This window comes from Bacteroides sp. OM05-12 (assembly GCF_003438995.1).
Taxonomy (GTDB): domain Bacteria; phylum Bacteroidota; class Bacteroidia; order Bacteroidales; family Bacteroidaceae; genus Bacteroides.
In genome coordinates this window covers 57,672-101,275 of the sequence record NZ_QSUN01000013.1, presented here as the reverse complement: position 1 = coordinate 101,275, position 43,604 = coordinate 57,672, and the positions used below count along the sequence as shown (strand labels likewise).

Sequence of the window (43,604 nt, the reverse complement as noted above, 5' to 3'; positions counted from 1 at the left end):
GACAACCTATAGTAGGATTATTAAGTTTAACCAGTCAACCAAAAACAGGACGATACACACAATTCTTAATTCTTAACCATAAATTCGTAACTAAAAAAAGTGCCTTCACTCTAACCATCTAACAATCAGTTATAAAGTAGTAAAAAGTGATAAGGTGAAGGTAGTTTAAGTCTAATTGAAAATATGCACAAAAACGTGAATATACGCTTATAGATACAAAGACGGTCATGCTCTTACAATATAAATTATATTAAAAAGCCGCTTTTCTGCACTTTTTTATATAAGTTTGCCTACATATAATATATATAAGCCATCATGAAAAAGATACAAATATACATATTCCTTACAGCTTTAGTCTGTATATCCAACGTCTTCAGCGCTTGCGAAGATGAAGATAATAACTCCCCGAAGACACCGGACAGTACGGAAGAATGGATCACCAACTTTTTAAAAACGGAATACCTTTGGAGTGATGAGGTCGCAAGTAAAACTCCGGATAACAGTTCACCGGAAAATCTATTTTATTCTCTCCTATCACTGAAAGACGGAAAAACCAAAAACGGATCTCACTATTATTACTCCTATATTGAGAATAACTCTACAACCAAAAGTATCAACGAAGAATCTACCTACGGATTTGAATTCGTTCTTTATAACATCGTTGATAATGCCGAACAACCATTAGGCTACTATTACGCACGGATTCTTTATACCTTACCGGGAAGTCCTGCCGATAGTGCCGGACTAAAACGTGGAGACTGGATCACTAAAATAGCCAAACAAGAAATAACAAGCAATAATTATAAAGAATTAATGGGAGGAGCTGCAACAAAACTATCCATACTAAAAAATATGGCAATCGGACAGCGAGAAGAAGAAGTTGCCATCAAAGCCTCCATCCCAATGGATGAAAACCCATTATTGCTGGATACGATATTAAATGTAAATAATAAGAATGTAGGATATCTCGTGTATAATCATTTTAAGACAGGCAAAGGAGAAAACACCAATGACCAAACATATGATAACGAAATGATTGAGATATTCAAAAAATTCAAGAACGAGAAAGTAAGTGAATTTGTTCTTGATTTACGTTACAATGGAGGCGGATATCTCAGTTCGGCACAATTACTTGCCGGATTCCTTGTTCCCGAGAATAATAAGGATGGCATATTTTGCTATTTAGAGGATAATAAAGGAAAGAAAGAAGCTTATAAATTTAGAAATGCAAATTATAACCTTGGACTTTCACGCGTGTTCATTCTTGTCAGCAACCAAACCGCTTCTGCTTCCGAAGCTGTCATTAATGGTTTGAAACCTTATATGGATGTAATTCTAATAGGAAACACTACGGAAGGAAAGAATGTAGGCTCCATTCATGAGACACACAATGAATGGGCTATACAACCTATTGTATCACGCATATACAATAAAGATAATTCTACTGATTATGAAAACGGATTCACACCTGAAGATAAATTCTTCTGCAATGAATTAAATTCCAGTGAAAACAACGCTTTGCGTCCGTTAGGTGACCAACGGGAATATATGCTTTCCAAAGCTTTAGATGTGATAAAAGGTGATGCCCCTAAGAAAGCCCTTGCAAGCAGAAGTACAATCCAAAGGATGAAAATTGAATACAATTCAATAGAACGGAAGCAGGAGAATGCAGTTCTCATTAGATAATAAAACGTTTAGGACAATTTCATTAATACAAAGCTGCAAAGAACTATTTATATCAAAGAACAACAATACAATTGCTATTATCAATAATATAATTATGAATTCGGGAATTCATAATTCATGCAGTTGTATTTCTTTAATCTATTCCATAGCTTTGAACCAACGAATTCGTTTTTGTTGAACTTTAAAACAAAAAAGCTATGAAATTAAAAAATTTACTTTTTATTATTTGTTCTTGTTGTTATATAACATTAATAGCACAAGATAACATTGGGACCAAATTACATAAAATTGAGACCCCTAAATTACTAAAGGACCAGTTTGGAAAACCAACTTCATCGGCTTTCCGTATACATGACAATGTTAAATCAGAAACACAGCAAATAGCTAGCCATTGGCACAATATAGCTAAATTTAAAGCTCAAGCAAAAGTCGAAAACTCCATGATGCGTTTGGATAGTATCATTAAAATTAATCCTGATGGTTCAAAATATCAACGTCAATGCTTTACCTTTAATGAACAGAATATTATTACTCAACAACTCAATTCTTATTGGAATGCTCAAACGAATTCATGGGACACAGCTGAAAAATATAATTACGAATGGGATGAAGACGGTTATGTTCTAATGCAGTCATTAGAAGCTTATGGAAGTGGAGAACGTTATGAATTTACTTACAACGACCAAAAACTGGGTATTAGCCAAATATATTCTACATTATCAAATGGAGAATGGATAAAAGTCACCAAAGGAGAATATCAATATGATGATAAAGGAAATATGATTGATGAAATGATTTATGCATGGGATGATACAGAATGGATAAAAGCAACGCATAATACCGCAACATGGGATGACCAAAAGCGACAAACAAGTATTGTATCAATGATATGGAATGGAAGGGAGTGGATTGGTGATATCAAACAAGATTATACATACTATACCACGGATCAACTTTCTTATAAAGGAATGTGGATGTGGTTAACTGAAACGAAGGAATGGCAACTTGTACAAATGTTTTTCCAAGAATTTAATCAAGCTGGACAATGTACTGCCCAAAAGATGAGATTCTGGAATAACGACCGACAAGATTGGAGTGGAGAATATCCATCTTGGGGACCAAGCGGAGGAAAATGTATTACTTATGATGCGACTATCACTTATGATAAACTTGGTCGTAAAATTCTGCAACAACATAAAGAATGTTATAATGATAGCACAGAATGGTTCCTTGCCAGTGAAATGATTACCGAATGGAAAGATGGATTGGAAAATGGTGATTACGAAAGTGAAATGAATGCATATCTTTATAATTATGACTCTAAAGATAAAATTTGGAATCAACGAGAATATGAACGTTACAATGCTGAGGGATTACAAATTTGGCGATTACAACAATTACAAAACTCAGACGGTACAGAAATGAATGACTATTTTGAAGAGAAATATCGTTACGATGAACGCGGTAATCTCACTTATAGTGCTGTGTGGGATTGGGTTGATGGTATACGTACACCAACTATTGAAGAAAACCATACATATGATATTGATAATAATATTGTCGAATCCTACTACCGTAGTAGCAATAACGGCATCATTATAATTAGTAATCCTCAAAAAGCTGCAGGATACGAAACACAAGATGATGAAGGATGGGTAAATACCTCTCATTTTATTTACAAGTATGAAAATGGCCACCGTATTTCTAAAATGGGTTACAGATGGAACGGTACAGCCTGGGGAACAAATAATGGACAATCTGTAGAATATGATTGGAATACTCCTGTTGATGAATTAATTACTGCAATCGGTTATGGAGATCCTTATAAAATAGATTTTGTTCATGACTATACAACAGACGGAACAGAAGGGTGGCTTACTAGTACTTCTACTTACTATTATAGTGAACAAACCACCGATATCCAACAAACAAAATCCGGTAATATTGTTTTCGCCAACAACATACTGACAATAACCGGAGGTAATGACATTGAAAATCATATTTATGACATTACAGGTAAACAAGTATATCAAGGAAATAATTCAGAAGAAAACCTAAATCTTTTGAGTCAGGGCATCTATCTTGTAAGAAGCATTATTGACAGTAAGATGTTTACACTCAAAATTATTATTAAATAGTAGTTCTTAATACATATCATCCCGGTTACTATTCCTCTTATAAAGGAGAAAGTAGCCGGGATTCTTATTTTTATCATTGACCAACCAAAAACGACAGACTTTTTATCAGAAAATATGGTTCGATTTTTCTTCTAATCTTTGTTAGGTCAAAATATTTTCCATAACTTGCAAACATTAATTGATGTATTGTAAGACACACAATACCCAATACTGTTAGCTTTAAGAAAATGAAAAATATTATTTTAGTAATAATTATCACATTACACAATATTACAACAGTATATGCAGAAAAGAAATTTGACTATGAATCTCTTTCCCGGTATTCTATTGATGAACTTTTCCAATATGCAAACCAATATCTGGAGCATAATGACAATGACACGGCAATGGCTTATTTTCTATACGTTATCGGAGGATATGAATTCGATAAAAATCGGGATACACAATATATTTGCGCCCGCTCACATATAGCCGTCGGAAGTATCTACTACAAACAAGGTTACTATTCCAAAGCATTCGATTCATACACCAATGCTATTAAAATCAGCGAAGAAAATAATTTCATAGATATACTGCCACAGATATATAATAATCTTGGAAGTATATATTGCACATGGCAGGATTACACACAAGGACTATTTTACTATCAAAAGGCACTTGAATACACAAGTCTTCAACAGCAAGAGAAACTCTATCAAAAGATTCTAATTAATATTATTGGTGTGTATTGCGAGAAAAAAGAAACAAAAGCAGCACGCAGTTATTATAATCGATTATATCAATTTTATGATCAAGACACATTAACAAATTATTTCTGTTTACTCAACAAAGGTCTGATACTAATTACAGAAGGAAGAGAAAAAGAAGCAGTAAAATACATTCATCAAACCTGTGAATACGCAGAATTAAACCAATTAGGTTCAGGTTATCTTAGCTCTGCTTATGTTACCCTAGCACAATTATATGAAAAAATATACCCCGATTCCGCTTTATACTATTATAGAAAAGCATTAACCGATGATCTGCCTCCATATATGCAACGTAATCTACTAAAACAGTTATCCAGACTCTACAGAAAGAAAGATAAACAAAAAGCTATTTATTATACAAATCGTTACTTACTTTTATCTGATTCCCTCTTTGACGAGAATGAAATAAACCGTATGAAAGGTTCCCAATTCATTTATGAATCGGAAAAGAACTTCCAAGAGATAAAGGAACTAAATAAAGAAAAACTAGAACAGAAACAACAAATCAAGGCACAACGTACTGTTATGTTAATAAGCGTCATCATATTCGCTATTTTTTCCATAATGTTTATCCTGCTGGTAATCCAGAAAAAGAAACTAAGTCAGGCATACAAAGATCTTTTCTTACGAAGCAATGCAATATTGGCAAAAGATAAGGAAAATCAACAGATACGTGAAGGATTGGAAAATATCATTCTGAATCTGAAGAAACAGCTCTCCGATTTTTCAGAAACAGGTTCTGTCTCCTCTCAAAATGTCGAATCACATTACACCCAGCCAGATCAGGATTCTTATAAACAGCAATCTGCAGATAAACTGACCGATAAACAAAAGGAGCATATCCTCTCTGCTGTCAATCAAGTTATAAATAATACAGAAGCTATATATGATTGCGATTTCAACATCGAATTATTAGCCGATATGACCGGATATAATTCTAAATATTTGTCTAAAGTCATCAACGATACATATCAATGTAATTTCCGTACATTCATTAATGAGTATAGAATAAAAGAAGCCCAAAAACGATTACTCAATACCAAAGAATATGGTAATTACACAATTAATGCCATTGCTCAAAGTGTGGGGTATAAATCACATGCTAATTTTATTCTCTTATTCAAAAAACATGTAGGAATATCTCCGTCTGCTTATCAGAAAATGGCTAAAGAGTATGATTCAGGAAACCTCTTGTTCCATTCTATGGATTAATGTATAAATATAAGGTAGTCATAGAAATTTGATAAAAGAATGAAAATTGAATACAATTCAATAGAACGGAAACAAGAGAATGCAGTTCTCATTAGATAGAAGCTTAACAAAATACCATTCTTTTTAACTCAACACTTTTCATTCCCAGCTGTTTTAATATCCATCGAACTTAAACAGCTTAATATATGGAATGGATTATAGATTTATTACGAAGTCATTCGGAACTGGCTATCTTTCTGACAATAGCACTCGGGTTCTGGATCGGACGGTTTAAAATAGGACAATTCAGTCTGGGTACTGTCACCAGTGTATTGTTAGTAGGAGTTCTTGTCGGGCAACTCGATATAAAAGTCGATGAACCTGTAAAGTCCGTATTTTTCTTACTTTTTCTTTTTGCCATTGGGTATAAAGTAGGACCGCAATTCTTCCGTGGGCTGAAAAAGGATGGACTTCCACAAATGGGATTTGCTGTTCTTATGTGTATTTCCTGCTTATTGGTGCCTTGGATACTGGCAAAAATTATGGGATACAATCCCGGAGAAGCAGCCGGATTATTGGCCGGTTCGCAAACCATCTCCGCCGTAATCGGAGTAGCGGGAGACACAATCAACAGTTTAAATATCAGTGATACAGAGAAAGTCAATTACAACAACATCATTCCCGTAGCCTATGCAGTGACATATATCTTCGGAACTGCAGGTTCGGCATGGATACTTGCATCCATCGGCCCCAAAATGCTGGGAGGATTGAAGAAAGTAAAAGCGGCATGCAAAGAGTTGGAGGCAAAGATGGGTAACACAGAAGATGAACAGCCGGGATTCATTAACGCTTTTCGTCCGGTAGTATTCCGAGCCTACAAGATAGAAAATGAATGGTTTGGAAATGGAAAAACGGTAGATGAATTGGAAAGTTACTTTGACGCCAATGACAAACGACTCTTTGTTGAACGTATTCGTCATAAAGGAAACATTATCAACGATATTAATCCCTCCATTATACTACAACGAGATGATGAAGTAGTGCTCAGTGGAAGACGTGAATATGCCATTGGAGAAGAAAACTGGATCGGCGAAGAAGTCTTTGACCCTGAATTACTAAATTTCCCGGCAGAAGTTCTTCCTGTCATGATTAATCATAAAAGCTATTCAGGAAAAGCTCTATGTGTGATACGTAAAGAAAAGTTCATGCATGGCGTAAGTGTACGAACTATCAAACGTGCCGGGATATCTATTCCGGTATTCCCTCAGACGATTGTAGATCAAGGTGATACATTGGAACTGGTAGGTACGAAAAAAGAAGTGGAATTGGCTGCAAAGGAATTAGGTTACGCAGACCGTCCTACCAATGCAACAGACATGATATTTGTTGGTCTCGGCATATTTCTCGGAGGTATTTTCGGTGCATTAGCCATCCATGTAGGAGGGGTACCAATCAGCCTTAGCACAAGCGGGGGAGCACTGATTACAGGATTAGTATTCGGATGGATACGCTCAAAACGTCCTACTTTCGGTTATATACCCGAACCATCACTTTGGGTATTGAACAATGTAGGATTGAACATGTTCATCGCAGTTGTAGGCATTGCCGCAGGACCTAGCTTCATTGCCGGCTTCGAGCAAGTAGGCTGGAGTCTTTTCATCGTAGGAGCCATTGCAACCACGATTCCGCTTATTATAGGACTATTATTAGGTAGATACGTATTCAAATTTCACCCGGAATTGATATTGGGATGTACGGCAGGTGCCCGTACTACTACCGCCGCCTTAGGCGCAGTGCAAGATGCGGTGGAAAGCGAGACTCCTGCTTTAGGATATACAGTAACTTATGCTGTGGGCAATACATTACTTATCATTTGGGGAGTAGTCATCGTACTATTAACTTGATGAAATATTACAAAGAAATTATAACCTAAAACCAACTTTAATTATGAAAGAATTAATAAACAAGACTCCGGGCGTTGCCATTGAAAAAGAGATGGAGAAAGTCAGCCCTTTCGAGCTCAAAAACAGATTGATAGAACTTGCTGACGAAAGTATAAAAAAGATTGCCCACACCATGCTTAACGCGGGAAGAGGTAATCCTAACTGGATAGCGACATTACCGCGCGAAGCATTTTTTACATTAGGTAAATTTGGAATTGAGGAGTGTCGCCGTGTCATGGAACTTCCGGAAGGTATTGCCGGAATTCCTCAAAAAGCCGGCATAGCGCAGCGGTTCGAACAATTCTTGATAGATAATGCAGATGCTCCGGGAATTAAATTACTGAAACAGACTTACAACTATATGCTCATGGAACACGCTGTCGCTCCTAACGAACTAGTTCATGAATGGGCGGAAAGTGTTGTCGGAGACCAGTATCCCGTGCCCGACCGTATCTTAAAGTACACGGAAACAATTGTGCAGGACTACCTGAATCAGGAAATGTGCGATAACAATCCTCCGGAAGGTAAATTTGATCTGTTTGCCACCGAAGGCGGAACCGCAGCGATGTGTTATATCTTCGACTCATTGCAAGAAAACTATTTATTGAATAAAGGTGACAGTATTGCCTTAATGGTTCCCGTATTCACTCCTTACATCGAAATTCCGGAGCTCGACCGTTATGATTTTGATGTTATCAAAATACGTGCCAACCAAATGACTCCCGACGGATTACACACATGGCAATATAGCGATAAAGACATAGTAAAGCTCCGCAATCCGAAAATAAAAGCCCTATTTGTTGTCAACCCCAGTAATCCGCCCAGCTACACGTTAGCCAAAGAAACAGTAGAACGAATTGTAGATGTCGTCAAGAACTACAATCCTAATTTAATGATTATTACAGATGACGTATATGGAACATTTGTTCCGGGGTTCCGTTCTCTGATGGCCGAATTGCCCGACAACACTTTATGCGTTTACTCGTTCTCCAAATATTTCGGAGCTACAGGATGGCGCTTGGCCGTTATCGCATTACACGAGAATAATATTTATGACAAAATGATTGCCGGATTGTCACGTAAACGTAAAGCTGATCTGAACAAACGATACGGCAGTCTATCTATTAATCCTGAAAGTCTTAAATTTATAGACCGGATGGTAGCCGACAGCCGTCAGGTTGCCTTAAACCATACTGCCGGATTATCCCTGCCACAGCAAATGCAAATGAGTTTGATGGCAGCATTCGCTTTATTAGATAAAGAAAACAACTACAAACACAAGATGTGGGAGATAATTAAGAATCGTTTAAAAGCTCTTTGGGATAATACAGGATTCACCCTTGTAGAAGACCCGCTCCGTGCCGGATATTATTCGGAAATAGATATGTTGGTATGGGCCAAGAAATTCTACGGAGACGCATTTGTAGAATATCTGAAAAAGAATTATAACCCTTTGGATATTGTGTTCCGTTTGGCCAAAGAGACATCACTGGTCGTATTGAACGGAGGAGGATTCGATGGACCGGAATGGTCTGTTCGTGTATCATTAGCCAACCTCAACGAAAATGATTATGTAAAGATAGGACAAGCCATCAAGCAGGTATTGACAGAGTATGCGACCCTTTGGAAAACTAAGAAATAACACAGACTAACTAAACTGACTAAAGCCGGAGAACATTGATTTTCAATGAATACTCCGGCTTTTTTATTTGTATTTTGTTACAAAGAGCAAACAAAATTTAATCACAAGCCACATTCCGAACAAAGGCATCCTATTTGTTGTTAACCGGATAAAATAACTAAATAAATCAGTAAAAGAAAACCATTATGAAAAAGGTATTATTTATTGTAGGATTACTGATGTTTGCATTATTGGGAAACATGCAAGCTCAAACGGTTAAAAAAGATATAGATAAGGCAGCACGCAAAGCGGAAAAAGAAGCCAAGAAGTTGGAAGAAAAAATGCAGAATGAGATATTATTCAAGGAAGCCGAAAAAGCGTTGCAAAACCAAGCATTTGTTTTGGAAGCCGACCGGGTAATCTTCAAGCGTGGACGTTCGGAATTTGTAAATTCAAACATGAATTTTATCTCATTGAGCGATGACAGAGCAACCGTGCAGATTGCATTCAATGGTCCGTTCTCCGGTCCTAACGGTCTGGGTGGAGTAACCGTGGATGGTACGGCAAGCAATATCAAGATGAGTAAAGACAAACGTGGGAATATCAACTTCTCCATGGATGTACACGGCATCGGGGTTTCTGCTCAAGTATTCATTCAACTCACTAATGATAATAATGATGCATCCGTTACGGTTAGTCCGAACTTCAATTCAAACCGTATCACACTTACGGGAAAACTATTGCCGGTAGAGAAATCGAATATCTTTAAAGGACGTTCGATATAATTTCAGAATGAGGAAATCATAATTCAGAATTTATTCTCTATTTTTGCCTCATAATACAATCGAGAATATGAGGGATTATATCATAGCGGATAATCAGGACATCACTAAGGCGGGAATGTTATTCATGCTTAGCGGGATTAAAGGTATCGGTCCCATCACTGAAGCGGAGAACAAATCCGAACTGATAAAAGCACTTAAAGAAAAGTCGGAAGCGGTAGTAATCATTGATTATACTCTCTTCGACTTTTCCGGCATTGAGGAATTGATTATACTGAAAGAACGTTTCCCTAAAGTAAGTTGGTTACTGTTTTCGGACGATTTAAGCGAGGATTTTTTACGACGCATTTTGCTTGGCAGTCTCTCATTCAGTGTTGTCATGAAAGACTGCTCCAAAGAAGAGATACTTACTGCATTACAGTGTATTCTGCACCATAACCGATTTATATGTAATCATGTAGGAAACCTGCTCTTAAATGGTAAACGCAATATCACCATTCAGGATCATACGCTAACGAATACGGAAAAAGAAATTCTCAAAGAAATAGCTCTCGGCAAAACTACCAAAGAAATAGCATCCGAACGCAATCTTAGTTTCCATACCATAAACACACACCGAAAAAATATTTTCCGTAAGCTGGAAGTCAATAATGTGCATGAAGCCACAAAATACGCAATGAGAGCCGGAATTGTAAATTTAGCAGAATATTATATCTAATGAACATAGCAACATTAATATCCGGAGGTGTAGACAGCTCCGTTGTAGTCCATCTCCTAAAAGAGTCAGGTTATACACCTACCTTATTTTATATAAAGATTGGTGCAGATGAAGAAGAAGGATTAAATTGTACTTCGGAAGAAGATATTGAAATGGCTACACTCGTAGCCCGCAAATATGGCTGTCCTTTGGAAATCATCGATTTACACCGTGAATATTGGGATAGTGTGGTGGCATACACTATTGATAAAGTGCGTCGTGGACTGACGCCTAATCCCGACGTGATGTGCAACAAACTAATCAAATTCGGATGTTTCGAACAAAAATGCGGTAACGGTTTCGATAAAACAGCGACCGGACATTATGCTACAACTACCGAAACAGGTGGAAAGACATGGTTATCTACCGCTAAAGATCCGGTAAAGGACCAAACCGACTTCCTGGCACAAATAGATTACTTACAGGTATCCAAACTGATGTTTCCTATCGGCCATCTTATGAAAAGTGAAGTCAGAGCCATTGCTGAAAGTACAGGCATAGCCACAGCAAAAAGAAAAGACAGTCAAGGTATCTGTTTTCTGGGAAAGATCAACTATAACGATTTCATACGCCGCTATCTCGGCGAGAAAGAAGGAGACGTTATTGAGCTGGAAACAGGAAAGAAGATTGGTCGCCATAAAGGATTTTGGTTTCATACCATCGGACAACGTCACGGATTAGGCTTTGGCGGAGGTCCATGGTATGTCATTAAAAAGGATATAAACGAGAATATCATCTACGTATCAAAAGGATTTGATGCCGAAGCACAATATGGCAATCATTTCACAATACATGATTTTCACTTTATTACGGACAATCCTTGGAATGAGACATCACACCCCATTGATATAACTTTCAAAATAAGACACACCCCGAAGTTTACTCACGGAAAGCTATACAAAGAGAATGGCGTTTACAAAATTGAATCTTCCAAGCCCTTACAAGGAATAGCTGCCGGACAATTCGGAGTGATTTACGATGCGGAACACCGGTTATGTATCGGAAGTGGAGAAATACAATAATTCTTATCAAACAATCCAAATATATTGCGCTTTCAGTCCTCGTATATTTCCAAAGGAAGAATAATGCCGGATAATCTTCATAAGATTTATCTGGCAGGTAAAGTAAACCAGAATGTTGTCCCTACTCCTTCTTCAGATTCAACGCCGATACTACCACCCAACTTTTCAACAATTGTCTTACAAATAGAAAGTCCGAGACCTGTTCCGGGAACGCAGGCATCTAATTTCACAAAACGATCAAAGATTAAAAGTTGTTGGTCTTTAGGGATACCACGTCCGCTATCCGATACATAGAAATAAAGATTATCATTGTCTTTCATTTTATACCCGAAACTAATATGCCCCTTGTCTGTAAACTTAATGGCATTGGTTATCAGATTTAGGATTAACTGCATGAAGCGATTACGATCTGTATGGAAAACATACTCAGGCAATCCCCCCACAAACTCCAGTTGTACATCATCACTCTTCAGACGAAGACGAGCCGTTTGCTCAATTTCCGCCATTATTTGATTTAGTTCCACATCTTCAAAATGAAACTCAATCACACTGGCTTCAATCTTGGATAAATCTAATATATCATTGATTAATTGCAGCAACAACTCACTATTGTTATTGATAATCTTTATATACTCACGCTTGCAAGACTCATCCTCCTCTTCAGACAACAGGTTGGAAAAACCAACAATCGCATTCAATGGTGTACGTATTTCATGACTCATATTAGCAAGAAACGCAGATTTCAGTTTGTTGGAAGCCTCAGCTTTTTCTTTTGCCTGAATCAGTTCAAACTCCATTTTTTTGCGTTCATCTATATCCATAGACGCACCAACCACCATTTCCGGAGTACCTTTTTCATCCCATTCTCCGACTAATGCAAATGTGGCAACCCAAATATACTTTTCCGTTTCACGCTCAAACATCCGATATTCATGGTATAGCTCCTCTATCTCACCTTTCAGCAAAGCATCATATTTCATCTTTACCGCTTCAACATCTTCCGGATGTATCCATGTCCAATATTCCGCAAGTGCAACATCTTCCCTATTCGTTACCTCTATCACTTGTGTTTTTAAATCAATAGAACAAGAGTATAATTTGGCAGCTTTCAGAACTAATTCATATTTCTTATTCAACAATTTCAGATCCAAACGATTCTTATAAATCTCTGTCAAATCTATTGCCGTACTAATCAATCTTTGCTTATTTTCCTGGTTATTAATTATCTTTTTTACAATCTGCAAATAAATATTTCCCTGTTCTCTTTCATAACATTTTACCGATTCAACAGCTTTTCCCGTACAAGCAACTTCCGTATCCAGAACCTGCAGATCATGAGCCATGACACGATCCTTATAGAAATTATAGTTCTGTCCACGAACTTCTGACGAGTCATACTGTAATACCTCCGTAGCTTTCTTATTCCAGAAAGTATATCTAAAACTATTATCTATACTTTTTACCGTCACTGCTATCGGTAATTCATTTAGCAAAGACTCGAAATAGTTACGGTTTTTCATTTCTATTTTTCTTGACTTTGACAACATATGAATATAAAGCAAAAGTCCAGAAACAATAAAAGCCAAGATAATCAATGTAAACCAAATCTTTTCATGATATAACTCATAGAAAGAAACCGGTGCATTGAAATATACGGCATCAGAAGGGTATAATGCCGGATCTATCTTATGGAATATCAGATTAGGATAACTGAGAAAAGAAGAATCCCGTCCTATTATCTGACGTTGCTCAATATCCCGGGCAGGTGTTCCTGATAAGATTTCATCAAGTGTTTGCACAATGGTACTACCAAATACCGCTGTAGAGACATAATGTCCCCCTGCAAATTTATTACGCGAAAGATCCTGAGGGGTAAGAAGAAATAAAGGTGAATCGGAGAAATCATTTATTATCTCCTGTATATGGTCAAACAAATAAGAACTGTCATCCTTTGTCTGTGTATTGAACCATGAATAATAAATAATTCCTGTTTTCTTATCATATTCCTTCAGTAGAGTCAATAATTCCTGAGTAGATAAATCTTTGGAACATAAACTGGCATAGGCAAAATCAGGATAAAATTTCCTCATTATGGAATCCATTTCAGAACGAACCCTTGAGCTTACATACCGTTCATCCGTTATTAAAGCTACCTGATTCATTTCCGGCAACAAATTCTTCATCAATTCAATCGTTTCACGAATAAAATAAGGTTGTCTAAGAGTGGTTACATTGTATACCCTACACCATTCTTTTATAGGCACAGTATCGTCAATCCCTATAGGTTTTCCCGAATAAATAATATCTAAAGTAGCAGGAATCCTATCACATGAATTTACAACAAGAACAGGAACATCCTTCCATACATCATCAAAAAGCACACGACATATCATCCAACCTGGTTCACCTATGAAGACAACAGCAGAAGGAGGATATGTATATTTTAACCGAAAGTCCTCCAATAGTTTATCAACCTGTTCTTGCTGCCTGATTACAGGGACAGAGAGAGACTCAGCCCTCACCATCATATTTTGCTTCGTAAAATGGTTATGAATCTCCCAGTATATATCTTTCGTCCACGGCAAATTAAAATTAAGGGAATTGAATACTAAAACATACTCACCTTCCTCATTAGCAGGTGTATTCGCATAAACGACAAATGGGAAAAGGCAAACAAGTAACAACAACAAGCATCTTCTTGTCGTCCTGTTTACTAAAGAAAACGTGCATTTCATTCTAACGCTATTATAGTAAAAACATGATTTGCCAAAGATAAAGAATAATTCATTAATTACGCCACGATATGTAAAAAAACGCCACATTCCACATATATAATAAATAGATGCGGAATGAGAATTATTTTAAATAACTTCCAATGCCCGGCTTATATCATTCTTAATATCTTCTATATTTTCAATACCGACAGACAGACGTAAAAGTCCCGGAATAGCTCCGGAAGCTATTTTATCGGCATCCGATAACTGTTCATGTGTTGTTGTTGCAGGATGAATAATCAAAGTCTTCGCATCTCCTACATTTGCCAGATGACTAATTAATTTCAAGTTATTAATCAGCTTATCCGCCCGTTCGGAATCTCCTTTTAACTTGAAAGAAAGTACACCGCCAAATCCGTTTTTCAAATACTTCTTTGCCAATGCGTGATACGGACTGCTTTCCAATCCCGGATAATTCACATATTCTATTTCCGGATGCGTTTCAAGCCACTTTGCCAATTCTAAAGCATTATATACATGACGTTCCATCCGCAAAGAAAGAGACTCCAATCCCTGAAGCAACAGGAAAGAATTGAAAGGAGAAATCGTGTTACCCCAATCACGTAACCCTTCAACGCGGGCACGAATTGTAAAAGCTATATTTCCAAATGGTCCCTCTGTCCCGAATACATCCCAAAATACCAGTCCATGGTAACTATCACTAGGTTCGGTAAAAGCACGAAACTTTCTATTCCCCCAATTAAACTTACCGCTATCTACAATTACTCCTCCCAATGATGTACCATGACCGCCTATCCATTTTGTCGCACTCTCCACCACAACACTAGCTCCATGCTCCAAAGGACGAAACAGATAACCGCCCGCACCGAATGTATTATCTACAATCAAAGGAATATCATAACGTTCGGCAACTGCCGCTATCGCCTCAAAATCAGGAACATTCAATCCCGGATTACCAATTGTCTCCAAGTAAATCAGTTTGGTATGTTCATCAATCAACTTCTCAAACTCTTCCGGAGTATCTTCCGGAGTAAAACGCGCCTCCACCCCCAAACGTTTAAACTGGCTTTTAAACTGGTTGTAAGTACCTCCGTAAAGATGGGAAGTAGAAACGAAATTATCCCCCGCTTCCAATATATTATTTAGCGCGATAAACTGGGCCGACTGCCCTGATGATGTAGCCAAAGCGGATTTCCCCCCTTCCAAAGCTGCGATACGTTTCTCAAATACATCTGTCGTGGGATTCATCAGACGGGTATAAATATTTCCAAACTTCTTCAACCCAAATAAATCCGCACCGTCTTTTGCATCTTCAAAAACATAAGAGCTTGTCTGGTAAATAGGTACTGCCCGCGAATGAGTAGTTCCATCCACTTCCTGCCCCGCATGTACCTGTAATGTCTCAAATTTAAATTCTTTCGTTTCCATTGTTATCTGTATTTTGATTGACAATTCCGATTATAAAGGATATTCGTCAAAGGCATAGAGCAAGGTAGACAAATATCTTTCTCCCGTATCCGGCAATAATGCGACAATATTCTTACCTGCATTTTCCGGACGACGAGCCAATTCCATAGCTGCAAAAACAGCAGCTCCCGATGAAATACCTACTAAAAGTCCTTCCTGTTGCGCCAAATCTCTCCCCGTACGTATCGCATCATCATTCTCCACCTGTATAATTTCGTCTACCACATTGGCATCATAAATAGCGGGAACAAATCCGGCTCCTATGCCTTGTATTTTGTGCGCGCCCGCTTTTCCGCCTGAAAGTACCGGAGAATCCGATGGTTCTACTGCCACGACTTTCACTTCCGGGTTATGTTTCTTTAATGTTCCTCCCACACCGGTTATCGTTCCTCCTGTTCCGACTCCCGCTACAAATATATCAACTTTTCCATCCGTATCCCTCCAAATTTCTTCTCCTGTCGTATGTCTGTGTATTTCCGGATTGGCAGGATTCTCGAACTGTTGAAGAATCACCGCATCGGGTGTCTCCTTTTTCAATTCTTCAGCTTTAGCTATCGCGCCTTTCATTCCTTCCACGCCCGGAGTAAGCACGATTATAGCTCCCAAAGCCTTCAATAAATTGCGCCTTTCCATACTCATGGTATCAGGCATCGTCAATATCAACTTATACTTCTTTACAGCAGCAACGAAAGCAAGTCCTACCCCCGTATTACCACTCGTCGGTTCTATAATGACACTATTCTGTTTTAAAATACCTTTCTTCTCCGCATCCTCTATCATAGAGAAAGCTACGCGATCTTTCACACTGCCTGCCGGATTAAAATACTCAAGTTTAGCTATTATACTTGCCTTCAGTTCTTTACTTTTATTATAATGAGAAAGCTCCAGTAATGGAGTATTTCCTATCAGGTCCGTTAACTGTTTTGCTATCTTTACCATATCATTTCGATTTAGTTTATTATTAATGTTACAAAGATAGACGGAATAAAGTTGGCGGACAATAACCTAATATAGGCATTTTTATACCATATTTGTGGTAGGAATAAAGAAATTTGCCTAAGTTTGCAACGAAATGTGACTAATAGAATGAAATATGAAATCCAAAATTATATATCTGCTTCTATCAATCTCTACCTTATATATATGCTCTTGCGGAGAAGACCGTTCGGGAGAATACGAAGCACGTATCGCTGAAGATAAATGGATAAAAGAGCAGATGGATAACATATACCTGTGGTACTACGATATGCCGGAAGAAAGTAAGCTGGACTTCTTCAAAGTACCGGAAGATTTCTTTAAAAGCCTGTTATCTACCAAATGTCAGGAAGGCAAAGGTGATAAATATTCTTATCTGGAAACCATTGAAACCAAAAGCCGTAGCATAGATAGCGAATCGACTTACGGATTTGATTTCGTACTGTTCCAACCCTCACAAACTCCTAAACAGATGGTAGCCCGGGTCTTGTTTGTTTTAAAAGACTCTCCTGCAGCAAAAGCCGGAATAAAAAGAGGAAACTGGATATCTGCTGTTAACGGTGAGGTTTTAACAAAAGACAATTACGGTTATCTATATAAAGGAGCAGAAGCTGAATTTTCACTCGCTCAAGTAGATACAATTGATAATACGGCTTTATGGAAAGATACCGCCAACGTCAAGGTATCCGCATCCCAACCAATAGAGAACAATCCGTTTTACCTCGACACTGTTTACCATATCGGAGGAAAAAACATAGCTTACATGATGTACAACGCATTTGCTACCGGACCGACAGATAACCCTTATGACGAAACGTATAATAACCAGATGCGTTCCATCTTTGCCGGATTCAAAGGGGCCAATGTCAATGACTTTATCCTGGATATGCGATATAATCCGGGAGGCTATCTAAGTTGTTCACAAGTACTTGCCAGTCTGCTCGCTCCTGCCGATAAATTAGGGCAACCATATTGCTCTCTTGCTTTCAATGACCTGAACGAAACCAAAGATACAACTTATACATTAAGAGAAGATCTAACAGGTGGGAACAACCTCAACCTTAGCCGGCTTTATGTTATCGTAACAGACCAAACCGCATCGGCCTCAGAAGCCGTTATCAACTGTCTTCGACCTTATATGGAGATAAAGCTCATCGGTACAAAAACCGAAGGTAAGAATGTAGCCTCCCTGCCCATTAAGACAGAAGAATTTCCCGGTATAATTTTGCACCCGATAGTAGCTATCGTCAACAATTCAAAAGGAGAATCCAATTATTTCAAAGGCATGACTCCCGACTATGAATTAAATGAAGCGGATAATGCCAAATTGGTCGATGCACTTCAACCATTGGGAGATACAAACGAATACCTGCTGAAGAATACTTTGACATTGGTCACAACCGGAAGTATTCCCGGACTGGAAACGGAAGAGGAAGAAAAGAATGAAACAAAAGCTATCTTAAACCGTCAACTGAAATCGCAACTCAAATATATCGGTAACTCGATGGACAGGAAAAAAGGAAAAAGAAACGGGATGCTGCTCACACCCCGCTAAACCCGTTATCGTCTATTAAAGAAGTTCTTAAAGAATAAGATCTGATAGTCAATGGAGTTCTTCCAATACTCACCGGTATGAGCACCCGGACGCACAATAAAGTCGTGATCGATCTTATATTCCAATAGCTTTTCATGGAACTTATTATTTACCTCAAAGAAGAAGTCCTTATAACCGCAATCGACAATAATAGCCAAGTCCCCATTCTTTAAATGGTCTATTTGGTTTATTACCGTATGATTCTCCCATACTTCACGGTTATCAGCTTCTTTACCCAACTGCATCGACATCTCCCAATTATTCGGGAACGGACGAATATCAACACCTCCACTGGTACTTCCCGCCGCACCGAACATATCCTTATGGCGGAAAGAAATCCACATCGCACCATGCCCTCCCATACTAAGTCCCGCTATGGCACGTGCTTTACGATCGGCAACCGTCGGATAATTCTTATCAATGTAATCTATCAACTCTTTGGACACGAATGTTTCATAACGGTATTGAGGATTCTTCGGACTATCCCAATACCAACTATTCTTACCGTCAGGACAAACAAAGATAATCCCGTCACGGTCTGCTATCCTAGGCAATTCCGGTTTAAGCTCTATCCATGACTTTGCATTGCCACCATACCCATGTAATAGATAAATGACCGGATAATTTCCTTTCTTCTCAGGAGTCACCACCACTACCTGCACGTCCTTATTCATTGAAAGGCTTTTTACCATAACCGTATCCACCCTTCCCGCCTTTGCAATGACGGCACACAATAACATAAAGCCTAAAAGAAGGCTCTTTCTCGTCAACAAATAATGTTTTGCATTCATATTTACAGATTTTAAATTATAACTATCTATCCCGCACAAAGATACGAATAGTTATTACGTACACAAATCTCTTTGAGTGAACAAATTTATCTGTTTAAACATTAAATAAGGAGATAATTATTATTACTTTTGCCTCAATAAAACATTTGACAATGAATAAATTACTGTATATCTGTTTTCTATGCTGTCTTCTCCTAAGCATACCGACTACCGGTCATGCACAAACAAAACACCTGATTAAAGGAAATATAATCGATAAAAACAAAAGAGAACCGCTGCCCTATGCCACTGTACTGATTTATGGCACAGGCATGGGAGCTATAACGGATTCCGTAGGTAATTTCCGAATTGAAAACGTTCCTCCCGGAATTTACCGTCTGCAAATATCCACCTTAGGATATAAGACTCTTATCACACCGGAATACATTTTATCGACGAAAGATTTGAATATCAATGCAGAGATGGAGGAAAGTGCAACGGAACTGAAAGAAGTCAGTGTTACCGCCTCTACTTTCCGCCGACTGCCGGAAACACCTGTGGGGCTGCGCATCATCGGTTTGCAAGAGATTGAAAAGAGTCCGGGAGCCAACCGTGACATTTCCCGCATCGTACAGTCTTATCCCGGAGTAGCCTTTTCCCCTATCGGATACCGTAACGACTTGATAGTGCGCGGAGGAGGTCCGTCGGAGAACCGTTTCTATCTGGATGGAGTAGAGATTCCCATCGTTAATCATTTCAGTACGGAAGGAGCATCGGGAGGTCCGGTCGGTATTATCGATGCCGACCTCATTCGTGAAGTAAACTTCTATACCGGTGCTTTTCCTGCCGGAAAAGGCAATGCTCTCAGTTCCGTGCTCGACTTTAAGTTACGTGACGGCGACATGGAGAAAAATACCTTGAAAGCCACGCTGGGTTACTCCAATGTATCCCTTGCCTCCAACGGGCATATCGGTAAAAAAACATCTTATCTGGTTTCCATCCGGCAGTCTTATCTGCAATTTTTGTTTAAAGTATTGGGACTCCCGTTCCTACCTACTTTCACCGATGCACAGTTCAAGATAAAGACCCGTTTCTCCCCTCACCATGAGCTCACTATTCTAGGTCTGGGAGGCATAGACAATATGCGCCTCAACACGGACGAGAAAGGGGAAGACGCCGAATACATTTTGAGTTATCTACCCAAGATACAACAAAATATGTTCACGGTAGGCGGTGTATATAAGCATTATGCAGGAGCACACGTTCAGACGGCAGTATTGAGCCACAGCTACTTAAACAATAAGAATACCAAATACACCAACAATGACGAAAGTAATCCGGACAATCTCTCTCTACGCCTGCGCTCCGTAGAGCAAGAGACAAAGCTACGCTTTGAAAACGCCTCCACTTTCGGCCTATGGAAACTGAATGCAGGTGTCAATCTGGACTATGCACAATATCAAAACACCTCTTACCAAAAGGTTTATATCGAACAAGAATATATATTCGAATATCATACGCGCCTGAACATGATGAAGTGGGGATTCTTCGGTACAATTACCTATGAGAGCCCTGAAGAGCGTTTCACCGCTTCTCTCGGAGTACGGAGTGACGCTAACAATTATTCATCACAAATGAACAGGCTCTACAAGCAGCTATCCCCGCGCCTCTCACTCTCTTACCGGGTATTTAACAATATCTATCTTAGCGGTAGCGTAGGGCGATATTATCAACTTCCACCATACACATCACTCGGATTTAAAGAATCAGGTAAACTTATCAATAAAGACCTGAAGTATATGGACGTAGACCAAAGCAGTCTGGGCATATCTTACCGTTTAGGTGAAAAGTTTCAGGCATCAGTGGAAGGCTTTTACAAGAAATATCACCACGTACCTTTCTCTGTGGCAGACAGCATCCCGCTTGTATGCAAGGGAAACGATTATGGAGTTATCGGTAATGAACTGCTGTCATCCATTGCCGAAGGACGTTCTTATGGATTGGAGATTCTTTTAAAATGGCTCGTTGCGGGTAAATTCAACATGGCTTCTTCCTTCACGCTGTTTAAAAGCGAATACCGTAATGGGAAAGACAACCGGTACATAGCTTCCGCATGGGATAACCGTTTCATCTTCAACCTGAGCGGGACTTATAACTTCCCTCATAACTGGAGCTTCGGAGCGAAAGTGAGTTGCATAGGCGGAGCACCCTATACTCCTTATGACACGGATAAATCCTCTCTTGTCACGGCATGGAATGCTCAGGGGCGTCCTTATTATGATTACAGCAGATACAATTCGGAACGCCTTCCCGCTTTCGCCCAACTCGACATCCGCATAGACAAGACCTTTTATATCAAGAAATATATGCTGGGATTCTATATCGACTTGCAAAACATAACGAACAGCAAACTCAAACAACAGGACATCCTTATGAGTACCGGACAAATAGACCCGGGCAACCCAAACCGGTATATCATGAAACACATCGAGCAAAAAAGCGGAACGATATTACCTACATTGGGCATTACGTTCGAGATATAATGTTTTTTTAGAAAATTAATATTAAGAGATAAGACAAATTCTTGTAGAAGAGAAATTTATCCGGTAAATTCGGCTCAATTAATTCAAACACTTCAAAATGGAATTTGTCATTATTCTACTCCTTCTAGTGCTAAACGGAGTCTTCGCTATGTATGAAATCGCCTTGGTTTCTTCTAATAAAGCACGTCTTGAAACATTTGTCAGTAAAGGTAATAAATCAGCCAAAGGTGTACTGAAACAGTTGGAAGAACCAGAAAAGTTTCTTTCCACCATCCAGATCGGCATCACATTAATCGGTATCGTATCCGGTGCCTTCGGAGGCGTTGCCATAGCAGAAAGCCTGCGTCCGTATTTCGAACAGATACCGGTAATAGGCGTATATGCCAAAGACATATCCATGATAACGGTAGTAGCCGTCATCACCTACCTGTCTTTAATCGTAGGTGAATTGGTTCCCAAGTCCATCGCATTGAGCAATCCGGAAAAGTACGCCACCATGTTCAGTCCGTTCATGATTGTACTGACCAAAATATCCTACCCGTTTGTCTGCCTGTTAAGCCTGTCCACCAAGCTGGTAAACAAACTTATCGGTCTAAAAGGAGGTGAAGAGCGCAGTATGACGCAGGAAGAATTAAAAATGATCCTGAACCAAAGTTCACGCGAAGGAATACTGGATAAGGAAGAAAGCGATATGCTGAATGATGTATTCCGCTTCTCGGACAAGCATGCCAACGACCTGATGACGCATCGCACGGATGTAGTGGCACTTTATCTTAATAATACTGAAAAAGAAGTATTATCCACCATCGCGGAAAAACATTTCAGCAAATATTTGTTATTAGACAAGTCCATTGATAATGTGGTAGGAGTAATATCTGTTAAAGATATTATCCTGATGATAGGCAACCAAGCACCGTTCGATTTGAAGAGTATTGCCCAACCGGCGCTTTTCATTCCTGAAAGTTTATATGCCAAAAAGGTTTTGGAACTGTTTAAGAAGAACAAAAATAAGTTTGGCGTTGTTGTAAACGAGTATGGCGGAACAGAAGGTATCATCACCCTGCATGATCTTACCGAAAGTGTATTCGGAGACATACTGGAAGAGAATGAGACGGAGGAGGAAGAAGTCGTTCAACGTCAAGACGGTTCTTTTTTAGTGGAAGGGTCGATGAACATAGATGATTTCATGGAAAGAATGGGAATCATGTTCTTTGATGATCTGAAACAGGAAGACTTCTCCACAGTAGGCGGCATGGCGATGTTTTTCATCGGTAATATCCCCAAGGCGGGAGATACATTCGAATACCGTAACCTAAAGTTTGAAATCATGGATATGGACAATGGAAGGGTCGACAAACTGCTGGTTATAAAAGAAAAGGAAGAATAGGTATTAACCGTTTCAATAATATATAAACTAAACTTTAGCAATGAAAATGAAAAAACTATTATTTGTTTTAGCAATTGCGGCATTCGCCGTATCCTGCCAGTCTAACAAAAAGAATCAGGCAGAGATGACTTCCGAAAGCATGGAAGACAGTGTGTTTATGATAAACGATTCCACTATCGGCGAACTGCAAACCTATACGTATGAAGGATTGCTGCCTTGCGCAGATTGCGAAGGGATCAATTATCAGTTGGTATTACAAACCATTTCTCCCGACAGTGTGGGTACTTACGTAGTCAATGCCACTTATATCGGTGCAGACAACGGCAAGGACAAAACGTTTACCGAAAAAGGAAAAACAAATGTCATGAAAGGTACGCCTTCCAATCCGAATGCGGTCATCATCCAGTTAGTAGGCGAAGATGGTGAAACTACCAACTTCATAGCCGAAGGCGACAGTGTGCTCACGATGGTAGGCAAAGATTTCAAAAAAGCAGCATCTAAATTGAATTATTCCATCAAGAAGATTGCTGAATAACTTCCCGCCGACGGGATTCAATCTTAATACAATTCCAAGGGAAGTTTAAAGAGATGTGGTTGGTATTAATTTCAAACGTTCTATAACGTCAGAATTACCGAGAAGGGCAATTATTGATAATGAAAATCAATAAAATCTTTCTCATAGTATTGATACCTTGTAACATAAATTACTTTCCCGGTGGCTTCACACCATCGGGAAAGTATAACTAATTTCTATCTTTTTTCATCACCTTCCTTAATATTCTTCATATTATCCAATTCTGCATAAGTATAGTCCTTACTTAGATAAGTCACATCCCTTTGCTTCTCAAACTTTCCACTGTCAGTTATCTTATAATAAGTATCCACGCGCTGGGCTCGGATTTTCTCAAACTTTGGATAGGGATAAACTGGCTTGGAAGACTGTATATTTAAGGAATATACTATCACAGTCATATCATCTAAGACTTCAAATTGTTTGACAAATATGGAATTATGTGCCGCAAAACCTACATCCACAGAAAGATAGTCAATCACATTCCCATACATATCAAAAGTTGCTAAATAAGTATGACTAAAATCGCTTTCTGATATTTCTAATGCTGCTAAATAAGTATAATTTCCATGGGTAATTTCATATCTACGAAATATATCTGCCCCTAGTGGCATAGGTGACATTTCTTTTTCTGTGCATCCTATATCCTTGTAATAATATATAGGAATAGGATATAAAGCTTCAGGATTAAAGAAATATCTAGAAGAACGCATATTGTCCTTTCCTTCAAAATAAGGTAATGATGTTGTTGGTATTAATTTCAAACGTTCTATAACGTCAGGATTATTGGCAAGGGCAATCATTGATAATGAAAATAAATAAAAAATCAATACAATCTTTCTCATAGTACTGATACATTATAATATAAATTACTTTCCCGATGGTGTGAAGCCACCGGGAAAGTATCACTAGCTTCTATCTTTTTTCACCACCTTCCTTAATATTCTTCATATTATCCAATTCTGCATAAGTATAGTCCTTACTTAGATAAGAGACTTCTCTTTGTTTTTGGAATTTCCCACTATCTGTAATTTTATAGTAAATATCTATGCGTTGGGCTCTGACTCTCTCGAATCTTGGATAAGTACGTAAGGAAGGGGTATCTATTTTTAATTGATAAACCACTACGGTCATATCCGTTAGTAACTCCCATTGTTTAACAGCAATAATATTGTCCATTGCAAAGTCAATTCCGGCAGACAGATAGTCAATTACATTTCCATAACTGTCTAGAGTTGCAAGATATGTATGGCAATAATCACTTTCCTGACAGTCCAATGCAACTAAATATGGATAATTCCCATGTGTGATTTCTAATCTTCGGACTAACATCGCACCATTTTGCATTGACGGGGTGAATTCTGTTTTGCATCCAAAATCATCGTACATAACGGGGTGTATTGGTGACAATTGCTCTGAACGGACAAAATAATTGATATGTCTAATTGCACCTTTACCATCCAAATACGGAGTTTGTGTTACAGATACTTTTTTGATTGTTTCTATTGGTATTCCAGCAAAAGCATTTGCTGTCATTATTAACATTACAAAAATAAATATATTTGTTTTCATTTTTTTTGATTGTTTGCATGTTTATAAATTGTTCGGGTTAATTGTTCCGTATTCGTATCCATCGTTAGGGATCGCTTGAGTAACAAAATAAATAAGATTACTTTTTGCTCCTGCTGTATCATCTTTCAGACTGGATTCTGCAGGATTATAATATAATCTGTTTGTTCGTATGTTGCACGCTTTTTTATCATTGTTTACTCCCCGACAGGTTTCCATATAAGTATAATATGTCTGTTTTCTACCCTCATCATAACCTTTTCCTGTTACTACAATATAGCGGTCTGTTGATTGATCGGGATATTGTGTAAAGCCCAGTTGGTAACTGACCCCGACAATAATTGGTCTTCCTGCACTTAGATGCCTGTCGATACAATTAACTACTTCCTCGTAGCAGTATCCGCTTGATGAATAAAATTGATATTTTCCATTTTTTTCCAATAGGGCTTGGTATACTTTATTTATGTTTCCAGCAGGATAATTATACAGTTCCATAATTTTCTGTGCTGTTTGCAAATTGGTGAAGATGCCTCTTAGATAAGGAAAATATTTACTTTTATCTATCAGCTCCATTGTTTTTTGAGGGAAAGGTATTCTGAGAGTGTAATCTTCAACTTTTCTGTCTGTTATTTTTCGATTTTTAATAATTTTATAATTAATATAAATTTCTAATTCAATCTCTGCTACTTCTTCGATCTTTGCACCAACATATTCTCCAATATGGCTATCTACAGGATAATAATTTATTATTTGTTTCTTAGGTGGAATATATAAAATTGTTCTAGAAGAGAAATCAAGGGGGAAAGAGCTTCCTAATTGTATGTTCTGGTTGTTGAAACATTTTAAAAAGAAACCGCTTGCTCCACGAATGTTGCCTTCCCTTGAACTAATTACCCATATACTATCATTATATTGGTTATCCAATATAAATTTGATACATAATCTATTATTATGCATCTCAATGGATGGGGCTAGTTTTAATTGTGAAAATGCGCTTAATGACACATTAATTATTAATAAAAATATAACATAAATTCTTCTCATAATTTTTATTTTTTAAATTCTTTAGTTGCTAGTTTAAATAATTCTTTACTTCTCCATAGCATGTATTCGCATTCCTTGCGATATGTATCAGATATGGGTAGGTCGTTGTTGTTCAATTGGTCTTCATAAGCATTTATTTCGTTTTGATAATAGTCGGGGTGCATTAATATATCAATTGACTCTTGAATGTCTAAGTAGTTCTTAAATTCTTCAGTAGCAAGATAAGGAGGAATAGAACCGCCAAATTCTTCTTCATCTAATATTTTAAGAACAGGATAATACTCTTCAGGAATATTAATTGCAAATTTACCAGTTCTGGATTCGGTTGTTTCTTTATCATGGTTTTTATGATATAATTCATGATTAAAACATGAGATTTGATCTGCCTCACTCAAATAAAAGAAGCGTAAACAGACTTTTATTTCTCCAGTTGGTAATAATTGGGCTCTTGCCATACATATTTGTCCATCGTCGAAAAAAATTATTTTAATCTTACTGGCATCGACTCCAAACTTTTTAAATGCTGCTATTATTTTCCTTACAAATTCTTGTTTCTGTGCGTCCGTTGTAGGAAGATCTGCGGGTAACCCACTGCTTCCTCCACCGCTATTACCATTTTGAATTTGTTCCCACCAACTTGGTATGCCCGGATCTGGTGGAGTCGGATAGTCTGGCTCAGGAAGAGGAAGTGGTATAGGAGTTGGTTGTGGAGGATCCGGTTTTGGTTTCGGATCTGGTATTATTGTAACTTCCGGTATTTCTCCATACATTGCATACATACTACTACATTGCCAGCTCCATTCTTCATTGAATGCTCGTGGCAACAAATTTATAAAAAGAATCAATAAAAATAGGTATCGTTTCATTTAAATTATAATTTTGAATTAAGTTTTATTTTTTTTGCACCGGATATGAAAGACATTTTCCGTCATATTCTACTTTTACTATGTATTGTCCGGATTCGAATGGGGTATTTAACTTATAATAATGCTTTCCTTCTGAAAGTGCTTTTGTTGTTTTGCGATATACGGGAAATCCAGTAAGAGTGTGTATGGAAATGTTAATTTCGGTTGGTGCGACGGTTTCCACACAGATGGTAATCTCTGTTTCAAAAGGATTTGGAAAAACGATCATGGTTTCTGGTTTTTCATTATCTGTTGTAGTCGTGCCATTGCTTAATAACAAATACATTGGTCGTCCATATTCTCCGTATTCAGGAGCAAATAGCCGAATGTTTCCGCTTATGAATTGAGTTTCTCCAATATGATAGGCATTAAGGCGCGCATCATTAAAAGTCCATTTTATCTTGGTGCCATAGCTCTCTCGGACTGTCTTGTCGTAACTTGTATTATTGAATAAAATGCAACTGTCATTTTGTATCCCTTCAATCGGGATGGAAATATCACCATTATTTTCAATCCATTGTCCTGTTATTCGATCGTTATCTATATTTAACTGTACGGAAAGCGGTGTGACATTCAGCAGATATTTTCCGCTCCAATCATAAGTAATTAAACTTCCGTGATAAGTAGTAGATTCTTGACTTGGCAATGGTGCGTGAGTTACGTAAGGTACAGTAAAGAGGTTTTGCGAATTTATAACTTCATTCTCTGTTAATAGGATTGGTATTATCGGATTTTCAGGTTCTTCAGTAATCAATTCCTCTAAAGCACCTATGTGTCCACTCTTTTTACTTTGCAGTAATAAGCTTGTTGCTTTTTCTTGGTTGCGTTTCGTGCCATATCCATTTCTATAACATATACCGGCCATATAGAGGCAACCACGATCTTTTTGTAAGATTCCTTTTTCGAATTCAGCTAATGCGGTAAAATAATCTTGTTTGCATCCCAGACCTTGATATAACAGGTATCCTTTTAGAAAATGCCCCTCAGGATAGTCCATGTCTGCAATCTTACTTGCGTATTCATAACTTTCAGAAAAATAAGGCGGCTTTTTATAAATGAGTGCAAGATTCATTATTGAGTGTGCGTAATTCTTTTTTGCTGCTTTTTTATACCATAATATGGATTTTTCTTTATCTGTCATTGTTCCAATGCCGTTCCAGTAGCAATATGCCACTTGATCCATAGCTTCAGGATATCCGTCCGATGCATAATTTAAATAAGTTTGGAATCCCTCTTTTTGTAATTCTGAAGAATTCATTTTGCGAAGATTTGTATAAGCTTTGTACAATTCGACATGCATAACGGAGTCTTCTTTTGTTGTTTGTGCCTGAAGCATATATGTTCCGGAACAAACAATGAGTATCCAACATATTATATTTTTCATATTTGAATGTATTTAGATTGTTATTTGGAAATATTACCTTGATAGCTCTTTTCTTTTTCTTCAACATCAATGATCTGGTTTACCAATCTTAGGGCGTTCGGACAAAAATTTCGATATAATTCTCCGGCTAGTTCGTCGTATTTGGTGCGATCGTCATACGCATAACGGTCAAAAAGTTTCAGACGTTCCAAGCGATAATCGGTGATTGTGCCAACAACTTCCGTACTATCGTATCCTTCTGTCAGATTTCTATCTTTTAGTATCTTCCATGCTTTTTGTGCATCGGAAAGCGCATAGCTTATGTTTTTGTATCCAAGAAAAATGTCGTATTGCTTTTCGTTCAGTATTTTCTGTAAGTGGGTTCGTTCATGTTTCCAATGATCATAGTTCGGATTTTTGTTAAGGATACTGTCCAGTTGGTACAATTGGACATAAAGAGCATCATTCTGTTCTTGCGTCAGCTCATACTTTTTCTGTGCTGCCAGATATAAGGCTAAATGATAATTGGTTATACGGGATTTGTTTTTTGCAGGAGGCTCCTGTGCCAAACAACCGAAACAGCAACAACCACCTATCAATACCAAGGCAGCGATAAAAAAACTTTTTTTCATGATAATAATAAATTTAAATTAATAATTATGTTACCAGTAAAGGAGAGTCCCGTCACTCTGTACTGTGAAAGGGCGATCTTTACCTTGCGAATATTCAGGGATAAGTAAGTAAACGGTGTTAGACGGTAGACCGGAGAATGAGAGCTCCCTTTCCTTTTCGATTTCTTTTTCTCCGCTTTTAATCCATTCGCCATCCCAATAATACAGAGTGTATTTCTTATTTGCCCTGTAAATGAGATATTGTCCTTTTTCAGGAATCCGTAAATCTATTTTCTTCTGGTGATTTATTTTCAGAAGTAGGGTATTTCCTTTTTTATCCATGAGGACGGGATAATATGCATTTTTTAATTCATCGTCTTGATAAAACATTGGCAGATAAATAGCCCCGCAAGCCATTTTTCTAAAAACAGTTTTATTGTTATTTATCCTTCCATAATATACCGGACGCCATTGCATTCCATTAAATACCGTGATAAAAGCGTACTTTTCTTGTGAAGGAAACAAGTTTAGCGGGATGTCTTTGCAAGGCCAGTATTCAGAAGTAACATCTATATAGTTCTGCAAACGCATATAGGAATTGGGGATTTTTTCTGATGGCAATTGTGCAGCTACAGTTTCTTCTTGTTTAGAATAAGTACAACGTATTACTTTACCCGGTTCACGTTTCAATTTAAATTCCTTGATTTCTTTTTCTCCTGCAGTAAACGATATTCTTCTCCCATTTTTGCTAATAATAGTGTTCCACATGTGTTTTCCTATACTAGTTGCCCATTCCGGAACAAAATCATAACTAGTTGCTACTCCTAATGAACGTAGAATAAAAAGACAATAGTTTGCAAGATCTTCACAGCCGCCTTGTTTCCGGAATAATATTTGAGAAGGCGATAATAGAATATCGAATATGTTTAGATCTATTGCATATGTGCTAAAAAAGGTTTTGTCAAGATAAAGACTTATGGCTGTAGCTAATGTGAGTGGGTTGTTCAATTGTTTGAAATAATGATCGAAATGATTTTCATACTTCTTTCGCCATGTCGGATCCAACTTCTCAGTCATACTGCGGTAAGGTAGTAAATACTCGCAAAAATCGGAAAACGATAAATGGGCGGCAATCGGAGATTTCCATTTTTTGAAAGCTCGTTCTACGTTGTCTATCAGAAGATCAGCTGTTACATTATGGATATCTTCCGTTTTTTGCCGATATGCCGTAGCCGAACTGTAGTTCGTTTTGAAAGCTTTGACAGCCTCTTTATAAGTCGGATATTCCAACTCGTTAAACGGGACTGTTTTTCCATCCGGAGCTTTCCACTCAATATATTCTGAATAATGAATATCCATATTCCGGATGAGAAAGAATATAGCTTCCTGTTTTTGTTTGTCTTTTCTGAAATATTCGATTGCTCTTTCTAATTCTTTTCGGTTTTGTCCCGATTTCCGAAGAACGGATTCAATGTCTGACGGATAGGTAGAAGCAAGTAGGCAGACAGAGATTAGACTGCATAAAGATAAAAAAACGATACGGTGAATTTTCATAATTATTTTATTTAATGTTGTTGCATTTCTTTGATTATTTCATAAGCTTTCAGTTTATATTCTTCCACTTTTTTAGAAGGAATTCTGGGCCTCAATTCAATAATCTCGTATGCCATATCCGCTTGTTTTTTTGTTTGACCGGTTTCTCCATACAGAGACATAAGCAGATATCTTGACTCGAAATTGGATGGCAGAATGTGGGAAGCAGTAAGGAAAGCCCCTTCTGCTTTTGTATATTCTTTTTCCATTCGGTAACATTTACCTAAACGGATATAAATGGACGGAGTTGAAGTATAATTTAAAGCCTGAATATGTATGGGGATAGCTTCGGCATATTCTTCATAATAATATAGTATATGACTATAAGCGTCTAAGAAATAGGGTGAGTTATCCAAAACCGTATAATCATCATTGAGAAGAGTAAGGATATGTTTTTTATCAATCACATTTTTATTAATCTTATCGATATGTGCTTTGGCTTCTGTTTGATAATAGGCGATACGCCCATGGTTAAAGAGGAAAATGGTAAATAAAGTCAGCATGATAGCTTTTGACTTTTTGCCTATAGTTATGAAATAAAGTTTATTTGTATCAATAAAGACGGAGGCTGCATAAAATAGAAATAAATACCAAACGGGGAAAGCATTTACAATAAAATTGAATAATCCCATAATAGCAATGAGCCATAACCCACAGACTGCGATTTTGTCTTTGCAACGGATCGAACTGGTGAGAAGCCAGCAAATAAAAATAAGAAAGAAAAGGAATCCGATTATACCTCCTTCTACAGCTTGTTCCAAATAGTCATTGTATGCCATAAAAACTTGGGATGCCGTAGGTCGAAATAGATTATATTCTTTTTCAAACATTCCATATCCGTAACCTTTGAGAGGATGTTGCCCGACCATCTCTATGCATTGGTTCCATATAGCGAGCCTACTGTCGGAAGACGTTTGTTTATATTGGAAAAGAAAACCTGATACAATGATGAATAAACCGATAAATAATAATACAACTGACAGCTTTTTACATAGCGTCAATCGTTTATAGACATTTTTTAGGTAAAATTCGTAATGGGTGTATAAGTTGAAAAGAATATAAAAGGCAGCACCTATCCAAGCAGTTCGGCAATTTAGGATCAGTAAAGCGAAAAAGCACAGAAGAAGGCTGCCCGTGTAAAGTAACTTATGTTTTTTTATCCGGGTGAAAAGTGGTAATGAGGCTGCAATTTGCATGGCTGATACATTTGGATTACTAAAACTTCCTGTTATCTTAAAATAAGGAGATAGGGATTCTGCAATTCCGACAAACTGAAACAAGCAATAGACTGATTGAAAAAAGGCTATAGTAAGAATTATAGAACTTGTTTTTAAACGCAAAGACGTATCATGCGTAAATAGTAAACAAAAAGCCATATACATCCCCAAACTGCATGTCAAATAAACAGGTATATAATAATCAGCTTGGTTTACCATGAATAAAGTATGCACGCTTATATAAATGCACCATAATAAAACTAAAAATGATAGTTTTCCAGTTGGTATACAAGCAGAATATTTATACACTGCTAATATGCATAATAAAATGCTACACAGTGTGAAAGTGAAATAATTGGAAAGCGGCGGAACTAGCATTAGATGTGTGTTAAATACGCATCCAAAATACTGTAATGCAATAATACCTAAGCAAAAATATGAAAAAGAGTTCTTCATCGTATAAGACATTTCTTAATCAGGTTTAACAAAACGGTTACAAATTACAGCATTTTTATTTCCGGCTTTATTTTAATAGCGTCCAAATCTTTTTTAGTTTTATACAAAATAGATATCCCATTTAGTTGGACATCGCAAAATGTGAAAAAGTGAACATAAATTAGCGATAATTGTAAGGTACTATCCTGTATTTTCTTGTTATGACTCTAAATGATATAATCGAAAATTATTTAAGTTTTTATATCGATTACCAATATTGCCGAATAAACATCCTCTCTTTTGAAAAATAGTCCTATCATTTATCTATTAAAAATAAGGATTATAATCTAATGTAAAATAAAATCTCCAAACTTATACCCATATATCTATATAGATATATGGGTATAAAACACATCGTTATTTGTATTGAAAACAGAATTAAGGTTTTAATCGGTTTCCATCAGGAATACAAAGTTATTAACAAGCTATAGGGATGTCTGATAGGTACTTATCTATTTGGGGAGAGCTTGGATGGCTCAGGGTACTTGACAAACGCTTTTTTATGTCGTATCTTTGTAACAAGCAATCGGAAGTTTATTCCGCTCGGCTTCGGGCGATCTTGCGTTTCACCATGGGGAACCTATCGTTTGAGCCGGGCTAAACGGAAAGATGAGCATGGTCAAACGATAAAACCTTTCGCATTTAAAAGAATAACCTTACGGACAAAACAACTTAATGCTCGTAAATTATCGCTTAATCCTCCGCATCCCTCCTGTTAATGCGGGGTGTATCATTTAAGGGGAAACAAAACAGCAGTGTGTATTTATCTTTAAATCAAAAAAATTATTAAAACGTAAACATTTCATATTGCACCTTGTTTCTACTGCATAATTCCAAAAGGAAAAACAAAGAGATCAATAGAATTTTAACTTAAACGAAAAAGAACATGAAAAAATTAGTTCCTATCTTAATCGCGGTCTTCGCTTTTATGGCTTGTGAAAAAGACCCCGATCTGTCTAAACTGGACAATGAGTATTTGGTGTTTACTAATTACGACAAGCAAGCTGACTTTGCAAGTTTTACTACGTATTACCTGCCTGACAGTGTCATGGTGATCGGTGATAAAGAAAAACCTGAATACTGGACCGGAGATAATGCGAAAGAAATTGTAGGCGCATTCGTTACGAATATGAGCGAAAGAGGCTATACACGGGTAGCGGAGAAAGAGGATGCCGATCTTGGTTTACAAGTAAGCTACATTGCCAGCACGCATTACTTTACCACTTACAACAATGGTTACAACGATCCTTACTGGTGGTGGGGATATCCGGGATACTGGAATTCATACTACTGGGGTAACTGGGGATACTGGTACTATCCTTATCCTGTGACTTACAGCTACAGTACCGGTTCATTACTGACTGACATGATAAACCTGAAAGCTCCCGAAGGCAAGGAAGCCAAACTTCCGGTAATCTGGAACAGCTACATCAGCGGATTGCTTACTTCTTCCAACAAGGTCAACATGACTTATACAGTGAGAGGTATCAATCAGGCATTCGCCCAATCGCCTTATGTAAAAGGAAATGCCAGATAAACAGAGTTGAACTTAATAAAACAGATTAATTATGAAAACTTTAAAATATATATCAGTCAGACTAATGGCAATAGCAGCCATAGCTGTTGCTTTTGCCCTTCCGGCAAATGCACAAATCAACCCCAATACGTTTTACAATATAGACTGGCAATTCAATGCTCCGATGAAGACGCATTTCTCGGACAGAGCCAGCGGATGGGGTATGAACTTCGAAGGCGGTTATTATGTAGCACCGAACTTCGGCTTGGGCTTATTCTTGAATTACCATACGAATAACGAGTATATCCCCCGTGAGACATTCCCTGTAGACGAAACATCCACTGTCACTACCGACCAGCAACACACCATATTCCAGTTGCCTTTCGGTGCCACAGCAAGGTATCGTTTCAGTGACGGCGTGTGCCAGCCTTACATCGGAGTGAAACTGGGTGCCAACTTTACAAAGTTCGCTTCCGACTTTTACATTCTGGAAGTCAGAGACAAGACTTGGGGTTTCTACGCATCTCCCGAAATAGGTATGAACATTTATCCGTTCGCCAACAACTCGTTCGGATTCCATGTAGCACTTTATTACACCTATTCAACGAACAAAGGTTCCGTCATGCACTATGACGTAGACGGTATGAACAATATCGGTTTCCGACTCGGTGTTGCATTCTAATCATATAATTTTCTACTAATTCGAAAAGAGTCTTGCAGGCAAACAGCCTCAAGGCTCTTTTCTGTTTTATAGATTAAGCAATTGGATGGCACGGCTCTTATCCGTCGTTCTTACTATAAATGAAAGGTTATGGTTACTTCCGCCATAAGAAATCATGCGGACAGGAATCCCCTTTAAAGCTCCCAATACATGATCTGCAAAATCAGAACATTGCCACCTCATATTACCTATAATACTAACGATTGACATCCGGTCTTCTACCCTAACCAACGTATATCTGGTTAACTCCCTGATAATAGAGGAAAGTACTTTACTCCTTTCCATAGCCAGCGAGACATCTGTTGCCGAAGTAGACACTAAGCAGACGGACGCTTTATATTTAGCCAGCACATCAAATACTTTGCTCAGAAAAAGTCCGGAACGAAGAACATTAGTCGACTCCAGCTTTAAGAACATGACCGAATCCTTGGATGCAACAGCCTTCACCGACTCCGTATCCGATTGACCGGAAATTAAAATATCAGCATGCTCCGGTGAGTTTATATTAAGCAACCGTACCGGAATCTGTGCGGAGCTGACCGGAGCAAGATCATCGGCAGACGGTATATGTTTCTCATAGAAAGACAACTCCTCTGCTTCATCAAAGCTAAGATTGCGCGTAGCATACCTCACAGCCTTATTGCTGATATCCAATGGATAATCCGACCAAATCTGAAGTTCGTCTGCATTTATAGCTTCAGCAATCAAAGCGGCGGGGTATATCTCCGAATGCCAACAATCTACCTCTCCATAAGCATTCATACAAAGATTATTTTGAGTAATAAACAACTTATTATCCGGATATGCCCGTAACATACCGCCCAACTTTTCTTTCATAAAATCTTTTTCAGGTTCCCGGTTCAAGGTCAGTTGCATAAAATCCGTTGCCGGAAGCATCACATTCGGAACATGATGCTCTCTCAGGTAAAATCCGAACAACGCCGTACTGATCAATGTTCCTTGCGCCACCACTTCTCTTTCCTCTGCCGCCGTGAATCGTCCCCTGATAAATTTCCAGATGGAGTTAAAACGATCCAACATATAATCAATGGCTTCTTTGCGTATCGCTTCATCATCGAGCAGGTTATTCAACAACTCGGTAAAATAGAACTCCAATTTCGTAATAACATCATGTGCTTTCTCCGGTTCTCTGTTAAACAGATGAAAAGAAACCTGTTCCAAATGTTCCTTCACTCCTGCAACCGAAGAAAAGACTACAATCTTAGGTTCATTATCCGATACCAATTTTACTACCTCTTTAATGCTCTTTACCGAGCTTAATGCTTCTCCGTCAAAATTAAGAACTTTCATATTCCGTATATTTTCTATTTATATTCTCTATACCCTTCCATTATAAAAGGCTTTTATCAAAATGAAAAGAAGAATTAAAGCCATCGCCTGCCCTAAGAGCAGTTTCCACGTACTTTTACCACCTTTTTCATTACCTTTCTACTTAAAAAGATCAAATGGCATACCAATCATAAATAGAATTAAAAAAGTAGGTACATCAACAAAAAACAGTATTTTTGCAACATTCTTACTTTATCTACAAGCAGAATGAACAAAATACTTATAATAGACGACGAACAACAAATCCGCCACCTGCTATCCCGTATGATGGAATTGGAAGGATATGAAACCTATCAAGCCGCAGACTGCAAATCGGGAATGAAACAACTGGAGATACAAAGTCCCGAAGTTGTACTATGCGATGTATTCTTGCCCGACGGTAACGGTGTGGAACTAGTCACCGCCATTAAAAAGCAATTTCCTTTAACAGAAGTCATCTTGCTTACTGCCCACGGGAACATTCCGGACGGGGTTCAAGCCATCAAAAACGGAGCGTTCGATTATATCACAAAAGGCGATGACAATAACAAGATTATCCCCCTTATCAGCCGTGCCATGGAAAAAGCGCAGATGAATAAACGGGTGGAACAACTCGAGAAACAAGTAGGAAAGAAATATTCATTCAATTCGATCTTAGGTAATTCCAAAGCTATTAAAGATGCTATATTATTAGCCCAAAAGGTTTCGCAAACCGATGTGCCCGTACTCCTGACCGGAGAAACAGGAACAGGGAAAGAGGTTTTTGCACAAGCCATCCATCAAAACAGTCCGAGAAAGAGCAGAGCATTCGTTGCCGTCAACTGTTCGGCGTTCAGCAAGGAACTGTTGGAAAGCGAAATGTTCGGTCATAAAGCAGGTTCGTTTACAGGGGCAATGAAAGATAAAAAAGGTTTGTTTGAAGAAGCAAACAACGGAACCATCTTCTTAGACGAGATCGGTGAAATGGCCTTCGACCTGCAAGCTAAACTCTTACGTATTCTGGAATCCGGAGAATATATAAAGATAGGTGATACCAAACCGACGAAAGTAAACGTCCGTGTCATCGCCGCTACCAATCGTAACTTGCAACAGGAGATAGCCGACAATCATTTCCGCGAAGACTTATTCTACCGCCTGTCCGTATTTCAAATACACTTGCCTGCTTTACGGGAACACCCGGAAGATATAGAGATAATAGCCAAAGCATTCCTTGAATCCTTCTGTGCCAAACTATCCAAGAGAGTTTCAACTATTGCACCGGATTATTTCGATGCATTGAGAAGACACAGCTGGAAAGGTAATGTACGTGAACTGCGTAATGTCATCGAACGCAGCCTCATCGTCTGCGGAGAAGAAGGATTAACCATTCAGGACTTACCGATTGAGATGCAGAACGAGCATTTCGAAACAACTCCCGGCAAAAGTTGCTCGGATTTTGAACTGTCTGCCATGGAGAAACGTCATATCCAACGGGTATTAGAATACACAAAAGGAAATAAGACGGAGACTGCACGTCTGCTGAAAATAGGGCTGACGACTCTTTATCGGAAGATTGAGGAATACGGCATCAAACTATAAAAAAGCCACATCTGCATCGCGCAGATATGACCCGGGATTAAGAGTATTTATAAGTGAAATCTAATTATTACATCTCTTCTTTATGGATGCGACAAAGATAACGTATGTATGTTTCAATTTGATTTACATTGAGTTACATTACCGTGAAGTTATAAAGAGCTTATCAACCAAACCAAAAGCAATACTCCAACAGCAAAACATAGCATCACCAACTTAGCCCGGAAGAAATAGTTCTTCTCGCCCTGTTCGCGCTCTTTTACCTGCCGGTCTATCTCTTCAAACTCCTCAGCGGAAATATCAGGCAGTGAAGGTATCATATCATAAACATGCCCTGCAAAGCTCATAAGTGCCTCCTTTTTTAAGCTTTCCTCCGTTTTACCACAATCTCATCGAAACGTTTTTGCGAGGGAGTACCGACAATGATTTCTTTAGGCGGGAAATGCTTGTCGAAGTCAGAAGCCACAGATTCGTCGATTTGATAGATAGAATCCTCAACGTACCGTCCTTTCATGCCGGACATCGCACGCTCACTAAGGGGGCAAACCTGAAGCGCATCGGCATACATATCATCCTCCGTGCGAATACCGAATGTTTCGGCAGACAAGAAACCCTGACGGGAATAGTAATCGGGATCACCGCACAACAGTATCGCTGCAAATCCCATCCGACGGGCAATATCCCTTGTATATTCAATCATCCGGACACCGATACCTTTCCGCTGATATTCGGGTAGCACGGAGATTGGACCTAAGCTCAATACTTCATAACTGTTTCCATTGTCTGCCCTGATAACGGACTTCATATAGACAACATTCCCGACTATCTTACCGTCACACACTGCAACAACGTCCAATTCCGGAACGAAAGCAGGACAATCACGCATGATATGAAGTAAATAATGCTCGCTACATGCAGGAGAATAATGGTTCCAAAAGGCTTCTCTCGTCACATTCTCTGTTTCGGAATAGTCTGAAGACTGTTCCCGTCTAAGTTCAATATCCATAAGTGCTAAAATTTGATTGTATTACACATAACTTCGGTCGTAAAGATAGGAAAAATACAACGTGTAAATGTATCTTTGTACCGAAACTATAAACAAATAGAGATGAATATCGAAGAATTCAGGGAATATTGCCTTTCATTCAAAGGGGTAAGCGAAAAAATGCCTTTTCCAAATGTAGCCGACAGGTATAGCCGTGACGTATTATGCTTTTATGTAGCGGACAAGTGGTTCTGCTTCGTAAACATCGAAGTATTTGATTTCTGTTGCATTAAATGCAATCCCGACGAATCACGAGAACTACAAGCCCGCTACACAGGCATCACTGCCGGTTGGCATATGAATAAGAAATATTGGATCAGCGTCTACTTCAACCAAGATGTTTCGGACGATAAGATTCGCGAACTTGTCCGCAAATCCTATGACATCGTTGCTGCCAGCCTTACGAGAAAGGAACGAGAAATGTTGTAACGCCCGAAACAAATCAAATCATTGCTTTTTCCCGTTGGAATCGTAACGTTCAAGTGTATTCCACGACCCGTTCTGACGTTCGGCTACGGATTTCAACTTTCCATTGTCGTAATATTCTTTACGATAGACTTCCATACCATTTTTACACTCACCTTCTTCACGCAACGTTCCACTTTCATAAAAACGCTTGTAAGGTCCCTCTTCTTTATTGGCTTTATAAGTTCGCTCGGATTTCAGATTACCATTACCGTTATAATATTCCCGACGAACACCATCACGCTTTCCATTCAAATAATTGGTAGATGTTTCCGGCTTACCATCAGTAAAGTAACGGATCTCCTCACCCGTTTTCTCATCGGCTTTATAAGTTGTCGAGATGGTAGGCGTTCCGTCACGGCGGTATTCCGTCCATACCCCGTCTTTCTTACCATCTTTATAAGTACCTTTCTTGCGGGGAATCCCATCTTTCCACGTTTCCGAATATATTCCGGTAAGCATCCCATTCTTATAACTGCTACGACGCGTATAGTCACCTACATTACTTATGATTTGCTCCACCCAATTACCATCCGGTTTCCCGTCTTTATAATATGTATCAAGTCGCAGTTCTCCGGTTTCATAGTCATAACGGCGGTCATATCCATCTTGTACACCCATCTTATAAACAGCCTCTGTCTCCAATTTTCCATTTTGGGTATAGGACTTGGAAACACCGTTCAACTTACCTTCCGTAAATGTTGCCTCCTGTTGTAAAGTCTTACCATCACTGTAATACAACTTACGATAACCGTCCAGATTACCATTCTTATAAATACTCTCTTCGGCAAGCGCGTTCCGCTTGAAGTGACGATACAATCCGTCGAACATCCCGTCTTTAAAGTTGGCAAGCAAATATTCCGAGTGATACCCGTCGATGATACGGTGTTCTCCCTGTAGAGGAGTCTTGTCGTCATTCAACTGACGGAATAGTAACCTCCCGTCACCGTAGTTGATGACCGACACTTCGTCTATCTGATACACTTTCTCTTGAGCCGCCATATTCAGGGCAATCACTCCGCACAGGAATGCTAAAAATAATCTCTTCATTTGAACCATATTATAGATTAATAAATATTTTACTATTGCCTGCAAATATAAATAAAGCAATTCACAGTTAAAGGGTAATTCCTAATAAGTTTTTCTATCTCTATCTATTTTTCAAATCATATTTATATATCACCTTCGTCCTCTTCTCCCATTAATTCAGGCTTCAGTGCCTCAGGAGTAACGTCTATACGATACCACTCTCCCTCATATAAACTGACGATCAGCGAGTTATCTCCTATCCACCATAGATCAGGAAGACCAACAGGTAAGTCCAGTATAAAATCGAAAACGGAAGCGAACTCCGTCCCGTTCCAAGAGTAACAGAATAGAGAATAGTTGCGGGTAGTGCGGTCACCACATATCACAGCAATATATCCGGTAGTTTCATGAATAGATATACTTTCAGCTTCCAACTCCAGATAGTCAATATTACTTTCCGGATATTTAGATGCAGGAGTCTTTTCGGGCACAACGAAAAAGTGCACGTCATTGTAGTCTCCATAACTTGAGAAACCCAAATGTAACCCCAGATTCTTATCATATCCATAATAGGCAAAATTCAGATGACCGCTAGTTCCTTCACTAGTAGATTTCCAATCTTCTTCCGTTGAATGCCGCTCCAAAAGTATCTCACCCGCAGTGTTACGGATAATAAGATCGTGTCCGCTATCCAAGCACTCGCGCAAGTTCTTGCTATCGCAACTCTTAGCCAAAAGTTCCCGATATTCTTCTTTCGTCAGTTTCGTTATTTTCACCCCATCCGGCTCATTATCTTCTATCTCTTCCGGTTCGTTAGATGCCATGTTCCCCGTATTATCTTCTCCATCATACATTTCCTCTCCTTTATAATCAAAAAACTGTTCGCTCACCAACTCGCCTTGTCTAAATAGTCGTCTACACGCAATCTTTCCACCAGGATGATAATCTTCAAACGTACCGTCGGGAATAAGATCGGAAGTATATTGCTCCAAAGAACGGAGTTGTCCCTCCTTGTAGTCGCGCAACACGATATGAGTATCGGTTATATCTGTCTGCGTAGAGTCGCAATCAGGTTTATTAAAAGAATGAGTTTCGTATCCCTCGTCTTGCACTATGCGGCGGGATAAGCCTTTCTGGTCTTGCCACACCGAATATTTGTCCACGATACGAGGCGATCCCCAACCTTTACAAAAACATCGCTGGTAAGAATCGTTATCAAAATCCCAAAACTCCGACCATCCGAAAGGTTCTCCATTCCTAAACGGTGTCACGTCGTACTTCCGCCCCCATTTGTCATACGTTGTACGTTTTATCATCTGTCCATCTATGTATTCGTTAATTCTCCATAACGTACCATCCTTCCGATAGACAGTATCTTGCTTTATGTATTCTTGTGCCCCCACTGCAATAAACGGTAGTAAAGATACAAACAAGAACACATTCTTAATGATGTTCCTCATAGTCATAATATGTTTTGCATTCCCTAAAGCACTTCCATTATTTATAATAATGGAAGTGCTTTAGTCGGGTTATTCCATCTTCAAAACCTTTAAACCAACTCTGTATAAAATCCATCTTTTCAGGTATCTTTCTAAATTCATTTAATACGTCCACAAAAATAAGCGAATTAATATAAAGGACTTAATAAAACCTATGCTTTTTATTGAAATTTGTTCGGATAAACATAGACTTCTACATTAGGTATCGGAGTTACCACTTATCAAAACAATAACCAACCCTACCAAAATGAAAAGATATCCCCTCTACTCTCTATATTATTCCAAAACACTATCTCACTGATATACCATCACTTACCATATCCACTCTTATTTATGGCACGCCTTTGGCATACCCTATGGCAATAAACAACAGTATTAATTAAAAATAAGAAGAAGATGATGGAATTTGATGTATTAGGATTTGCCGTTTGCGTCCTTAGCGGGGCAGCTTGCTTTTGGTTCTTTTACAAATGTATTGATTGGTTCGAGAATATCTAAATGAAAAGGAGAAAGTAGTTATGTACATAGCACTATTTATTATCAGCGTAATTATGTTCGGGTATCTGATGTATGTACTTATCAGACCTGAGAAGTTTTAACGGTATTAATCTATTGAAGATATGAATACAGAGATTTTAGGTATTGTGGCACAGATTGTCCTGATGGTCATATTAGCATATCCCATCGGGAAATATATCGCCAAAGTTTATAAAGGTGAAAAGGTTTGGTCGGATTTCATGACTCCGGTAGAAAAGTTCATGTACAAAGTATGCGGTATCAATCCGGCAGAAGAAATGAATTGGAAGCAGTTCTTGCGGGCATTGCTCACTATCAACCTCTTTTGGTTCCTTTGGGGAATGGTGTTACTGACAGCACAAGGTGTTCTACCACTCAACCCGGACGGGAACATCGGACAAAGCGTTCACCAAGCATTCAACACGTGTATCAGTTTCATGGTAAACTGCAACTTGCAACACTATAGCGGTGAAAGCGGTCTTACCTATTTCACACAGTTGTTCGTTATCATGCTTTTCCAGTTCATCACCGCGGCAACGGGCATGGCGGCAATGGCAGGTATTATGAAAGCGATGGCAAGCAAGAGTACGCAGACCATTGGTAACTTCTGGTATTTCTTGGTAAGAGGATGCACACGAATTTTACTACCGTTATCATTAGTGGTCGGTTTTATCCTTATCTTACAGGGAACGCCAATGGGATTCGACGGTAAGATGGAAATCACCACTTTAGAGGGTACGACACAACAAATTTCACAAGGCCCTACGGCTGCCATCGTACCTATCAAACAATTGGGTACTAACGGCGGAGGCTACTTCGGCGTAAACTCCGCCCATCCGTTGGAGAACCCTACTTACCTTACCAACATGCTGGAATGTTGGTCTATCCTGATTCTGCCGATGTCTATGGTATTCGCACTCGGTTTCTACCTGAAGCGTAAACGGCTCGGCTATACCATCTTCGGCGTCATGCTGTTTGCCTACATCGTCGGTGTGGTTATCAACGTCAATCAGGAAATGGGCGGCAATCCTCGCATCGACAGCATCGGCATCGCTCAGGACAACGGGACAATGGAAGGTAAGGAAATCCGCATCGGTGCAGGGGCTACTGCATTATGGAGCGTGACGACTACCGTCACTTCCAACGGCTCGGTCAATGGGATGCACGATTCCACCATGCCA

Annotated in this window: 36 protein-coding genes (1 of these 36 only partly in view); 19 read left to right on the top strand and 17 right to left on the bottom strand. The window is 38.6% G+C overall.

All coding sequences use genetic code 11. The features are described 5' to 3' along the window. The first annotated feature begins 315 nt into the window (after nt 1-315). The 8 genes from DXB63_RS11410 (at nt 316) to mnmA (ending at nt 11,889) form a co-directional block, all read left to right on the top strand. Nucleotides 316-1,686 carry a S41 family peptidase gene (locus DXB63_RS11410; protein WP_122126539.1) on the top strand — a complete coding sequence of 457 codons (1,371 nt, stop codon included), beginning with the start codon at nt 316-318 and terminating at the stop codon, nt 1,684-1,686. Between the two features lie 197 nt (nt 1,687-1,883). After that, nucleotides 1,884-3,824, top strand: coding sequence for a T9SS type A sorting domain-containing protein (locus tag DXB63_RS11405; RefSeq protein WP_122126538.1), 1,941 nt, complete (start codon nt 1,884-1,886; stop codon nt 3,822-3,824). Between the two features lie 227 nt (nt 3,825-4,051). Beyond that, nucleotides 4,052-5,785 carry a helix-turn-helix domain-containing protein gene (locus tag DXB63_RS11400; RefSeq protein WP_122126537.1) on the top strand — a complete coding sequence of 578 codons (1,734 nt, stop codon included), beginning with the start codon at nt 4,052-4,054 and terminating at the stop codon, nt 5,783-5,785. Nucleotides 5,786-5,970: 185 nt separating this feature from the next. After that, nucleotides 5,971-7,668, top strand: a complete 1,698-nt coding sequence (aspT, locus tag DXB63_RS11395; RefSeq protein ID WP_122126536.1) for an aspartate-alanine antiporter — start codon at nt 5,971-5,973, stop codon at nt 7,666-7,668. Nucleotides 7,669-7,711: 43 nt separating this feature from the next. Beyond that, the gene (aspD, locus tag DXB63_RS11390) at nt 7,712-9,349 is read left to right on the top strand and encodes an aspartate 4-decarboxylase (protein ID WP_122126535.1); all 1,638 of its coding nucleotides are present in this window, start codon (nt 7,712-7,714) and stop codon (nt 9,347-9,349) included. 185 nt (nt 9,350-9,534) lie between these two features. Continuing rightward, nucleotides 9,535-10,113: a DUF4251 domain-containing protein gene (locus DXB63_RS11385; RefSeq protein WP_122126534.1), complete on the top strand. Its 579-nt coding sequence runs from the start codon at nt 9,535-9,537 to the stop codon at nt 10,111-10,113. A 67-nt stretch (nt 10,114-10,180) separates the two neighbouring features. Beyond that, on the top strand, nt 10,181-10,828 hold the full coding sequence (locus DXB63_RS11380; RefSeq protein ID WP_122126533.1) for a response regulator transcription factor: 648 nt from the start codon (nt 10,181-10,183) through the stop codon (nt 10,826-10,828). Continuing rightward, nucleotides 10,828-11,889 (top strand): tRNA 2-thiouridine(34) synthase MnmA, encoded by a 1,062-nt coding sequence (mnmA, locus tag DXB63_RS11375; RefSeq protein ID WP_122126532.1) that lies wholly within the window; start codon nt 10,828-10,830, stop codon nt 11,887-11,889. Before DXB63_RS11380 ends, mnmA begins: the two co-directional genes overlap by 1 nt. An 86-nt stretch (nt 11,890-11,975) precedes the next feature. On the opposite strand, the gene DXB63_RS11370 is transcribed toward mnmA, so the two are convergent. The 3 genes from DXB63_RS11370 to cysK form a co-directional block, all read right to left on the bottom strand. Continuing rightward, entirely contained in the window at nt 11,976-14,624 is a 2,649-nt protein-coding gene (locus tag DXB63_RS11370) for a PAS domain-containing sensor histidine kinase (protein WP_158563673.1), read from the bottom strand. Between the two features lie 126 nt (nt 14,625-14,750). Then, on the bottom strand, nt 14,751-16,052 hold the full coding sequence (locus DXB63_RS11365) for an O-acetylhomoserine aminocarboxypropyltransferase/cysteine synthase family protein (protein ID WP_122126530.1): 1,302 nt from the start codon (nt 16,050-16,052) through the stop codon (nt 14,751-14,753). A gap of 30 nt (nt 16,053-16,082) precedes the next feature. Further along, the gene (gene cysK / locus DXB63_RS11360; RefSeq protein WP_122126529.1) at nt 16,083-17,030 is read right to left on the bottom strand and encodes a cysteine synthase A; all 948 of its coding nucleotides are present in this window, start codon (nt 17,028-17,030) and stop codon (nt 16,083-16,085) included. Between the two features lie 154 nt (nt 17,031-17,184). Here cysK and DXB63_RS11355 point away from each other — a divergent pair, with 154 nt between their 5' ends. Continuing rightward, nucleotides 17,185-18,621 carry a S41 family peptidase gene (locus DXB63_RS11355; RefSeq protein WP_122126528.1) on the top strand — a complete coding sequence of 479 codons (1,437 nt, stop codon included), beginning with the start codon at nt 17,185-17,187 and terminating at the stop codon, nt 18,619-18,621. A gap of 5 nt (nt 18,622-18,626) precedes the next feature. On the opposite strand, the gene DXB63_RS11350 is transcribed toward DXB63_RS11355, so the two are convergent. After that, nucleotides 18,627-19,430: an alpha/beta hydrolase gene (locus tag DXB63_RS11350; protein WP_369869606.1), complete on the bottom strand. Its 804-nt coding sequence runs from the start codon at nt 19,428-19,430 to the stop codon at nt 18,627-18,629. A gap of 173 nt (nt 19,431-19,603) precedes the next feature. Between DXB63_RS11350 and DXB63_RS11345 the strand changes: the two genes are divergently transcribed. The 3 genes from DXB63_RS11345 (at nt 19,604) to DXB63_RS11335 (ending at nt 23,895) form a co-directional block, all read left to right on the top strand. Beyond that, nucleotides 19,604-21,973 carry a TonB-dependent receptor gene (locus DXB63_RS11345; RefSeq protein ID WP_122126526.1) on the top strand — a complete coding sequence of 790 codons (2,370 nt, stop codon included), beginning with the start codon at nt 19,604-19,606 and terminating at the stop codon, nt 21,971-21,973. Nucleotides 21,974-22,070: 97 nt separating this feature from the next. Beyond that, nucleotides 22,071-23,360: a hemolysin family protein gene (locus tag DXB63_RS11340; protein WP_122126525.1), complete on the top strand. Its 1,290-nt coding sequence runs from the start codon at nt 22,071-22,073 to the stop codon at nt 23,358-23,360. Between the two features lie 46 nt (nt 23,361-23,406). After that, a complete protein-coding gene (locus DXB63_RS11335) occupies nt 23,407-23,895 on the top strand; it encodes a copper resistance protein NlpE (RefSeq protein ID WP_122126548.1) in 489 nt (162 codons plus the stop codon). Between the two features lie 215 nt (nt 23,896-24,110). Here the strand turns inward: DXB63_RS11335 and DXB63_RS11330 are convergent, their stop codons facing one another. The 8 genes from DXB63_RS11330 to DXB63_RS11295 form a co-directional block, all read right to left on the bottom strand. Beyond that, complete coding sequence (locus DXB63_RS11330) at nt 24,111-24,776, bottom strand: hypothetical protein (RefSeq protein ID WP_122126524.1); 666 nt, start codon at nt 24,774-24,776, stop codon at nt 24,111-24,113. Between the two features lie 70 nt (nt 24,777-24,846). Continuing rightward, on the bottom strand, nt 24,847-25,503 hold the full coding sequence (locus DXB63_RS11325) for a hypothetical protein (RefSeq protein WP_122126523.1): 657 nt from the start codon (nt 25,501-25,503) through the stop codon (nt 24,847-24,849). Between the two features lie 21 nt (nt 25,504-25,524). After that, nucleotides 25,525-26,544 (bottom strand): hypothetical protein, encoded by a 1,020-nt coding sequence (locus DXB63_RS11320; RefSeq protein ID WP_122348229.1) that lies wholly within the window; start codon nt 26,542-26,544, stop codon nt 25,525-25,527. 5 nt (nt 26,545-26,549) lie between these two features. Further along, complete coding sequence (locus DXB63_RS18115; protein ID WP_178300897.1) at nt 26,550-27,410, bottom strand: hypothetical protein; 861 nt, start codon at nt 27,408-27,410, stop codon at nt 26,550-26,552. A 25-nt stretch (nt 27,411-27,435) separates the two neighbouring features. Continuing rightward, complete coding sequence (locus DXB63_RS11310; RefSeq protein ID WP_122126521.1) at nt 27,436-28,833, bottom strand: tetratricopeptide repeat protein; 1,398 nt, start codon at nt 28,831-28,833, stop codon at nt 27,436-27,438. Nucleotides 28,834-28,853: 20 nt separating this feature from the next. Continuing rightward, complete coding sequence (locus DXB63_RS11305) at nt 28,854-29,444, bottom strand: hypothetical protein (RefSeq protein ID WP_122126520.1); 591 nt, start codon at nt 29,442-29,444, stop codon at nt 28,854-28,856. A gap of 30 nt (nt 29,445-29,474) precedes the next feature. Next, a complete protein-coding gene (locus tag DXB63_RS11300; RefSeq protein WP_122126519.1) occupies nt 29,475-30,977 on the bottom strand; it encodes a transglutaminase-like domain-containing protein in 1,503 nt (500 codons plus the stop codon). 11 nt (nt 30,978-30,988) lie between these two features. Continuing rightward, complete coding sequence (locus DXB63_RS11295) at nt 30,989-32,212, bottom strand: O-antigen ligase family protein (protein WP_158563672.1); 1,224 nt, start codon at nt 32,210-32,212, stop codon at nt 30,989-30,991. A 1,402-nt stretch (nt 32,213-33,614) separates the two neighbouring features. On the opposite strand from DXB63_RS11295, the gene DXB63_RS11290 reads away from it, so the two are divergent. Both DXB63_RS11290 and DXB63_RS11285 read left to right on the top strand, forming a co-directional pair. Next, entirely contained in the window at nt 33,615-34,265 is a 651-nt protein-coding gene (locus tag DXB63_RS11290; protein ID WP_122126517.1) for a DUF4136 domain-containing protein, read from the top strand. 31 nt (nt 34,266-34,296) lie between these two features. Then, nucleotides 34,297-34,926 carry an outer membrane beta-barrel protein gene (locus DXB63_RS11285; protein WP_122126516.1) on the top strand — a complete coding sequence of 210 codons (630 nt, stop codon included), beginning with the start codon at nt 34,297-34,299 and terminating at the stop codon, nt 34,924-34,926. A 66-nt stretch (nt 34,927-34,992) separates the two neighbouring features. Here the strand turns inward: DXB63_RS11285 and DXB63_RS11280 are convergent, their stop codons facing one another. Continuing rightward, nucleotides 34,993-36,276, bottom strand: coding sequence for an aspartate kinase (locus tag DXB63_RS11280; RefSeq protein WP_122126515.1), 1,284 nt, complete (start codon nt 36,274-36,276; stop codon nt 34,993-34,995). A 61-nt stretch (nt 36,277-36,337) separates the two neighbouring features. Here DXB63_RS11280 and DXB63_RS17805 point away from each other — a divergent pair, with 61 nt between their 5' ends. Together DXB63_RS17805 and DXB63_RS11275 are read left to right on the top strand one after the other, a co-directional pair. Then, nucleotides 36,338-36,526: a hypothetical protein gene (locus tag DXB63_RS17805; RefSeq protein ID WP_147332286.1), complete on the top strand. Its 189-nt coding sequence runs from the start codon at nt 36,338-36,340 to the stop codon at nt 36,524-36,526. Beyond that, entirely contained in the window at nt 36,523-37,872 is a 1,350-nt protein-coding gene (locus tag DXB63_RS11275; protein WP_122126514.1) for a sigma-54 dependent transcriptional regulator, read from the top strand. Before DXB63_RS17805 ends, DXB63_RS11275 begins: the two co-directional genes overlap by 4 nt. A gap of 149 nt (nt 37,873-38,021) precedes the next feature. On the opposite strand, the gene DXB63_RS11270 is transcribed toward DXB63_RS11275, so the two are convergent. Together DXB63_RS11270 and DXB63_RS11265 are read right to left on the bottom strand one after the other, a co-directional pair. Continuing rightward, entirely contained in the window at nt 38,022-38,216 is a 195-nt protein-coding gene (locus tag DXB63_RS11270) for a hypothetical protein (RefSeq protein ID WP_122126513.1), read from the bottom strand. Nucleotides 38,217-38,230: 14 nt separating this feature from the next. After that, nucleotides 38,231-38,875 carry a GNAT family N-acetyltransferase gene (locus DXB63_RS11265; protein WP_122126512.1) on the bottom strand — a complete coding sequence of 215 codons (645 nt, stop codon included), beginning with the start codon at nt 38,873-38,875 and terminating at the stop codon, nt 38,231-38,233. Nucleotides 38,876-38,977: 102 nt separating this feature from the next. Here DXB63_RS11265 and DXB63_RS11260 point away from each other — a divergent pair, with 102 nt between their 5' ends. Beyond that, nucleotides 38,978-39,343, top strand: a complete 366-nt coding sequence (locus tag DXB63_RS11260) for an MmcQ/YjbR family DNA-binding protein (RefSeq protein ID WP_122126511.1) — start codon at nt 38,978-38,980, stop codon at nt 39,341-39,343. A gap of 18 nt (nt 39,344-39,361) precedes the next feature. On the opposite strand, the gene DXB63_RS11255 is transcribed toward DXB63_RS11260, so the two are convergent. Both DXB63_RS11255 and DXB63_RS11250 read right to left on the bottom strand, forming a co-directional pair. Then, a complete protein-coding gene (locus DXB63_RS11255) occupies nt 39,362-40,429 on the bottom strand; it encodes a toxin-antitoxin system YwqK family antitoxin (protein ID WP_122126547.1) in 1,068 nt (355 codons plus the stop codon). Nucleotides 40,430-40,551: 122 nt separating this feature from the next. Continuing rightward, nucleotides 40,552-41,868 (bottom strand): hypothetical protein, encoded by a 1,317-nt coding sequence (locus tag DXB63_RS11250; protein WP_122126510.1) that lies wholly within the window; start codon nt 41,866-41,868, stop codon nt 40,552-40,554. A 557-nt stretch (nt 41,869-42,425) separates the two neighbouring features. Here DXB63_RS11250 and kdpF point away from each other — a divergent pair. Together kdpF and kdpA are read left to right on the top strand one after the other, a co-directional pair. After that, nucleotides 42,426-42,506, top strand: a complete 81-nt coding sequence (kdpF, locus tag DXB63_RS18425; protein ID WP_122126546.1) for a K(+)-transporting ATPase subunit F — start codon at nt 42,426-42,428, stop codon at nt 42,504-42,506. A 21-nt stretch (nt 42,507-42,527) separates the two neighbouring features. Further along, nucleotides 42,528-43,604, top strand: the 5' portion of a protein-coding gene (gene kdpA, locus DXB63_RS11240) for a potassium-transporting ATPase subunit KdpA (RefSeq protein ID WP_122126509.1). The gene runs 630 nt beyond the window's last position; 1,077 of the gene's 1,707 nt are visible here — the first part of the coding sequence; the start codon lies at nt 42,528-42,530; its stop codon lies beyond the right edge, outside the window.

Coding starts and splice junctions, on each gene's coding strand:
- DXB63_RS11410 (WP_122126539.1), top strand. CDS start 316: ATGAAAAAGATACAAATATACATATTCCTTACAGCTTTAGTCTGTATA.
- DXB63_RS11405 (WP_122126538.1), top strand. CDS start 1,884: ATGAAATTAAAAAATTTACTTTTTATTATTTGTTCTTGTTGTTATATA.
- DXB63_RS11400 (WP_122126537.1), top strand. CDS start 4,052: ATGAAAAATATTATTTTAGTAATAATTATCACATTACACAATATTACA.
- aspT (WP_122126536.1), top strand. CDS start 5,971: ATGGAATGGATTATAGATTTATTACGAAGTCATTCGGAACTGGCTATC.
- aspD (WP_122126535.1), top strand. CDS start 7,712: ATGAAAGAATTAATAAACAAGACTCCGGGCGTTGCCATTGAAAAAGAG.
- DXB63_RS11385 (WP_122126534.1), top strand. CDS start 9,535: ATGAAAAAGGTATTATTTATTGTAGGATTACTGATGTTTGCATTATTG.
- DXB63_RS11380 (WP_122126533.1), top strand. CDS start 10,181: ATGAGGGATTATATCATAGCGGATAATCAGGACATCACTAAGGCGGGA.
- mnmA (WP_122126532.1), top strand. CDS start 10,828: ATGAACATAGCAACATTAATATCCGGAGGTGTAGACAGCTCCGTTGTA.
- DXB63_RS11370 (WP_158563673.1), bottom strand. CDS start 14,624: ATGAAATGCACGTTTTCTTTAGTAAACAGGACGACAAGAAGATGCTTG.
- DXB63_RS11365 (WP_122126530.1), bottom strand. CDS start 16,052: ATGGAAACGAAAGAATTTAAATTTGAGACATTACAGGTACATGCGGGG.
- cysK (WP_122126529.1), bottom strand. CDS start 17,030: ATGGTAAAGATAGCAAAACAGTTAACGGACCTGATAGGAAATACTCCA.
- DXB63_RS11355 (WP_122126528.1), top strand. CDS start 17,185: ATGAAATCCAAAATTATATATCTGCTTCTATCAATCTCTACCTTATAT.
- DXB63_RS11345 (WP_122126526.1), top strand. CDS start 19,604: ATGAATAAATTACTGTATATCTGTTTTCTATGCTGTCTTCTCCTAAGC.
- DXB63_RS11340 (WP_122126525.1), top strand. CDS start 22,071: ATGGAATTTGTCATTATTCTACTCCTTCTAGTGCTAAACGGAGTCTTC.
- DXB63_RS11335 (WP_122126548.1), top strand. CDS start 23,407: ATGAAAAAACTATTATTTGTTTTAGCAATTGCGGCATTCGCCGTATCC.
- DXB63_RS11330 (WP_122126524.1), bottom strand. CDS start 24,776: ATGAGAAAGATTGTATTGATTTTTTATTTATTTTCATTATCAATGATT.
- DXB63_RS11325 (WP_122126523.1), bottom strand. CDS start 25,503: ATGAAAACAAATATATTTATTTTTGTAATGTTAATAATGACAGCAAAT.
- DXB63_RS11320 (WP_122348229.1), bottom strand. CDS start 26,544: ATGAGAAGAATTTATGTTATATTTTTATTAATAATTAATGTGTCATTA.
- DXB63_RS18115 (WP_178300897.1), bottom strand. CDS start 27,410: ATGAAACGATACCTATTTTTATTGATTCTTTTTATAAATTTGTTGCCA.
- DXB63_RS11310 (WP_122126521.1), bottom strand. CDS start 28,833: ATGAAAAATATAATATGTTGGATACTCATTGTTTGTTCCGGAACATAT.
- DXB63_RS11305 (WP_122126520.1), bottom strand. CDS start 29,444: ATGAAAAAAAGTTTTTTTATCGCTGCCTTGGTATTGATAGGTGGTTGT.
- DXB63_RS11300 (WP_122126519.1), bottom strand. CDS start 30,977: ATGAAAATTCACCGTATCGTTTTTTTATCTTTATGCAGTCTAATCTCT.
- DXB63_RS11295 (WP_158563672.1), bottom strand. CDS start 32,212: ATGCAAATTGCAGCCTCATTACCACTTTTCACCCGGATAAAAAAACAT.
- DXB63_RS11290 (WP_122126517.1), top strand. CDS start 33,615: ATGAAAAAATTAGTTCCTATCTTAATCGCGGTCTTCGCTTTTATGGCT.
- DXB63_RS11285 (WP_122126516.1), top strand. CDS start 34,297: ATGAAAACTTTAAAATATATATCAGTCAGACTAATGGCAATAGCAGCC.
- DXB63_RS11280 (WP_122126515.1), bottom strand. CDS start 36,276: ATGAAAGTTCTTAATTTTGACGGAGAAGCATTAAGCTCGGTAAAGAGC.
- DXB63_RS17805 (WP_147332286.1), top strand. CDS start 36,338: ATGAAAAGAAGAATTAAAGCCATCGCCTGCCCTAAGAGCAGTTTCCAC.
- DXB63_RS11275 (WP_122126514.1), top strand. CDS start 36,523: ATGAACAAAATACTTATAATAGACGACGAACAACAAATCCGCCACCTG.
- DXB63_RS11270 (WP_122126513.1), bottom strand. CDS start 38,216: ATGAGCTTTGCAGGGCATGTTTATGATATGATACCTTCACTGCCTGAT.
- DXB63_RS11265 (WP_122126512.1), bottom strand. CDS start 38,875: ATGGATATTGAACTTAGACGGGAACAGTCTTCAGACTATTCCGAAACA.
- DXB63_RS11260 (WP_122126511.1), top strand. CDS start 38,978: ATGAATATCGAAGAATTCAGGGAATATTGCCTTTCATTCAAAGGGGTA.
- DXB63_RS11255 (WP_122126547.1), bottom strand. CDS start 40,429: ATGAAGAGATTATTTTTAGCATTCCTGTGCGGAGTGATTGCCCTGAAT.
- DXB63_RS11250 (WP_122126510.1), bottom strand. CDS start 41,868: ATGAGGAACATCATTAAGAATGTGTTCTTGTTTGTATCTTTACTACCG.
- kdpF (WP_122126546.1), top strand. CDS start 42,426: ATGTACATAGCACTATTTATTATCAGCGTAATTATGTTCGGGTATCTG.